Source organism: Knoellia flava TL1 (assembly GCF_000768675.1).
Classification (GTDB): domain Bacteria; phylum Actinomycetota; class Actinomycetes; order Actinomycetales; family Dermatophilaceae; genus Knoellia; species Knoellia flava.
Genome location: NZ_AVPI01000019.1, coordinates 1 through 56,458, shown reverse-complemented (window position 1 = coordinate 56,458; position 56,458 = coordinate 1). Strand labels below are relative to the sequence as shown.

The following is a 56,458-nucleotide window of genomic DNA, read 5'->3' as shown; positions in this document are numbered from 1 at the left end:
TCCCGGCCGGCGGACCCGGGTCGATGGCTCCGTTGTGGCGCCGGGCCCTGGGTCTGCTCGTCGACTGGGTGCTGGTCCAGGTCCTCGCCCGCTTCGCCTTCGGGGCCGACCTCGGCGCCGGGGGGGCGCAGGCGTTCGTGCCGCTCGGCCTGCTCGCCGTGCTCAACATCCTCACGGTCACGGCGTTCGCCGCGACTCCGGGCCACGCCCTCATGCGGCTGCAGGTGCTGCAGGTCAAGCCGGGCTCGTTCCCGCTTCAGGTCGTCGTCCGCACGCTGCTGCTCTGCCTCTTCGTCCCGGCCGTCCTCAGCGCGCGCGACGGCCGCGGCTTCCACGACGCCCTCGCCGGCACCGTCATCGTCCGCCGCTGAGCGAGCCGTGATCCGCCCCTGACCCACGGAACAGCGTCGAACGAGGGGCTGTTGGTGCAGGCATGGACATCGACGAGGCATTGGCCTTCGCCCGCAGCGGACGCGAGTCCGTGCTCACGACGATCCGCCGGGACGGGAGGCCGCAGCTGTCCAACGTGCTGCACCACGTCGGCGAGGACGGCACGATCGCGATCTCGACGACCGCCGGCCGCGCCAAGGTCAAGAACGTCGCGCGCGAGCCGTGGACCGCGCTCCACGTCAACGGCAGCTCCTTCTTCTCGTATGCCGTCCTCGAGGGGACGGCCTCCGTCACCGAACCCGCGTCGAGCCCCGACGACGAGGTGGCCGACGCGCTCGTCGACCTCTACCGCGCGCTCGCCGGTGAGCACGAGGACTGGGACGCCTACCGCCGCGCGATGGTCGAGGAGAGGCGCGTGGTCCTCACGATCACGCCGACGCAGGCCTACGGCATGGCCGACCTGCCGCGTGCCAGCGGCACCTGACGCCGAGCGGCGACCCCCGGACTCAGAGGGTGCGTGACCCCGTGGCGGCGGTGAAGCCGCCGAGCCCGATGTAGGTGAGGCCGATGGCGACCTTGCCCCTGGCCGACCTCCTGCCGCCGCGGCGTCGGGCCATCCGGGTCGAGATGGTTCCGGCGAGGGCGCCGTAGCTCGCGTCGAAGACCATGCCGATCGCGACGAAGACCGCACCGAGCACGATGATCTGGGAGGTCATCGAGCCGCGGGCAGGGTCGAGGAACTGCGGGAAGAAGGCGAGGAAGAACAGCGCCACCTTCGGGTTGGCGATGCCCACGAGGTAGCCCTGGCGCCAGCTCGTCCAGTCGCTCTGCCGCGCCGAGCGCCCCACCGTCGGTATCTCGACCGGAGCCGTCGCGCCGCGGCTGCGGAGCACCGAGATGCCGAGCCAGACGAGGTAGCCGGCACCGACGTAGCGGACGACCGACAGGGCCAGCGCCGACGTCGCGAGGACGGCGGTCAGCCCGAGGGCGGTGGCCACGACGAACGTCGCGTTCGCGGACTCGACGCCGACGGCCGACATGACACCGACGCGCCGCCCACCCGCGGCACCCCGGGCGACGAGGAAGAGCATGGCCGGGCCGGGGAAGAGGATGAGCAGGACCGACGCGCCGGCGAAGGCGGCGAGGGTGGGAGCGGATGGCATACGGACATGGTGGACCCGAGCGACCGCCCGAGGCGAGAGGATTCCGGCAGGCGAGCGGGGCGCAGCGACCCCGGCAGTGTCACTTGCCGCGCATGGCCTTGCGGTCGACACGGGCGCGGGTCGGGTCCATGCCGGCCGGGACGCCGGTGCGCAGGCCGCCGAGCGACTTGAGCCGCTTGTTGACGACCGACGCCTCGTCCTTGGTGAGCACCGGGCGCATCCGGGTGAGCTTCGAGCTGATCTTGCTCACCTTGACCTCGTCGTCGCCGTCGCCGACGACCCAGAGGTGCACGGGGACGCCGGGGGCGACGCGGTTGACCTTCTTCTCCTCGGCCTTGAGCAGCTTGAGGGCGCGCTGCTTCGGGCCCTCGCCGATGAGGACGACGCCGGGGCGACCGAGGGCCCGGAAGACCATGGCCGAGCCGGCGAGGTCGCTCGGCTTCGAGGCACGGTTGGCGTCGACGGCGACGGGCTCGGTCGACGCGTACCAGCCGCGGCGGCCCATGCTCTGGAGGGCGGCACCGGCGGCGCCGGCCTGGCCCTCGAGCATGCCGTACATGGCCTTGTTGCCACGACGGTTCATGACGAACGTGGCGGCGAGCAGGGCGGCCGGGATGGCGATGAGGATGAGGTAGAAGCGCCACAGCCCACCGAGGAGGAAGCCGATGCCGACGATGACGGCGAACGTCACCAGGGCGGCCGCCAGCATGGCCCACCCGATCTTCGGGTCGAGCTGCTTGACGGCGCGGTAGCCCTGGCGGATCTCGGCGAACCGTCCGGGCTTCTTCTCGGCGGTGGTCTCTTTGGCCTTGGCCACGGGGTGGGTGCTCCTGCGTCGGTGGGTGGTGCTGGGGTCGTGCTGGTCAGGCTCGGCGGGCGTCGGCGCGCCGGTGCCAGAGAATCAGGATACGGCTCACGCGGTGGCCGCGGCACGGGCGACGAGCGAGGCAGCCTCCTGCCGGGCGGGGTCGCCGGCGGCCCGGGCGAGGTGGGTGAGGTGCTCGGGGATGGGGCGGCCCCACTTCGTCATCGCGGTCGCCCAGAGGCGGCCGGCGCGGTAGGACGAGCGGACGAGCGGTCCGGCCATGACGCCCTTGAAGCCCATGTCCTCGGCCACGGTGCTCCAGTGGACGAACTCCTCGGGCTTGACCCACCGGTCGATCGGGTGGTGCAGCTTCGAGGGACGGAGGTACTGCGTGATCGTGAGGATGTCGCAGCCCGCGTCGTGGAGGTCGGCGATGGCCTGCTCGACCTCGTGGTCCTCCTCGCCCATGCCGAGGATGAGGTTGGACTTCGTGACGAGCTCGGCGTCGCGGGCCATCGAGAGGACCTTGAGCGACTTCTCGTAGGTGAACGCCGGACGGATCTGGCGAAAGATCCGCGGCACCGTCTCGAGGTTGTGCGCGAACACCTCGGGGCGCGCGCTGAAGACCTGGCCCACGAGCTCGGGCTTCGCGCCGAAGTCGGGCGGCAGGATCTCGACGCCGGTGTTGGGGTTGAGCGCGTGGATCTGCCGGATCGTCTCGGCGTAGAGCCCGGCAGCGCCGTCGGGCTGGTCGTCGCGGGCGACGCCGGTGACGGTGGAGTAGCGCAGACCCATCTGCTGGACCGACTCGGCGACGCGCCGCGGTTCGTCGAGGTCGAGCGCGGTGGGGCGTCCGGTGGCGATGTCGCAGAAGTCGCAGCGACGGGTGCAGACGTCACCGCCGATGAGGAAGGTGGCTTCCTTGTCCTCCCAGCATTCGAAGATGTTGGGACAGCTGGCTTCCTGGCAGACGGTGTGGAGCCCTTCGCGCTTCACCATGCCGTGGAGCTGGGTGTACTCCGGGCCCATCTTGGCGGTGGTGCGGATCCACTCGGGCTTGCGCTCGATCGGGGTCTCGGCGTTGCGCGCCTCGACGCGCAGGAGACGACGTCCTTCGGGTGCGACAGTCACGCGCTCCAGAGTACGCCCGCGATGAGACACCCCCCACATCCGGCCGACGTGAGGCGGCCCCGGAAGGAGGCGCGGGTCCCACGATCTGCGTGGGCCGGCATACGGGTCCGTCGTGACGCGGACTCAGCCGAGGACGTCGGTCAGGTGCTTCTCGGCGTAGGGGAGGAGGTCCTGGACGGTGACGGTCTGGCCGGCCTCGCGGCTGATCGACGAGACACCGGCGTCGGCGATGCCGCACGCGATGATGTTGTCGGCCCACGAGAGGTCGGCGTCGCAGTTGAGCGCGAAGCCGTGCATCGTCGTCCGCCTGCTCACCCGCACGCCGATCGCGCCCAGCTTGCGGTCCGGGCCCCGGTCGTCAGCGAGCACCCACACGCCGCTGCGTCCCTCGACGCGCACCGTCTCGACGCCGAACTCGCGCGTCATCCGCATCATCGCCTCCTCGAGCCGGCGCACGTGCGCGACGACGTCGACGGGCACCTCGGGCAGCCGCACGATGGGGTAGCCGACGAGCTGGCCGGGGCCGTGCCACGTGATGAGGCCGCCGCGGTCGACGTCGACGACGGGCGTGCCGTCGAAGGGACGCTGCTCGGGCTGCGTGCGTTTGCCCGCGGTGTAGACCGCCGCGTGCTCGAGCAGCAGCGTCGTGTCCGGCTCGCGCTCCTCGGCGACGGCGGCGTGGACCTCGCGCTGCTTCTCCCAGCCGTCGAGGTAGTCGACGAAGTCGGGGGCGAAGCCGAGGTGCACGAAACGCATGCCCCCACCGTATGACGTCCCACGCAGAGCGTGGGGCCCGGTCTCGTCGCCCGTCCCGCCTCCCCTCGCGGGAGCGGGCACCTACGCTGAGGTGCGTGACGCATCGCAGGGGAGCGCCGGAGTCCCGCCGGCCACGACGGGTCATCCTCGGGGCGCTCGTCGTCCTCGTCGCCTGGCTGGCGGTGGGAGCCGTCGGGGGCCCCGCGACCGGGCGGCTCTCGGAGGTGCAGAAGAACGACAACGCGTCCTTCCTGCCGACCGACGCCGAGTCGACCGCCGTCCTCGAGGCGGTGGGGCGCTTCAGCGACGACGAGGAGATCCCGCTCTTCCTCGTCGCCGAGGACCGGGACGGGGGCGAGCTCGACGAGCGTGACGCCTTCGCCCTGCTCCAGCTCGGCAAGGAGCTGCCGTCGATCCCGCTCCCGGGGCTCGACCGCACGCTGGGTGACTATCTCGTCGAGGGCGCGCAGATCGTGCCGGTGCCGAGCGAGGACCGCAAGGCCGCCCTCGTCGTCATCCCGCTCACCGAAGCGGCCGTCTCCGACGTCATCGAGGGCGAGGCACCGATCGTCGCCGCCGCCGAGGAGGTGCGGACCAAGGCCCGCGTCGCGCTCAGCGGGACCGGGATGACGACGAGTGTCGGTGGACCCGGCGGGCTCGTCGCCGACTTCTCCGCGGCCTTCGCGGGCATCGACGGCGTGCTGCTGCTCGTCGCGCTCGCGGTCGTGCTCGTCATCCTGCTCGTCGTCTACCGCAGCCCGATCCTGCCGATCGCGGTGCTGCTCAGCGCGGTCTTCGGACTCGCCTTGGCCGTGCTCGTCGTGAGGCCGCTCGCCGAGAACGGCGCCATCGAGCTCTCCGGCCAGTCGCAGGGGATCATGTTCATCCTCGTCGTCGGCGCCGCCACCGACTACGCCCTGCTGCTCGTGAGCCGGTTCCGCGAGGAGCTGCACGAGCACGACAACACGTGGACGGCCCTGCGCCGGGCGTGGCGCGGGTCGGTCGAGCCCATCGTCGCCTCGGCCGCGACCGTCATCCTCGGCCTGCTGTGCCTCATGCTCGCCTCGCTGCGCAACACCGCCGGGCTGGGACCCGTGGGTGCGTTCGGGGTCGCCGGCGCGCTGCTCGCGTCGCTGACGTTCCTGCCGGCCGTGCTGCTCCTCTTCGGGCGCAAGGCGTTCTGGCCGTTCGCTCCCCGCGTCGACCACCACCACGCCGAGGACGCCGTCGGCACCCGCTCGCTCTGGGGTCGCGTCTCCGGGCTAGTCGGCCGCCACCCCCGCCGGACCTGGGTCGTCACCCTCGCGGTGCTGCTCGCCGCCGCCGCGTTCGCGCCAACGTTCAGGGCGGAGGGGGTGACCATCAAGGACACCTTCCTCGTCGCCACCGACTCCGTCGACGCGCAGGAGGCGCTCGAGCGCCACTTCGCCGCCGGCGCCGGGAGCCCGGTCCAGGTCGTCGTGCCCGAGGACCGAGCCGAGGCGGTGCGGTCGGTGCTCGAGGACGACCCGGGCATCGAGTCCGCGTGGATCGGCGTCCAGCCGCCCGTCCCCGGCCAGCCGGCCCCCGAGGCCGCACCCGTCGACGGCCTCCAGCTCGTCCAGGGAACGGCGACCGGCGCGGCCGACAGCCCCGAGGCCGAGGAGACCGTGCGTCGGCTGCGGGTGGCCCTCGACGACGTGAGCCCGGACGCGCACGTGGGCGGGCAGGCGGCGATCAACCTCGACGTGCTCGAGGCCAGCGGGCGCGACCTGCGGGTCATCGTGCCCGCGATCCTCGTCGTCATCTTCCTCGTGCTCTGCGTCCTGCTGCGGTCCCTCGTCGCACCGCTGCTGCTCGTCGTCGCCAACGTCGTCTCGTTCGCCGCGACCATCGGCGTCTCGGCGCTCGTCTTCAACCACGTGCTCGGCTTCGGTGGCAGCGACCCGGCGATCCCGCTCTACGGGTTCGTCTTCCTCGTGGCTCTCGGCATCGACTACTCGATCTTCCTCATGACCCGCGTGCGCGAGGAGTCGGTCCGTCGGGGGACGAGGCCCGGGATCCTCGTCGGCCTCGCGGTCACTGGTGGCGTCATCACCAGCGCGGGTATCGTCCTCGCTGCGACCTTCTCGTCGCTCACCGTGCTGCCGCTCGTCTTCCTCGTCCAGGTGGCCTTCATCGTCGCGTTCGGCGTCATCCTCGACACCTTCGTCGTCCGCAGCCTGCTCGTCCCGGCGCTCGCCCACGACATCGGACCGAAGGTGTGGTGGCCGGCGAGGCTGCGAGGTGAGCGGGCGCCGAGCCGCGTGGCCGACCCCGCGGTCGAGGCGGGGGAGGCCGCTGACACCGTGGCCCACTAGGGTCCGGAGGATGGTGAGAGTCGGACTCGCAGGCTATGCATCCGCAGGACGGGGCATCCACGCCCCGCTGATCCGTGACGCCGGGCTCGAGCTCGCCGCCGTGGCCACGTCCAACCCCGAGCGTCGTGCCGAGGTGGCGCAGGACTTCCCCGACGCCCTCGTCGTCGACGACCTCGACGCGCTCCTGGCGGTCGAGGGCCTCGACGTCGTCGTCCTCGCGACGCCGAGCGGCAGCCACCTCGCGCACACCCGGACGGTGCTCGAGGCCGGCCTTCCGTGCGTCGTCGACAAGCCGCTCGCCGTCGACGCCGACGGCGCCCTCGAGCTCGTCGACGTCGCGCGCCACGAGGGGGTCGCGCTCACGGTCTTCCAGAACCGGCGCTACGACCCGCAGTTCACGACACTGGCCACCGTCGTCGCCGACCGGCTCGTCGGGGAGCCGTTCCGCTGCGAGCTGCGCTGGGAGCGGTGGCGCCCGGTCGCCAAGGACCGCTGGCGCGAGAATGCCCCACCGGCCGAGGGCGGCGGCATCCTGCTCGACCTCCACTCGCACCTCGTCGACATGGCGGTCCAGCTCTTCGGCCCGGTCGAGACGGTCTTCGCGACCGTCGAGTCCCACACGACCCCCGCCGAGGACGACGCCTTCCTCGTATGCCGTCACGCGTCCGGCGTGACGACGCACCTCGGTGCCACGTCCGTTGCCGGCGCCCCGGGTCCGCGGGTGCGCCTGCTCGGTCGCGACGCGGCATACGTCCAGAACGACTTCGAGAGCGACGTCAACGTCTTCCCCGACACCGCGGACGCCGACGACGAGCACTGCGGCTGGCTCTACCGCGCCGACGAGCGCGAGCCCGTGCCCACGACACCGTCGACCCAGGTGGACTTCTACCGCGCCGTGGGAGCCGCAGTCGGTGCCGAGGACGTGCAGGCGGCCATGCCCGTGGACCCGTCCGACGCCGTCCACGTCCTCGCCGTCATCGACGCTGCCCGCGTGAGCGCCCAGGACGGGCGGGTCGTCGAGGTCGTCACGCAGGGCACCCGGCCGCGCCCCGAGGAGGCATGACGATGTACGAGGACCCCAAGGCGGTCCTGGTGCGATACCTCGCGAGGGCACGCGAGGCCGTCCTCTGGAAGCTCGACGGGCTCTCCGAGCACGACGTGCGGCGTCCCCTGACGCCGACCGGCACCAACCTGCTCGGCGTCGTCAAGCACCTCGCCGCGATGGAGGCCGGCTACTTCGGGGACTGCCTCGGCCGGCCGCTCCCGGACCTGCCCGACTGGTATGCCGCCCTCATGGACGACACCCTCGAGGACAACGGTGACATGTGGGCGACCGCCGACGAGTCACGTGAGTCGATCCTGGGTCTCTATGGCAGGGCGTCCGCGCACGCCGACGAGGTGCTTGCCGACCTCGATCTCGACGCCACCGGCACCGTGTCGTGGTGGGGCGAGGGTGGCGAGACGGTGCCCGTGCACGTGCTCCTCGTGCACATGATCGCCGAGACCAACCGGCACGCGGGCCAGATGGACATCGTCCGCGAGCTCGTCGACGGGGCGACCGGGATGCGGGCCGAGGCGCCGAACCTGCCCCAGCAGGACGAGGAGTGGTGGGCGGCCCACCGGCAGCGCCTGCAGGAGACGGCCGACCGGTTCCGCTGAGCCACGGGCCCGGTCAGGGGTTGCGCAGGCGCCGCGGCTCGATGCGCTCCTCGACCGCGCGCCCGTCCTCGAGCCGCACGACATAGGCGCCCTTGCCGTCGCGCTCGGAGACGGCCTCGACGAGCTCGGTGCCGTCGTAGACAAGGCCCACGCCGTCGTCGGTGCAGTGCGTCTCTGGCAGGGTGCCGTCGGCCACCAGCCGGTGGACGAGCGGTCGACGGCGTTCCTCGCTGTCGTAGTGGACGCCGTTGCCCCAGGGCAGCAGGGCGAGGCCGTTGGTGACCGCCCGGAGCTCGGGACCGAAGGAGTCGGTCGTGCCACCGGCATACCAGCAGATCGACCCGGCCGAGACGCCCGAGAGGACGACGCCCGCCTCCCACGCGGCCCGCATGGCCGGGCCGAGGTCGTGGACCGCCCAGACGGCGAGGAGGTTGGCGACGGAGCCGCCGTTGACCCAGACGACGTCCTGCTCGAGCAGGTGCCCGGCGACGTCCTCGACGTTGGGCATGGGGAAGAGGTCGAGCGTCGAGATGTCGAAGCCGGCGACGCGACCGGCCTGATGGACGTGGTCGTTGAAGAACCTCTGGTCACCGCTCGCGGTCCCCATGAAGGTGACCTTCGGCCGGCCCTCGGCCCCCGAGAGCTCGACCGCATGGTGCACGAGGGCGTCGAACTCGAGGTAGGTGCGGGTCGCGGGGCGGTAGCCCCCGGACGTGGCGAGGATCGTTCGGCTCTGGGCTGGCATCCAGCGACCCTAGCGGCAGCTGTGGAAAAGCCTGCGGCGCGTTCCTGCATCTCCGCGACAGTGGCGGCATGGACACCGCGGAGCGCACGACCCCCTCGTATGCCGGCCGCCACCGTTCCGTGGACGCCTCGACCCCGAGCATCCCCGGCTACGCCGTGACCGGCCTGCTCGGCCGGGGCGGCTCCGGGTCCGTCTGGTCGGCGACGTCCGAGGCCGGCTGCGACGTCGCCGTCAAGGTGGTGCCCGTGGCGGATGCCGACGACGCGCTCGTGGAGCTCGCCGTGCTCGCCAGGATCAGGGACCCGCACCTCGTGCGGTTCCACGAGGCGCTGGCCCTGCCCTCGGGCGAGGTGGCGCTCGTCCTCGGCCTCCTGACCGGGGGCACGCTGGGCTCGCTCGTCCGCACCCGCGGACACCTGTCCCCGGGCGAGCTCGTCACCGTGCTCAGCCCGGTCGCCTCGACGCTTGGCCGGCTGCACGCCTCGGGTGTCGTGCACGGTGACCTCTCGCCCGACAACGTCCTGCTCGACCACGACGGACGCCCATTCGTCGCGGACCTCGGGGTTGCGGGACTCGTCGGCGGGCGGGCCGACGAGGTGTGGGGGACCGAGGGCTTCGTCGCGCCCGAGGTGCTCGCCGGCCAGTGGCCGAGTGCTGCCGCCGACGTCCACGCCCTGGGGGCGTTGGCGTGGTTCTGCCTCACGGGCAGTCCTCCCGGTCCCGCAGGGCTGCGCGGGCGGCTGGCCGACCACGCACCCGGTGTGCCGGACGCCGTCGTCGCCGCTGTCGAGGGTGCACTGCGCACGTCCAACGAGGACCGGCCCGACGCCGACGAGCTCGCCCTCGCCCTCTTCGAGAGCACGACGGCCCAGCCGCTCGAGCTCGCCGCACACCAGGGCGACGAGGAGCTCGCGCTGCTCACCCGCAGGATCCGTGCAGCGGCGAGGTCGACCTCCGACGAGGTGGCCGCGAGCCCTGTCTCGCGGCGCTGGCCCGAGTGGCGACGGCCGCAGAGGCGCAGGCTCGGGCTGCGGGGGATCGAGTGGCGACGGCTCGAGTGGCGTCGGGTGGGGCCGTGGGTCGCCGCGGTGCTCGTCACGACCCTCGCTGGGGGTCTCCTCGCGTGGCACGGCCTGCGGGACGAGGCGCGGGCGGCGACGCACCCGGCTCGGGTGTCGTCGACCGCCACCGGGGTGGCGTCCGAGGGGAAGCGAGGCGAGGAATCGTCCGTGGCGTGGGGGAGCCAGGGCGGGACGGACGCGCGCGTGCTCGGTGACGCGCCGCGACGTGACCCGAAGGCGCTCGCGCAGGCCCTCGCGGACGCGCGGGCGGAGGCGTGGTCGTCGGGCGTGGCCGCGCGGCTCGTCGAGGTCGACGCACCCCGGTCGCCGGCACACGCCCGCGACACCGAGGTCCTGAGCGAGGTTCAGCGCTCCGGCCGACGATACGTCGGCCTGTCGTTCGTCGTGCGCGACGCACGGCTCGAGTCCGCCTCCGAAGATCGGGCCACCCTGCTCGCCGCGATCGACACCTCGGCCCACGTCGTGCGCGGTCCGCTGGGCGACCTGCGCCGCCCTGCCGTCACCGGGGCACCGCTGCTCCTCGACCTCGTCCACACCGCCTCCGGATGGCGGGTCGCCGAGGTGAGGGCGGCCCAGTAGCCGTTGCGCCTAGGAGGGGTCGGAGACGAGCCAGCGCACCGCGTCGGGCAGGGTCGCGTGCTCGTGCTCGAAGCCGCTCTCGAGCAGCCGCTGGGGGAGCGCGCGCTGGCTCGCCAGGATGTCGCTCGACATCTCACCGAGGACGGCTCTCAGCGCAAAGGCCGGCGCCGGCAGCAGCGTCGGCCGGTGCAGCTGACGGCCCATCTCGGCGACGATCTCGCGCTGTGGCGCCGGGTCGGGTCCGGTGAGGTTGACCGGGCCCTCGAGTCGCTGGTCGAGGACGTGGAGGATGCCGCGCACCTCGTCGGGCAGCGTGATCCACGGCCAGTAGTGCCGCCCGTTGCCCAGGGGCCCGCCGAGACCGAGCCGGGTGAGCAGCAGGAGCGGCTTGAACGCGTCGCCCTTGGGTGCCATGACGATGCCCGTGCGCACGCAGGCGACGGGGGCGCCGGCCGCGCGGGCCGGCTCTGTCGCACCCTCCCAGGCACGCACGAGCTCGGCGAGGAACCCCGAGCCGCCCGGGCTCTCCTCGGTGAGGACCTCGTCTCCGCGGTCACCGTAGTAGCCGACGGCCGACCCGTTGACGAGGTGGACCTGCCGCCCCGTCGCTGCGATCGCCTCGGCGAGCGCGGTCGTGCCGTGGGTGCGTGACGAGATGAGGAGCGCCTTGAACTCCGGGGACCACCGCTTCTCACCGATCGAGGCGCCGGCGAGGTTGACGACCGCGTCGACCCCGTCGAGGACCGCCGGGTCGAGGTGGCGTGAGGCCGGGTCCCACTGCACCTCCTCGGCGTGCTCCGGCGGGCGCCGGACGAGCCGGACGACCTCGTCGCCCCGGGCGCGCAGGGAACGACACAGCGCACCCCCGATCAGGCCGGACGAGCCGGTGACGGCGATGCGCTGTGTCATGGAAGTCAGAGACCCAGGTCGGCCTCGAACGCGCCTTCCTCGAGCCGCTCCTTGACCGTCGTCAGGAACCGCGCGGCGTCCGCGCCGTCGACGATCCGGTGGTCGTAGGACAGCGCGAGGTAGACCATCGAGCGGATGGCGATGGTCTCGCCTCCGTCGCTGTCCTTGACGACGACGGGGCGCTTGACGACGGCGCCGGTGCCGAGGATGGCGACCTGCGGCTGGTTGATGATCGGCGTGTCGAAGAGCGCGCCACGCGACCCGGTGTTGGTGATCGTGAACGTCCCGCCGGCGAGGTCGTCGGGCATGATCTTGTTGGTCCGGGTGCGCTCCGCGAGGTCGGCGATGCTGCGCGAGAGACCGGCGATGTTGAGGTCGCCGGCGTTCTTCACGACGGGCACGATGAGACCCTTGTCGGTGTCGACGGCCATGCCGACGTTCTCGGTGCCGTGATAGGTGACGTTGTCGCCCTCGATGCTCGCGTTGACCGTCGGGTGCACCTTGAGCGCCTCGATGGCGGCGAGGGTGAAGAAGGGCAGGAAGCTGAGCTTGGTGCCCTCGCGACGCTGGAAGTCTCCCTTGGCACGGTCGCGCAGGCGGGCGATCTTCGTGACGTCGACCTCGACCACGGTGGTGAGCTGCGCCGAGGTCTGGAGCGACTCCACCATCCGCTTGGCGATCATCTTGCGCAGGCGCGTCATCGGCTGCGTCGTGCCGCGCAGGCTGGTGTCGGCCGAAGCCGCCCGGGAAGCCGCAGGCGCGGAGGTCGAGGCGGCAGGTGCCGACGCCGCCGGAGCCGCCGGTGCCTCGGCCACAGCCTTCGCTGCCTCGGCCGCGGCGAGGACGTCCTGCTTGCGGATGCGGCCACCGACGCCGGTGCCCTTGACGTCGGCGAGGTCGATGCCGTTCTCGGACGCGATCTTGCGGACGAGCGGCGTGACGTAGGCCGACGCGTCCTGGCTACCCTCGGAGTCCGACTGCTGCGGGGCGGACTGGGCAGGGGCGGGAGCCGCGGCCTGGGCGACCTCGCCCTGGGAGGCGCTGGGCTCGTCGGGCGCGGCCTGCTGCTCGCTGGAGCCGCCCTGGGGCTGCTCCTGCTGGGCCGGCTTCTCGGAGGGCGCCTCGGACTGGGCTGCCTCGGCGGCCTGGTCGGGCTTCTCCTGCTCGGCGGGCTTTGCCTGCTCCGCGGGCTTCTCGGTCTCGGCCGGCTTCTCCGCCGGGGCGGACTCCGCGGCGGGGGCCTGCTGCTCGCCACCGTCGCCGCCGCCGACGACGGCCAGGTCGGCACCCACCGGCACGGTCTCGTCCTCCTGGACGAGGATCTTGCTCAGGGTGCCGGCGACCGGCGAGGGGATCTCGGTGTCGACCTTGTCGGTCGAGACCTCGAGGAGCGGCTCGTCGACGGCGACCTCGTCACCCTCGGCCTTGAGCCAGCGCGTGATCGTGCCCTCGGTGACCGACTCGCCGAGTGCGGGCATCGTCACGGTCGTACCGCCACCGCCACCGCCACCACCGGAGGAGGAAGGGGCCGAGTCCGAGGACGCGTCAGCCTGTGGGGCGGCAGGCTCCTGCCCGCCCTCGTCGCCGGCCTGCGCCACCTCGTCCTGCTGCTGGGGGGAGTCGATCGCGTCGCCGTCGCCGGACTGGCCCGAGGCGTCGTCCGACGGTGCCTGGTCCGAGGCGTCCGAGGACTCCTGGGACGGCTGCTCGGTGGACTGCTCGGCGGGCGCGCCCGAGTCGCCGCCCGACGCGGCGCCGTCACCGATGACGGCGAGGTCGGCGCCGACGGCGACGGTCTCGTCCTCCTCGGCAAGGATCTCCTGGAGGGTTCCCGCGACGGGGGAGGGGATCTCGGTGTCGACCTTGTCGGTCGACACCTCGAGCAGGGGCTCGTCCACCTCGACCTGGTCGCCGACGTTCTTGAGCCACCGGGTGACGGTGCCCTCGGTCACGGACTCGCCGAGGGCGGGCATGGTCACACGTTCGGACATGGTGTCTGTTCTCCTATCGACGGCGGCGTGCGTCAACTCTAGTTGTGAGCGTGCAGAGGTTTGCCGGCGAGCGCCAGGTGGGCTTCACCGAGGGCTTCGTTCTGGGTGGGGTGTGCGTGGATGAGAGGTGCGACGTCCTCGGCGTGGGCCTCCCAGCCGACGATGAGCTGGGCCTCGCCGATCTGCTCGCCCATGCGCGCACCGACCATGTGGACACCGACGACGGGCCCGTCCTTGGTGCGGACGAGCTTGACGAAGCCCTGGGTCTGGAGGATCTGCGACTTGCCGTTGCCGCCGAGGTTGTACTCGTAGGTCTCGACCTCGCCGTGCGCCTCACGGGCCTGCGCCTCGGTGAGGCCGACCGACGCGATCTCTGGGTCGCAGTAGGTGACGCGCGGGATCGTGTTCTCGTCGATGACGGCCGGTGCGAGTCCGGCGATGTCCTCGGCGACGAAGATGCCCTGCTGGAACCCGCGGTGCGCGAGCTGGAGGCCGGGAACGATGTCGCCCACGGCATACACGCCCTCGGCGCTCGTGCGCAGGCGCTCGTCGGTCGTGACGAAGCCGCGGTCGAGGGTGACGCCGGCCTCCTCGTAGCCGAGCCCGTCGGTGACCGGGCCGCGGCCGACGGCGACGAGAAGGAGGTCGGCCTCGATGCTCGTGCCGTCCTCGAGCGAGACGGTGACGACGTCGCCGTCCTGCGTGGCGCCGGTGAACTTCACGCCTGTCTTCGCCGCGATCTTGCGCTTGCGGAAGGCGCGCTCGAGGACCTTGGAGACGGCCTCGTCCTCGGCGGCGACGAGCCGGGGGAGGGCCTCGACGACGGTGACCTCGGAGCCGAACGAGCGGAAGACCGACGCGAACTCGACACCGATGACGCCGCCACCGAGGACGACGACACGGTCGGGCACGTGGTCGAGCTGCAGCGCCTGCTCACTCGTCATGATCCGACCGCCGATCTCCAGGCCGGGCAGCGTCCGCGGGTAGGAGCCGGTCGCAAGGACGACGTGCTTGCCGGTGAGGCGGCGCCCGTCGACCTCGACGGTGGTGCGGTCGACGAGGCGACCGGCGCCCTCGACGAGCTCGACCTTGTGCGCCTTGGCCAGGCCGAGCAGGCCCTTGTGCAGCCGGGCGATGACGCCGTCCTTGTAGGCGTTGACGCCGGACATGTCGATCGACTCGAGGGTCGTGTTGACGCCGAACTGCGCACCCTCGCGGGCGGTGTCGGCGACCTCGGCCGCGTGCAGGAGCGCCTTGGTGGGGATGCAGCCGACGTGCAGGCAGGTGCCGCCCAGCTTGCCCTTCTCGACGAGGGCCACCGTGAGGCCGAGCTCGGCGGCGCGGAAGGCGCACGCGTAGCCGCCGCTGCCGCCTCCCAGGATGACGATGTCGTAGCTGTCCTCGGCGGTGGCCGGCATGAAGGCTGCTCCCTTGCGATGGGTCAGGGGGCGCGGGTCGATCGGGTCTCGTCGACCGCGCGCCGGTTCCGGCCCATCCTGTCACTGCGTCGTGGCGACCGTCACACGAGGTCGTCGCGACTCCACAGGCCTTCGTATGCCGGCCCACGCACGGCGTGGGACCTGCGCCCGTCCCCGCGCGTCACAGCCGACCCCCAGCCGCCGCCCAGCCCTCGCCCGTATCGTGTCGCCATGGCGTGGTGGAGGCGAGGGAAGCGGGCTGCTCCCGCACCGGGTGCGGCGGCGCCCTCCAAGGACGACCTGCGCCGGGCCCGGGCCCACTTCACCGACTTCGCGAAGAGCCGTCGGGGCGTCGAGGCCTACGTGGAGCCCGCGACCAACGTCACCGCGACGACGGTCATCCTCATCGCCCACGACGGTGAGTGGATGCGCCGGGCCGTGCCGACCCGTGAGGACGGGTTCCGCCTCGCCACGGAGCTGCAGCTGCCGACCTACGACGTCAACCAGACCGGCTACCCGCAGCGCATGCGCGACTGGAACTCGCGGCAGCGCCGCGGCAGGTAGGCGCCGGCAGCGCATCGGCCCGAGGCCGATGGGCAGGAGGAGGTGGGGCGGACTCGGCGAGTCGGATTCGACGGTCAGATGCCGCGGGCGCAGGACGTGTCCGCGAGCCGCGCCAGCCCGCGCCGGTCGCCGTCGCCGAGACCGACCTGACCCTCGTTGGACGGGTGCATGAGCTGGGCGGAGTCGTCGACGTGACCCAGGCCGACGAGGTGCACGAGCTCGTGGACGACGATGGCCACGGCAGCCTGCCGGCCCCCCGGCTCGCGCAGGATCTCGGTGAACGCCGGACCGTCGAGGTGGACGATCCCCGAGACGTTGCGCAGGTGCCCGGTCGCGTCCGCGACCGAGATCGGCCCGGCGATGCCGGCCGTGTCACCGTCGAGACGCGCGTCGCGCGACGGCGTCGTCCAGGCGACGAGGGCCGGAGACCACCGGTCGCCGTATCGGCTTCGGTCCATGGCGGGACGGCCCTCTCGCGCGCGCTCGTCCGTCGGCCCGTCGACGACGACGCGGAGCCCGGCCGCCGGCGCGACGATCCCGATCGCGTCACGCAGGATCGCGTCCGCCCCCTCGGGTGCGGCCTCACCGTTGACGACGAGGTGCAGCGGGCGGCACGGGTCGTGGGTCGCGGGGCCGAGCGCGTTCTCGGCCATGAACGTGAAGCCGCCGGAGCCTCCGGGCGAGATGGGCTGCGGCACGAGGCGTGAGGGTGCGGCGTCGACGGACGCGGGTGGCCGGGTGTCCGAGGCCGACAGCAGGGTGGCGACGTGGTCGACCTGCTCGGTCGCGGTGGTGCGCACCCACAGCAGACCGGCCGTCACGGCGATCGTGACGAGAAGGGGCAGAAGCGCGCCGCGACGGCGGCGCGGAGGCGCGGCGACGGCATACGGGAGGGGTTGTCGCCAGGCGGACGAGCCGAAGGGAGGGGAGGAGGCGTCGAGCCGGTCGAGCTCGGCGAGACGGCGCAGCATGTCGCGCCGGCGGCGTCGGGGCCCCAGCGTCACCCGGTCCCACCATGCTCCCGCCGACACCCGCACACGGTCTCATCCCGACCCTCGCCCCGTCCGGCGGTCGGCGAGGTCCGCGCCGGAAACGCCGTGGCAGCGCACGACGCTGCGTGCGAGAGTGAGGACGACCGCACCACCGACCCAGGAGGCACCGTGTCCGAGTCCAAGAGTCCACGTCCGACGCCGAGCGAGGACATGAAGAAGAAGTTCCGAGAGGCCCTGGACAAGAAGCACGCGCACGGTGGGGCCGACGTGTCCGACCACTCCGACCGGTCCAAGGTCGACCACCGACACGGTCCGGAGACGTCCGGGCGCGAGCAGATGTTCCGCCGCAAGTCCGGCTGAGAACCACGCACTGATTGCCCGCATGCGACGCCGAGCGCCGGCGAGGTGTCGCGTACGGGCAATCAGTGCGTCTGGGGTCAGGCGGTGTGCGACTCGACGAGCTTCACGAGGGTCGCGACGCCGTAGCCGGTGCCGCCCTTGGGGATCGCGCCGTCGGCGCCCTTCTCGTTGAACGAGGGGCCAGCGATGTCGACGTGCGCCCACGGGATGCCGTCGGCGACGAACTCCTGGAGGAAGAGACCGGCGGTGAGCATGCCGCCCCAGCGGTCGGCCTTGTGCGCGAGGTCGGCGACGGTCGAGTCGAGGCCGGCGCGCAGCTCGCGCGGCAGCGGCATCGCCCACGAGTCCTCGCCCGCCGCGGCACCCGCGTCGACGACCGCGGTGCGGAAGTCGTCGTCGTTGCCCATGACGCCGGCGACCCGGGCGCCGAGCGCGACCATCTGGGCGCCCGTGAGGGTGGCGATGTCGACGATGACGTCGGGCTTGCTCTCGCTGGCCAGGCAGATGCCGTCACCGAGGACCATGCGACCCTCGGCGTCGGTGTCGATGATCTCGACCGTGGTGCCGTTGCGCATCGTCACGACGTCGCCGGGGCGCTGGGCCGTGCCGCTCGGCATGTTCTCGGCGAGGCAGAGGTAGCCGGTGACGGCGACCGAGCCACCGAGCTCCGCGGCGGCGAGGACCGTGGCCGCCACCGCGGCGGCACCGGCCATGTCGGACTTCATCGTGAGCATGCCCGCTGCCGGCTTGATGCACAGGCCGCCCGAGTCGAAGGTGATGCCCTTGCCGACGAGGGCAACCGAGCCACCCTTGCCACGACCGCTGGGGGAGTAGGACATCGTGACGATGCGCGGCGGGTTGGCCGAGCCCTGGCCGACGCCGACGATGCCGCCGAAGCCGCCCTTGGCGAGGGCCTTCTCGTCGAGCACGGAGACGCTCACCTTGCCCGACGACGCCGAGACGGCCGCCTTGACGCGGTCGACGAAGGCCTGCGGCGTGAGGAGGTTCGGGGGGGTGTTGACGAGGTCGCGCGCGAGGTCACGGGCGGAGCCGATGACGGCGGCGCGCTCGACGGCGGCCTTGAGGTTCTTGCCCGAGCCCTGCGTCGACACGACGGAGATCTTGGGACCGTCGCCCTTCGCGGGGGCGGACGCCTTCTTCGAGCCGGTCGCGCGGGTGGTGGACGCGTCGAAGGTGTAGCAGCCGGCATACGCACCGTCGGCGACGGCGGCGAGCGCCGCCTCGTCCTCCGCCGGGAGGGCGACGGCGACGGTGGCCTTGGTCGCGACCGAGCGCAGCGCGGCGCCCGCGGCGGAGCGCAGGATGTCGGCGGTGACGTCGTCGGCGGAGCCGAGACCGGTGACGACGACGGCGGTCGCGGAGACGTCGGGGACGGCGACGACCCGCACGACCTCACCCGGCTTCGCCTTCGCCTCGAGGTCGGTGAGGACGGCGGCGAGGTGCTTCGCGGCGCCCTTGGGCAGGCCGTGGCCGGGGGCGAGCTCGGCGCCGCTGCCGGAGGAGACGGAGCCGACGACGAGGGCGTCGACCTTGAGGCTCGCGAGGTCACGGGTGGTGAGGTTGAGGCTGGGCACTGCGTCACTCCTGGCGTCGTTGCTGGCGGGCGAGGTCGTCACCCCTTCGCGTGGCACCCTAGCCGCGCCGGTCCTTCGGGCCGCGCGATACCGTGCCCACATGACCGAACTGCTGCACTCTCCCGTCCACGACCGGCACGTCGCCCTCGGCGCCAAGATGGCCGACTTCGGGGGCTGGGAGATGCCGATCGAGTACCCCGGCGGCGGCGTCGTCGCCGAGCACACCTCGGTGCGCGAGCGGGTCGGTCTCTTCGACGTCAGCCACCTCGGCAAGGCACGGGTGAGCGGTCGTGCCGGCGACGTCAGCGCGGTCGACTTCGTCAACAGCTGCCTCACCAACGACCTGCGCCGCATCGGCCCGGGCCAGGCCCAGTACACGATGTGCTGCCAGGACGACGGCGGCGTCGTCGACGACCTCATCGCCTACGTCCGCAGCGAGGACGACGTCTTCCTCATCCCCAACGCGGCGAACACCTCGGCGGTCGTCGAGATGCTCCGCGCCGCCGCCCCCGAGGGCATCGAGGTCGAGAACCTCCACGACGCGTATGCCGTCTTCGCCGTCCAGGGCCCGCTCAGCGACGAGGTGCTCACCTCCCTCGGCCTGCCCGTGGACCACGACTACATGTCCTTCGCCGAGGCCGAGTGGGATGGGCAGCCGGTCATCGTCTGCCGCACCGGCTACACCGGCGAGCGCGGCTACGAGCTCGTGCCGACCTGGTCCGCCGCCGGTCCGCTGTGGGACGCCCTCGCGTCGGCCGTCGCCGACCAGGGTGGGAAGCCGGCCGGTCTCGGTGCGCGCGACACACTCCGCACCGAGATGGGCTACCCGCTGCACGGCAACGACCTCAGCACCGAGATCACGCCGGTCATGGCCGGGGCGGCCTGGGCCGTGGGCTGGGACAAGGACGCGTTCTGGGGCAAGGAGGCGCTCACCGAGCAGCGCGCCGCCAAGACGTCGCGGCTCAACAGGGGCCTCGTCGTCACCGGCCGCGGCATCCCGCGCGCCCACTGCTCCGTGCGCAAGGACGGCGAGGTCGTCGGCGAGGTGACCTCGGGGACCTTCAGCCCGACCCGCAAGGAGGGCATCGCCCTCGCCCAGCTCGAGCGCTCGGTCTCGATCGGCGACGAGGTCGTCATCGACGTCCGCGGCCGCGAGGTCCCGGCGACGGTGACGAAGCCGCCCTTCGTCGAGGTCGGCGTCCGCGAGGCCTGAGGCCCCGGACCGACGCGACCATGGACCACACCTACCGCGCCACGCTGTCGTGGGACGGCTCGGCGGGGTCGACCGGTGGCGGCTACACGGCATACACGAGGAACCACGTCGGCAGCGTGCCGCCCGCCGAGGGCGCGTTCGCGCTGAGCGCCGACCCGCACTTCCGCGGTGACGCGAGCCGGGCCAACCCGGAGCAGCTTCTCGTCCTCGCCGCGAGCTCGTGCCAGATGCTCTCGTTCCTCCACGTGGCCGCCACCGCCGGGCTCGACGTCCTCGCCTACGACGACGACGCCGAGGGCCTCATGCCGGGGCGCGACCGGCCGATGCGGATCACCCGGATCACGTTGCGCCCCACCGTGACCGTGGCCGCCGGCAGCGACGTGAGCCGGTTCGACGAGCTCATGCACGAGGCCCACGAGGGCTGCTTCATCGCCAGCTCGCTCACCTCGGAGGTCGTGCTCGAGCCGACCGTCCGTGTGGCAGAGCACCGGACCGCAGCAGAGGAGAGGACGTCATGACCGAGGCCTGGACCTGGACCTACGAGGACGCCGACGGCGGCGCCGTCACGGGTGAGCCCACGTCGGAGACCGCGTTCCCGACGCAGTCCGACGCCGAGAACTGGTTCGGCGAGGTCTGGCGCGAGCTCGCCGACGCCGGCGTCGCGGCCGTGACCCTGCACCGTGACGGCGACAAGGTCTACGGGCCGATGCGGCTCGACCCCTCCGTCTGAGCAGCCGGCCCGGAGGTCAGCCGGGGTAGTCGCCCCGCGCGACGGTCGGGCGCGGCATGCGCGTGCGTCGCATCTGGAAGGCGCGCATCGCGGTGTAGAAGCCGTCGCCGCGCTGCACGGCGTCCTCGCCGAACTTCGCGGTGAGCTTCTTCCTCACCCGACGCCACATGAGGAACGTGTCGACGACCGCCGCGGCGATGAGGCCGTAGACGAGGATGAAGACGAGGAGCATCGCCCACGGCTGGCGGATGAACGAGAGCGCGAGGACGACGAGCATGACGGGCAGCATGAACTCGGCGATGCCCCAGCGGGCGTCGACGTAGTCGCGGATGAAGCGCTTCACCGGGCCCTTGTCGCGGGCCGGCAGGTGCGCCTCGTCGCCGGTGAGCATCGCCTGACGCTGCTTGGCCATCTGCTCGCGGCGCTTGGCGCGGTCCGCGTTGCGGGCGGCCTTGCGGTCGGTCTCGACGAGCGGCCGCCGGCGTGCGGCCTCCTGCTCCCGGCGCTTCGGGGTGGGGCGGTTCTTCGCGCCCTCGCGCACTGGCGAGGCGGCCTGCTCCGCGAGCTCTTCGTTGGTGGTCCTGCTGCGTCCGAACACGCGCGAAGTGTATGCCGTCCGGCTGGGTCCTCCTGCCCGCCCACCGCTGAGTAGGGTCGGGAGCGTGACCGATGCGAGCACCACCACCGACCTGCCCGAGCTGTCCTCCCTCCGCGACACCGTCCGTGGGCTCATGCCCGGGCTGCGCAGCGACCTCGAGGCCCTGACCCGCATCCCGAGCGTCTCGCTGCCGGCCTTCGACCAGACCCACGTGGACGCCTCGGCGCTGGCGACGGCCGAGCTGCTGCGCGCCGAGGGGCTCGAGGTCGAGATCGTCCGCGAGGGCGGTGCACCCGCGGTCATCGGGCACATCGACGGACCCGAGGGTGCGCCGACCGTCCTGCTCTACGCCCACCACGACGTGCAGCCCCCCGGTGACGACGCCGACTGGGACAGTGCGCCCTTCGAGCCGACCGAGCGCGCAGGGCGCCTCTACGGTCGCGGCGCGGCCGACGACAAGGCCGGGATCATGGCGCACATCGCCGCCCTGCGCGCCCACAAGGGAGCGCTGCCGGTCGGCGTCACCGTCTTCGTCGAGGGCGAGGAGGAGGTCGGCTCCGACTCGCTCATGACGATCCTCGAGCGCCACGGCGACAAGCTCGCCGCCGACGCCATCGTGCTCGCCGACTCGATGAACTGGGACATCGGCACGCCCGCGCTCACGACGACGCTGCGCGGCCTCATCCGTGTCGTCGTCACGGTGTCGACGCTCGACCACGGTGTCCACTCCGGGATGTTCGGCGGTGCCGTCCCCGACGCCATCTCCGCCCTCGTCCGGCTCATCTCGACCCTGCACGACGACGAGGGCAACGTCGCGGTCGCCGGTCTCAAGGCCGGTGAGGCCGCGGACCTCGACTTCTCGGAGGAGCGGCTGCGCGAGGAGTCCGGCCTGCTCGACGGTGTCTCGACGATCGGCTCGGGATCCCTGCTCTCGCGGATGTGGACCAAGCCCTCGCTCACGACGATCGGCATCAACGCGCCGTCGGTCGAGAAGTCGTCCAACACGCTCGTCCCCACGGCCTCCGCCAAGCTCTCGATGCGCATCGCCGCCGACGAGGCCCCGATGGACGCCTTCGCCGCCCTCGAGGAGCACCTGCGCGAGCACGCCCCGTGGGGGGCGAAGGTCGAGGTCACGCTCGACGACCAGGGCGCCGGGTTCGCCGCCGACGCGAGCGGTCCGGTCTACGACCAGGCGCGGGCCGCGTTCGCCGACGCGTGGGGCACCGAACCGGTCGACATCGGCGTCGGTGGCTCCATCCCGTTCGTCGCCGCCTTCGCGGAGCGCTTCCCCGACGCGGCCATCCTCGTGACCGGCGTCGAGGACCCCGACACCCGGGCGCACGGGGCCAACGAGTCGCTCCACCTCGGCGAGTTCGAGAAGGTCTGCGTCGCCGAGGCCGCGCTCTTCGCGCGGCTCGGCGCGATGGGAAGGAGCTGACGATGAGCGAGGACACGAGCGGATCCCGGCAGGGCACCTACGTCGAGGACGACTACAACCGCGACACGGCATACATCGAGGACCGGATCACGCGCGGAAGTGAGCAGTGGCCCGTCGAGGCGGGGCGCTACCGGCTCATCGTCGCGCGGGCCTGCCCGTGGGCCAACCGCGCGATCATCGTGCGTCGCCTGCTCGGGCTCGAGGACGCGATCTCCATGGGCATCTGCGGCCCGACGCACGACTCGGACTCGTGGACCTTCGACCTCGACGAGGGCGGGCTCGACCCGGTGCTGCGGATCCCGCGGATCAAGGACGCCTACCTCGCGCGGTTCCCCGACTACCCCAAGGGCATCACGGTGCCGGCCATCGTCGACGTGCCGAGCGGCAAGGTGGTCACCAACGACTTCCCGCAGATCACCCTCGACCTCTCGGGGGAGTGGACCGAGCACCACCGCAAGGGTGCGCCCGACCTCTACCCGGAGGCCCTGCGCGACGAGATCGACGAGGTCAACGAACGGGTCTACACCGAGGTCAACAACGGGGTCTACCGGTGCGGGTTCGCCGGGACGCAGAAGTCCTACGACGCGGCCTACGAGCGGCTGTTCACCGCGCTCGACTGGCTCGAGGAGCGGCTGTCGACCCGGCGCTACCTCGTCGGCGAGACGATCACCGAGGCCGACGTGCGTCTCTTCACGACGCTGGCTCGCTTCGACGCGGTCTACCACGGCCACTTCAAGTGCAACCGGAGCAAGCTCACCGAGATGCCGGTGCTGTGGGCCTACGCCCGCGACCTCTTCCAGACGCCGGGGTTCGGCGACACGACCGACTTCACCCACATCAAGAGCCACTACTACGAGGTCCACCAGGACATCAACCCGACCGGCGTCGTGCCGGCCGGGCCGGACCTCTCCGGCTGGGTCACGCCTCACGGGCGCGAGTCGCTGGGCGGGCGCCCCTTCGGCGACGGCACCCCGCCGGGCCCGCCGCCGGAGGGGGAACGGGTCCCGACGGCGCACAACCCGCACGTCGGCGCGAACGGCCTCGTCGAGGTCTGAGCCCCGGCGCGCGAACGACGCTGACGACGAGGCTCGCGAGCCCTGTTCCCACTCCCGAGCCTGGACAACGAGGCTTGCGAGCAGTAGTCAGGCTCGCGAGCCTCGTCGTCGTGAGGGATCAGTCCTTGGAGGTCTCTCCGGGGAGCGCGAGCATCTGGTCCAGCGCACGCCGCGCGTCGGCGGCGACCTGCTCGTCGACCCGGATCGGGTTGACGACGCGACCCTCGACGAGGGACTCGAGCGCCCACACGAGGTGAGGCAGGTCGATCCGGTTCATCGTCGAGCAGTAGCAGACGTTCTTCTCCAGGAAGGCGATCCGCTGCTCGGGGAACATCTGCGCGAGGCGCTGCACGAGGTTGAGCTCGGTGCCGACCGCCCACGCGGTGCCCGCCGGAGCCGCGGCGATCGTCTGGATGATCTTCTCGGTCGAGCCAACCTCGTCGGCCAGCTCGACGACCTCGTGCCGGCACTCGGGGTGGACGATGACCTTGACCCCGGGGATCTCGGCGCGGGCCGCGGCGACGGCCTCGGTGGTGAACCGTCCGTGCACCGAGCAGTGCCCGCGCCACAGGATCATCCGCGCGTCGCGCAGCTGCTCGACCGTGAGCCCGCCCATGGGGCGGTGCGGGTCCCACACGACGCAGTCGTCGAGCGAGCGGCCGAGGTCGCGGGCCCAGGTGTTGCGCCCGAGGTGCTGGTCGGGGAGGAAGAGCACCTTGCCCGTGCCGTCGACGCCGCCGGTCCGGTCGAGCGCCCAGGTGAGCGCGGTCCTGGCGTTCGACGAGGTGCAGATCGTGCCGCCGTACCGGCCGGTGAACGCCTTGATCGCAGCGGACGAGTTCATGTAGGTCACCGGCACGGTGTCGTCGGCGACCCCGGCCGCGACGAGCTCGTCCCAGCAGTCCTCGACCTGCGCGATCGCTGCCATGTCGGCCATCGAGCAGCCCGCGGCGAGGTCGGGGAGGATCACCGTCTGCTCGTCGCTCGTGAGGATGTCGGCCGACTCCGCCATGAAGTGGACCCCGCAGAAGACGATCCACGGCGCGTCCGGGCGGGCGGCCGCCTCCTTCGCGAGCTTGAAGGAGTCGCCGGTGACATCGGCGAGCTCGATGACCTCGTTGCGCTGGTAGTGGTGACCGAGCACGAAGACCTTGTCGCCGAGGGCCTCCTTGGCTGCGCGCGCCCGTGCGACGAGGTCGGGGTCGGACGGCGAGGGAAGGTCGCCGGGGCACTCGACGCCTCGCTCGGAGTGAAGGTCGCGGCCCTGGCCGAGCACGAGGAGCGGGAGCGGAGCGGCAGGCGTCATCGTCACGACACGATCGTATGCCGGTGCGCTGGGCACTCGACGCCGGTGCACCCTCCCGGTGCGGGGGTCGTGTGAGTCCCACAGTTCCCGATCTCGTGGGCTCCGGGGTCTGGCGCGCGGCGCCTCCCGCCCCTACGGTGACCCTTGGCCCACCCCTCGGGGTGGGTCATCGTGACCACCTGCAATGGGGCAGGTGGCCCTCCCTGAAAGGCACCACTCGTGATTCGACAGGACCTCACCCGTGCCCTGTGGCTCCGCATCGGAGCAGCGGCCGGCGGTACAGCCCTCGTCCTGGCGGCCTCGGCGCCGGCCGGCGCGGACCCCGCCAACAACACCTCCGCCAAGCTCCGCAAGGCCGTCACCTCGGCCGGCGTCATGGAGCACCTCCAGAACCTCCAGGGCATCGCGGACGCCAACGGTGGCACCCGCGCCTCCGGCACCCCGGGCTATGCGGCGTCGCGCGACTACGTCGTCGACCGCCTCGAGGCTGCGGGCTACTCGCCCACGGTCCAGGAGTTCGACTTCCCCTTCTACCGCGAGCTCGCTGCGGCCCAGATGGACCGCGTCGCCCCGACGCCCAAGCCCTACACGGTCGGCACGGACTTCGCGTCGATGACATACTCGGGCTCGGGTGAGGTCACCGCACCAGTGACGAACGTCAGCCTGTCCATCCCGCAGACCAACCCCGCGGGCACCACCGTCTCGGGCTGCGCGGACGCCGAGTTCGCCGGCTTCACGCCCGGCAACATCGCGCTCATCCAGCGCGGCACCTGCACGTTCGGCGAGAAGGCGCTCAACGCCCAGGAAGCCGGCGCGTCCGCGGTCGTCATCATGAACGAGGGACAGCCCGGTCGCACCGACGTCATCGCCGGCACCCTCGGCGCGCCGCTCGTCACCATCCCGGTCCTCGGCACGAGCTACGCCAACGGTGTCGAGCTCTCCCAGCCGGGCACCGTGCTCCACGTCAAGACGAGCACCGAGTCGGCCATCCGCCAGACCTGGAACGTCCTCGCCGAGACCGAGAAGGGCAACGCCGACAACATCGTCATGGCCGGCGCACACCTCGACAGCGTCGTCGCGGGCCCCGGCATCAACGACAACGGCAGCGGCAGCGGTGCGCTCCTCGAGGTCGCCGAGCAGTTCGCCAAGGTCGCGCCCAAGAACAAGGTCCGGTTCGGCTGGTGGGGTGCCGAGGAGCTGGGACTCCTCGGCTCCGAGCACTACGTCGCCGACCTCGTCGCCAACGACCCCGAGGGCCTGGCCGACATCGGCCTCTACCTGAACTTCGACATGGTGGGCTCGCCCAACTACGTCCGGTTCGTCTACGACGGCGACAACTCACGCTTCCCCGTCGGCCCCAGCGCCGCCGAGGGTCCCGAGGGCTCGGGCGCGATCGAGGACCTCTTCCACGACTACTTCGCCTCGCAGAACCTGCCCTCGGAGGAGACGCCGTTCTCGGGTCGCAGCGACTACGGGCCGTTCATCGCCGAGGGCATCCCCGCCGGTGGTCTCTTCACCGGCGCCGAAGGCGTCAAGACCGCTCAGCAGGCGGCGGTCTTCGGCGGCCAGGCCGGCGTGGCCTACGACGTCTGCTACCACCAGGCGTGCGACACGATCGCCAACGTCAACACCAAGGCCATCGACGAGAACTCCGACGCCATGGCCCACGCCGTCGTCACCTACGCGATGAGCACGGCGGCCGTCAACGGAGGCAAGGGCCGTCCGGCCTCGCCCCCCGGCCAGCACGTCGACGGCAAGCCCGTCGGTGCCGGCACGACCAGCGGTGGTGGCCTGCACGACGATCACGACCACGATGGCGGCGACCTCTCCTGAGCCCCGCCCGCACGTTCCGAGGGCCGGTCACCGCACGGTGGCCGGCCCTCGGCCCGTTCCGGGGGAGCGCGACGACCCGATACCGTGCGTGCCGTGCACGTCGTCATCGCCCCGGACTGCTTCACCGGAACCCTCACCGCGACCCAGGCGGCCGAGGCGATGGCCGCCGGCTGGCACGACACCGCCCCGCGCGACGCGCTGACGCTGCTGCCCCTGTCCGACGGTGGCCCGGGCTTCCTCGACGTGCTCGGCCGCGCCCTCGACGGCGACACGGTGGCCCTCACGGTGAGTGACCCGCTCGGGCGCGAGGTGCCGGGCGCGGTCCTCGTCGTCACACGCGACGGCGAGCGGACGGCATACGTCGAGTCGGCCCAGGCCGCGGGGTTGCACCTGCTCGCCGCCGACGAGCGTGACCCGGCCCTCACGAGCACGTGGGGAGTCGGCGAGCTCCTCCTCGCCGCCCTCGAGTCCGAGCCCGACCGCATCGTCGTGGGTCTCGGGGGCAGCGGCACCAACGACGCCGGCGCGGGAATGCTCTCGGCGCTCGGCGCCGGGCCGGCAGAGCAGCTGGCGCGCGGCGGCCGCGCCCTCGCCGCCGCACCCGACGACGTCCTGTCCGGGTTGCTCGCGGCCCGCGGCCCCTTCGACGGCGTCGACCTCGTCGTCGCGACCGACGTCGACAACCCGCTCCTCGGCTTCAAGGGGGCGAGCGCCGTCTTCGGCCCGCAGAAGGGTGCGACGCCGGAGGTCGCCCAGGAGCTCGAGGGCGCCCTCGGCCGCTTCACCGAGATCGTCGGCCGGACCCTCGACGCACCGCTCGACCTGCTCACCGGCGCACCGAGGCGGCTCGACCGCGAGCCGGGCGCGGGTGCGGCGGGCGGGCTCGGCTACGCCCTCTTCCTCCTCGGCGGGCGGCGGGTGAGCGGAGTCGACCTCGTCCTCGACGCCGTCGGCTTCCGCGACGTCGTGCGCGGCAGCGACCTCGTCGTCACGGGGGAGGGCACCTTCGACTGGCAGAGCCTGCACGGCAAGGTCGCCGCCGGCGTCGCCGCCGCGGCCCTCGAGGAGGGCCTGCCGAGCGTCGTCCTCGCCGGCCAGGTCCTCGTCGGCCGTCGCGAGACGATGGGGCTGGGGATCAGCGGCACGTATGCCGTCGCCGAGACCCCCGAGGAGGTCGACGCGGCCTTCCTCGACCCGGTGGGAACCCTGCGGGCGCGTGCGGCGCGTGTCGCCAGAACGTGGTCCGCTGGTCGGTGATCCGCCGAGGGCGACGTATCCTGAGGTCACGCCCGGGAACAGATCGAGGCCGCACACGGTTGCGACCTCCTGCAGGACCACAGACCACCCGAGCCCCGACGCATCACAGGAGTCACCCATGAGCGAGCTCGACACCAAGCCCGAGACCACGACCGAGACCGAGGCGACCCCGGCGCACGGCGTCCTCCTCACCGACCTCGCGGCCGGCAAGGTCAAGTCCCTCCTCGAGCAGGAGGGTCGCGACGACCTCCGCCTGCGCGTGGGCGTGCAGCCCGGTGGCTGCTCGGGCCTCATCTACCAGCTCTACTTCGACGAGCGCTCCCTCGACGGTGACCTCGTGCGCGACTTCGACGGTGTCGAGGTCGTCGTCGACCGGATGAGCAGCCCCTACCTCGAGGGCGCCACGATCGACTTCTCCGACACCATCGAGAAGCAGGGCTTCACCATCGACAACCCCAACGCGGGCAGCTCGTGCGCCTGCGGCGACTCCTTCAGCTGAGCCGCACCACGGCATACCGAAGGGCCCCTCACCACTCCCGGTGAGGGGCCCTTCGCCGTATGCCGTCCGCCCCCATTTCGTTGTGGGGCGCCGCGGCTCAGCGGTACTCGGGGTTGGGGTGGTCGAAGTTCGCGCCCTGGTCCCACTTGGTGCGCTCGTTGCCGCCGGCAGGGAAGCCGCCCTGCTCCTTGAGAAGCCAGGCGAGGTGCATGAGGTTCCACGTCATGAAGGTGGTGTTGCGCTGGGTGAACTCGTTCTCGGGCCCACCGCTGCCCTCGTCGAGGTAGGAGGGGCCGGGTCCGGCCTCGCCGATCCAGCCGGCGTCGGCGTTGGGCGGGACCGTGCAGCCGAGGTGCTGGAGGCTGTAGAGGATGTTGGAGGCGCAGTGCTTGATGCCGTCCTCGTTGCCGGTGATGATCGCGCCGCCGACCTTGCCGTAGTAGATGTACTGGCCCTTGTCGTTGTGCATCCCGCTCATGGCGTAGAGGCGCTCGATGACCTGCTTGGTCACGCTGGAGTTGTCACCGAGCCAGATGGGCCCGGCGATGACGATGATGTCGCTGGCCTCGACGCGCTTCCAGATCTCGGGCCACTCGTCGCTCTCCCAGCCGTGCTCCGTCATGTCCGGGTAGACGCCGGTCGCGATGTCGTGGTCGACGGCGCGCAGCACCTCGACCTCGACCCCGTGCTTCTCCATGATCGCGGTGCTCACGTCGATGAGGCCCTGGGTGTTGCTCGTCTCGGGCGAGCGCTTGAGGGTGCAGTTGAAGACGAAGGCCTTGAGCCCTGTGAAGTCGGCGTCCTGCCAGCGGGGAGTATCCATGCAGCGCACTCTGCTCGGTCGCACCGACATCGACAAGGGTCCGCGCGGGCCGACCCGGACCGGGGGAGTGCGTCAGGCGCGGTCGCTGGTCGCTGCGGGCGCGTGCCGCTCCCGACGGAGCAACCGCCACGGCTGCGCCACGAGGAGGAACGTCAGCAGGGGGAGCCCGAGGAAGTAGGCCCCGACGCCCCCGGCGCCGGCGGCGTAGCTGCGACCCGGTTCGACCTGGGCCGCGAAGTCCACGCCGAACCACGGGAAGACGAAGCCGTGGACCCTGCGTCCCTCGACTCCGCTCGCCTCCACGCCGGCGGTGAAGGCGATCGCGGTGAACATGCAGCCGAAGATCACGAGACCGAAGACGAGGGCCGCCCACAGCGCGCCCTGCGACCACCGCGGCCTGGACGGGTCGGTGTCGGTCGCGGCATACGCGAGCTGCTTGGGCGAGCCGATGCCGAAGAGGGCTCGAGTGGTCCCCACGTCGGTCGCCGCCTCGGCGAGGTTCGCCCGCAGCTCACGCCTCAGCTCCCGGCGTCGTGAGCCTCGGAGCCCTCGCATCTCGAGCCAGAAGTCGTAGCGGAGGATCGCGGACTCGATCCGGACGCGGTCGACGATGTTCATGCGGTCTCCCCTGTGATGAGCGCGGTGGCGGTGGCGGTGTGGACGGACTGGACGAGGTGCTCCCACGCGGTGCGCCGGGCTGCGAGCTCGGCGTGCCCAGCAGGCGTGAGGCGGTAGTACTTGCGGGCCGGGCCGGAGTCGCTGCGGACGAGGTGCGACTCGAGCAGGCCGGCGGACTCGAGGCGGGTGAGCCCGGGGTAGACGGTCCCCTCGGCGAGGTCGTCGAACCCGGCGGCGCGCAGCTGCGTAACGAGGCCGTAGCCGTAGTTGTCGCCGGTCGCCAGCATGCTCAGGAGGAGGAGCCCGAGGACTCCCTTGAGCATCTGCGGGTCGTGTGCGGGCATGGCTCAACGATGACGCCCAGTACTATGCGATGTCAAGTACCTTGCGATGTCGAAATTAGGCAGACGTGCGGCGAGGTGCCTGGGTCACCGGTGCGACGACCTGCGACCGCACGGGACGGGGTAGGTTGCCGGGGTGCGTATCGCAGTCACCGGGTCCATCGCGACCGACCACCTCATGACGTTCAGGGGCCGGTTCGCCGACTCCCTCGTCGTCGAGCAGCTCGACAAGATCTCGGTGTCGTTCCTCGCCGACTCGCTCGAGATCCGCCGTGGGGGAGTCGCCGGCAACATCTGCTTCGGCATGGCCGCCCTCGGTCAGCGCCCGATCCTCGTCGGCGCCGCGGGCGAGGACTTCGCCGACTACCGCAGCTGGCTGACCCGGCACGGTGTCGACTGCGACCACGTGCACATCTCGGACTCCAAGCACACCGCCCGCTTCGTGTGCACGACCGACGACGACATGGCGCAGATGGCGACCTTCTATGCCGGCGCCATGAGCGAGGCACGGCTCATCGAGCTCGGCCCGATCGCGGCCACGGGTCTCGACCTCGTCCTCATCGGGGCCAACGACCCCGAGGCGATGCTGCGGCACACCGACGAGTGCCGGACCCGCGGGCTCACCTTCGTCGCCGACCCGTCGCAGCAGCTCGCCTTCGCCGACGGCCCCTTCATCCGCACGCTCATCGAGGGCGCGGACTACCTCTTCACCAACGAGTACGAGGCCCACCTCACCGAGCAGAAGACCGGCTGGAGCGAGGCCGACATCGACGCCCAGGTGACGACCCGGGTCATCACCAAGGGCAAGGACGGGGCGGTCATCAAGACCCGCGGTGAGGAGCCGATCGAGGTGCCGATCGCCCTCGAGGCCCGCCGCGCCGACCCGACGGGTGTCGGCGACGCCTTCCGCGCCGGCTTCCTCACCGGGCTGTCCGCCGGCCTCGAGCACCGTCGCTGCGCCGAGATCGGCTCCCTCCTCGCCACCTACGTCCTCGAGACCGTCGGCACCCAGGAGTACGTCCTCGACAAGTCGGCGTTCCTCGACCGGCTCGCACAGGCCTACGGTGACGACTCGGCCGCCGACGTCGAGCCGCACATCACCTGCGCCCGGCCCTGATGCCGCGGTCGTGACCGTCCCCTTCCCGCCGGTCGAGCCGCCACCCGGTGAGTGGGCGATGGGCCGACTGCGTCCCACCGAGGACGAGGACCTCGTCGCCGCCGGGGCCGACCTCTCGCCCGGGACGCTGCTCGCTGCCTACCGCGTCGGCCTCTTCCCGATGGGCCTCGGCGACCACGGTGCGCGCCCCATCGGCTGGTGGTCGCCTGAGCCGCGCGGCGTCCTCGTGCCCGCGAACTTCCGCGAGAGCCGCTCGCTGCGCAAGGCCCGGTCGCGGTTCGAGGTCCGGGTCGACACGGCCTTTCCCGACGTCATGCGCCTGTGTGGCGACCCCGAGCGCGTGGGACGCTGGATCACCGACGAGATCGTCACGGCATACACCGAGATGCACCGCCTCGGCTGGGCGCACAGTGTCGAGACGTGGCTCGACGGCCGCCTCGTCGGCGGGCTCTACGGCATCGCGGTCGGCGGCCTCTTCGCGGGCGAGTCGATGTTCCACCTCGAGCGCGACGCGTCGAAGGTGGCCCTCGCCGCGCTCGTCGACCTGGTGCGTGCCGACGGCGACGAGCGCCGGATCATCGACGTCCAGTGGAGCACCGGCCACCTCGAGCGCCTCGGCGTCGTCGAGTGGCCGCGCCGGCGCTACCTCGAGGCGCTCGCCGTGGCCCTCGAGGCCCCGGACCTCCGCTTCTGCTGAGCGGAGCTCACCCCAGCACGACCGTGTATGCCGTGTGCCCACCCCTGCGCTCGAGCCTCACCTCGTGTCCGCGCATCCGCGCCCAGGCGGGGATGTCCGACTCGGCGGCCGGGTCGTCGGCGAGGACGAGCAGTGCGGAGCCCGGCGGCAGGTCGCGGGCGAGGCGGGCGAGCCGGATGACGGGCAGCGGGCACAGGAGGCCGCGCGCGTCGAGGTCAGGGCTCTCGTTCACAGGTCGTCGACCCCGAGGCGGGCCCGCAGCTCTGCGACCACCGTCGGGAGCTCGCGGCACAGAGCGTCGACGTCGTCGGCACGCTCGGACCGGACGGCGGCCAGCGGCAGGGTGACCCGGACGTTGCCGTGGGTGAGCGCGCCCATGGCGGCGAGGACGTGGCTGGGCTCGAGCCGGCTCGACGTGCAGGCCGATCCCGAGGCCACCTCGATCCCACGCCGGTCGAGCTCGCCGACGATGCTCTCGCCGTCGACGTAGAGCGCGCTGAAGGTGACGACGTGCGGGAGCCGGTCGGCGGGGTCGCCGGCCACCTCGACGTCGGGCACGGCCGCCGCGGCAGCGCGGATGCGGTCGGTGAGCGCCCTGGCGGCGGCTTCCTCCGCGGGCCGCTCGTGAACGGCGTGCTGCCAGGCCTCGGCGGCGGCGAGCACGAGCGGCACCCACGGGTCCTCCACCTCGCGGCCGTGCTCGGGCTCCCACCGCGGACCCGGCAGGTCGAAGCGGGTGCCGGTCCGCACGGCGAGGACGCCGACCGGGGGACCGGCGACGGTGGCCGCGTCGCCGGCGAGCGCGTCCCACGCCCCCGGGCTCTCCATCCGGCCCAGCGACGCGGTGCCGTCGACGAGCAGCGGGAGGTCGGCCGCACGGCATACGTCATGGAGGTCGGTCACGGGCTGGACGGTCCCGACCTCACCGTTGGCGTGCTGGACCGCGACGAGGGCCGCTGGGTGGGTCACAAGCGCCTCGCGGAGGGTCGCGGGGGAGAGCCGACCCAGACGGTCGACGGGCAGGGGCTCGGCGTCGGGGTCGGCCTCGTGGGCATCGAGGAGCAGGACGGCCCGGTCGACGGCCGACGTGAGCATGCGCGAGGCGGCCCTCCGCCGGGCGTGGCGGAGCCCGGCCACGCCCGTGCGCAGCGCGTGTGTGCCGCTCGGGTGAAAGGAGACCTCGTCGGGACGCGCGCCGAGGGAGGCGGCGATGCTCTCGCGGGCCCGGTCGAGCAGGAGGCGCGCCTGACGCCCCTCGCGGTGCAGGCGCCGGGGGTCGGCCCAGCCGGCGTCGAGGGCGGCGAGAAGGGTCTCCCGGGCAGCGGGGTGGAGAGGGCTCCGGGTGGCGTCCAGCACGCCTCGACCGTAACGCCCCCCGTCCCCGGCGAGTTCCGCAGCATGCACTACTGTTTGTCGTGTTCCAGCAGACGACGCAGGAGGGTGCCGCGGTGCCTCAGCACGACCAACTCAACCCCCGTTCCCGGGGTCGGCGACTGGCCCTCTGGTCCGTCCTGGCCGTGGGCGCGATGGTGGCGCTCAGCGGGTGTGAGCTGGGCAAGTTCGAGGACGGCTTCCTGCCCCGCGGCGTCACCGAGAACTCCGAGCGCGTGCGTGACCTGTGGATCGGCGCGTGGATCGCGTGCCTCGCCGTCGGCGTCCTCGTCTGGGGACTCACCGCGTGGTGCGTCGTGGCCTACCGCCGTCGCCGTGACGACAACGAGCTCCCGGTCCAGCTGCGCTACAACGTGCCGCTCGAGATCCTCTACACGATCGTCCCGATCTTCATGGTCGCGACCTTCTTCTTCTTCACCGCCAAGGACCAGACCGCCCTGCTCGACACGAGCGAGGACCCCGCCGTGACGGTCAACGTCGTCGGCAAGCAGTGGTCCTGGGACTTCAACTACGTCGAGGACGACGTCCACGAGGTCGGCACGCAGGCCATCATGACCGGCCAGCCGGGCGCCGAGGAGACGATCCCGACGCTCTACCTCCCCGTCGACGAGCGCGTCGAGTTCGTCCTCACGTCGCGCGACGTCATCCACTCCTTCTGGGTGCCGCAGTTCCTCCAGAAGCTCGACATGATCCCGGGCAAGGTCAACAAGTTCCAGGTCGTGCCGACCGAGGAGGGGACCTTCAAGGGCAAGTGCGCCGAGCTCTGCGGCGCCTACCACTCCCAGATGCTGTTCAACGTCAAGGTCGTCCCGCGCGCCGAGTACGACGCGCACATCGCCGACCTCAAGTCGCGGGGCCAGACCGGCATGCTCGGCACCGAACTGAACCGCGACGGCTCGGGCCTCGTGCCCGGCGAGGACGAGCTCCTGCCCGAGGAACTGAGGAACTGAACCCATGAGCGCCGCAACCGAATCCCGCACGATGCTCCGTGAGCGCGAGACCGTCCGTCACCCGCGGGTGGCCCCGGGTGCCACGGTCGTCAAGTGGATGACGACGACCGACCACAAGGTCATCGGCAACCTCTACTTCATCACCTCGTTCGCGTGGTTCCTGCTGGGCGGCCTCATGGCGCTCATCATCCGCGCCGAGCTCATGCAGCCGGGCATGCAGGTCGTCGACAACCCCGACCAGTTCAACCAGCTGTTCACCATGCACGGCACGATCATGCTGCTGCTCTTCGCGACGCCGCTCTTCGCCGCGTTCGCCAACGCGCTCATGCCGCTGCAGATCGGTGCGCCGGACGTGTCGTTCCCGCGCCTCAACATGTTCGCGTACTGGCTCTACCTCTTCGGCGGTCTCATCGCCGCCGGTGGCTTCCTCACCCCCGGTGGTGCCGCTGCGTTCGGCTGGTTCGCCTACACGCCGCTGTCCGACGCGTCCTACAGCCCCGGCCACGGTGGCGACCTCTGGGTCTTCGGCCTCGCCCTCGCCGGCTTCGGCACCATCCTCGGGTCGGTCAACTTCATCACGACGATCCTCACGATGCGCGCCCCCGGCATGACGATGTTCCGGATGCCGATCTTCGTGTGGACCGTGCTCATCACGTCGATCCTCGTCCTGCTCATCTTCCCGGCCCTGGCCGCCGCTCTCTTCGCACTCGGCGCCGACCGACGCTTCGGGGCGCACATCTTCGACCCCGACAGCGGGGGAGTGATGCTCTGGCAGCACATCTTCTGGTTCTTCGGCCACCCCGAGGTCTATGTCATCGCGCTGCCCTTCTTCGGGATCATCTCCGAGATCATCCCGGTGTTCTCGCGCAAGCCGGTCTTCGGCTACAAGACCCTCGTCTACGCGACGATCGCCATCGCGGCGCTGTCGGTCTCGGTCTGGGCGCACCACATGTACGGCACCGGACAGGTCCTCCTGCCCTTCTTCGCGATCATGACGATGCTCATCGCCGTGCCGACCGGCGTGAAGTTCTTCAACTGGATCGGCACGATGTGGGGCGGCAAGCTCAGCTTCGAGACGCCGATGCTCTGGGCGCTCGGCTTCCTCGTCACCTTCCTCTTCGGTGGCCTCACCGGCGTCATCCTCGCCAGCCCGGCGCTCGACTTCCACCTCACCGACAGCTACTTCGTCGTGGCGCACTTCCACTACGTCGTGTTCGGCACGGTCGTCTTCGCGATGTTCGGCGGGTTCTACTTCTGGTGGCCCAAGCTCACCGGCCGCATGCTTGACGAGAAGCTCGGCAAGGTCCACTTCTGGATGCTCTTCATCGGCTTCCACACGACCTTCCTCATCCAGCACCTCCTCGGCATCTGGGGCATGCCCCGCCGCTACGCCGACTACCTCCCCGAGGACGGCTTCACCTTCGCCAACCAGGTGTCGACCACCGGTGCCTTCCTCCTCGGCGCCTCGATGATCCCGTTCTTCTACAACGTGTGGAAGACGTGGCGCCACGCGCCGCTCGTCGAGACCGACGACCCGTGGGGCTACGGCGCCTCGCTGGAGTGGGCGACCTCGTGCCCGCCGCCGCGGCACAACTTCGACTCGATCCCGCGGATCCGCTCGGAGCGCCCCGCCTTCGACCTCAACCACCCGGAGGCGGCCCCGGCCGGCTACGAGCGCACGGGGCTCGTCAAGGCGCTCGGTCCTGCCGACCTCGGCGACGACGCGATGTCCAACACGAAGAAGCAGGAGCACTGACCCATGGTCGCGATGGAACGGATCGGCTACCTCTTCGGTGGCTTCGCGGCCCTCATGGCGGTCATCTACGGCCTGTGGAACGACTTCTCCGAGCCGGTCGGCGTCACGGGGCTCGTCCTCGGCGCCCTGCTCGGCTTCATGATCGCCGGCTACCTCAACATCACCCGTCGCAAGCTCGAGGGGGTCCCGCCGGAGGACGACCCGCTCGGCGAGATCAGCGACATCGCCGGTGACTACGGCTTCTTCAGCCCGCACAGCTGGCAGCCGCTCTTCCTCGCCGGCGCCTCGGCGCTGATCTTCCTCGGTCTCGCGATCGGCTGGTGGATCGTCGCCCTCGGCGCCGCCCTCGCCATCCCCGCCCTCATCGGCTGGGTCTTCGAGTACTGGCGCGGGCCGCACGCACTCTGACGCGGGTCCGCAGCATCGTCGGGAGCCGGTCACCTCATCCGAGGTGACCGGCTCCGTCGTCTGTCGCCCGGGCGCGGTCCGGGACGCTCACTCGGAGGCTCTCAGGCGCTCCGGCGACGGCGCCGGGCTGTCATGAGCCTACGGAGGTGCGGAAGGCCCAGCGGCCGCGCCAACCGCCTCAACGGGGCCGCGAGCGCTGCCCCGACGATGACTCCGAGGGCGATGGCGGCGACGACGACCACGACGTCGACGAGCGCGATCGCGGCCTCTCCGGGTCCGACCTCGAACTGCGCCATCGAGATGAGTCCCAACGAGCCAGGCACGAGCAGCCAGAAGCTCGGGAGGAAGGCCACCATCCGGGGCAGCTCGGGCCGCACGTACTCCAGCAGCGTCGAGAACAGGGCTGCCACGACGGCTCCGGCGAACGCTCCGGCCCACCTCGCCTCGACGACCGCCAGAGTGAGGGACTGGGCGCTGAAGGTGACGAGGATGCCCGTCGCCAGCCAGGGTGCCTGACGGATGGGGACCGACTCCAGGAGGGCGATCGCGACGGTGACGACGGCAAGACCGACGAGCGGGGCCCACCAGCCCAGGGCCCCCGGAGAGGCCGTGTCGAGGAGGTCGGCGCCCCCGTCCGTCACAGCCAGGGCGGCTCCGACGCCGAGGACGAAGAGCAACAGCTGCACGAGACCGAAGGCGAGACGTGAGCTGCCCGCCACCATCGCCCCGGCGGCCAGCTCAGTGAGGCCGGTGACGATGAGGGCCCCCGGAAGCAGCACGGCGATGGGTGCCACCAGCGTCCGCAGGGGCGCGTCCACCCAGCCAGCCTCGGCAGCGAAGAAGGCCAGCAGGGCCACGACGAAGCCCGCGAGGAAGGGCGTGAGGGTGCGAAGCGCGCGGTCGCGCGCCACGAGCAGCACGAAGAGCGGCGTCAACGGCGCCACGACGAGCGTGAAGAGGAGTGAGGCTGCTGACGGCGCGAGGACCAGCCCGATGCCGACGCCCGAGAGTATGGCGCCCACCACGAACCCGGCGGTGCGGTAGCGGTGCGGCTGTGCCCGCAGTCCCGCGAGCGTTGACAGGCACTCGTCCGGATCCAGGTGCCCGGCCCGCAGGGCGGCCTCGAGGGCGAGGACGTCCGCGAGCTGGTCGAGGCGCAGCCCACCGTCGACCTGCTCGAAGGTCGACGGCCCCCCGGACGTCAGCGAGACGAGCAGCCCGGTGGGTGAGCAGGCCACCTGTGCCCCTGGGTGGCCGAGGGATCGTGCCACGTCCCGGATGTCCTCCTCGACCTCGTGGACCGGCATGCCGCCGGCAAGGAGGCCGGCCCCGATCCACGAGAGCACGCGGCGGTCTCGGTCCTCATGCGTCGCGTGCGAATCGGGGGCGGCGGGGTGGCTCACCCGAGCACGGTAGCGGCAGGCGCCGCAGGGCTCAGCCCCAGCCGAGCTCGTGCAGGGTGGCGTCGTCGATGCCGAAGTGGTGGGCGATCTCGTGGACGACCGTCACCGCGATCTCCTCGCGCAGGTCGTCGAGGTCGTCGCACATTCGCGTGAGCGGGCCGCGGAAGAGCGTGATGCGGTCCGGGAGGTTGCCCAGACCCCAGCCGGAGTCGCGCTCGGTGAGCGGGATCCCGTCGTAGACGCCGAGGAGCTCGGGGTCGTCGGCGGGGGGCTCGTCCTCGACGAGGAAGACGACGTTGTCGAGCATGCCCATGAGCTCCTCGGGCACGTCGTCGAGGGCCTCCTCGACGATCGACTCGAACTCCTCCGGGGGGACGGGCTGCACGCGCCCAGCCTGTCATGCGCCGTGGGTGGGGGAGGACCGGGGTGCGACGTCCGGCCGTCACGGGTCTGTGCGCCACGGAGAACGGCTGCGGCCCCCGGACGAGGTCCGGGGGCCGCAGGCGAGAGGGTCAGCGAGCGTGGTGCCCGCGGGACGTCACTCCCGCAGACGGCTCGCGCTGCCGATGCCGCCACGACCCGCGTTGGTGTCGGCGCCCACGCCACCGTTGCCGGGGGTGTGGTCGGAGTCGCCCTCGATGCCCTCGTAGTCGAAGGGTGCCTCGATGGCCTCGGCCTGCTGGCCGTCGTGGTGGGCGGCGGCCAGCTCGGCCGGGGTGACCGGGTTGACGGCGTCCTTGAAGTAGAAGTGCGACAGCTTGGCGCGCAGGCGGTCCTTGCGGGCCGCCGGGCGTGCGACGCCGTTCTCGTCGTACTCCGGCTCGAGCTGGAGCGGGGCCACCGGCTCGTGCTGGACGAGGATCCACCGCTCGTAGTCGGTGAGGTCGTCGTGGCGCTCGTGGAAGGACCCGTCGGCGCCCCGGATGATGCGACCCGACTCGCGGGCGTGCAGGGCGAGGTCGCGGTCACGACGCTGGAGGCTGAGGCAGATCCGCTTCGTCACCCAGAAGGCGAGGGGGGGCAGGACGAACAGCCCGATGCGGAAGACCCACGTGATGTCGTTGATCGACATCCCGAGCTTGATCGCCATGATGTCGTTGCCCGCCGCGAACATGAACACCGAGTAGGCGACGATGCCGGCCATGCCGATGCCGGTGCGCGTCGGGTTGTTGCGCGGCCGGTCGAGCAGGTGGTGCTCGCGGTCGTCACCGGTGACCCACTTCTCCACGAACGGGTAGGAACCCAGGACGATGTAGACGAGGGGCAGCAGGACGAGCGCGCCGAGCGCGATGTTGAGCGACAGCGTGTTGCCGCCGATCTGGAACTCGAGCCAGCCGGGAAGGAGGCGGAGCGCACCGTCGTAGGCGCCCATGTACCAGTCCGGCTGCGAGCCGGCGGTGACGGGCGACGGGTCGTAGGGACCGTAGGCCCAGATCGGGTTGATGGTGAAGAGCGCCGAGATGAGCGTGATGACGCCGAACACGATGAAGAAGAAACCGCCGGCGGTCGCGGCGTAGACCGGCATGACGCGGTGGCCGACGACGTTGTCGTTGGTCCGGCCCGGGCCGGGGTACTGGGTGTGCTTGTGGACCGCGACGAGCACGATGTGCGCGATGAACAGGCCGACGAGGATCGCCGGGATGAGCAGCACGTGCGCGGCATACAGGCGGGGAATGATCGCCTCACCCGGGAAGGGTCCACCGAAGATCGCGTAGGCGAGGTAGGAGCCGATGACCGGGGCTGTCTGGACGAAGCCCTCCATGGCTCGGATGCCGGTGCCCGAGAGCAGGTCGTCCGGGAGGGAGTAGCCCGCGAAGCCCTCGATGGCCGCGAGCAGGGCCAGGACGGTGCCGATGACCCAGTTGAGCTCACGCGGCTTGCGGAAGGCGCCGGTGAAGAAGACGCGGAACATGTGCACCGTCAGGCCGACGAGGAACATGAGCGCGGCCCAGTGGTGGATCTGCCGGATGAGCAGGCCGCCCTTGACGTCGAACGAGATGTCGAGCGTCGAGGCATAGGCCTCGGACATCTGCGTGCCACGAAGCGGGACGTAGGAGCCGTCGTAGACGGTGTGCCCGGCGCTGGGGACGAACCAGATCGTCAGGAGCGCGCCGGAGAGCAGACAGATGATGAGCGAGTACATGGCGATCTCGCCGAGCATGAACGACCAGTGGTGCGGGAACACCTTGCGCAGGAGGTAGTTGATGCCCCTCGCGCCGTTGGTGCGGTCGTCGATCCACCCGGCGACGCCACCGACCTTGCGCGCGGCGGCGCTCGGGGCGTGGGTCACGGGGGTGTCACCGTCGCGCAGACGGTCCGCCGGGCGACCGGCGGGGATGCTCTCGGTGCTCATGCGGAACCACGCTCCCAGAAGCTCGGCCCGGTGGCTTCCCTGAACGGGCCCTTGGAGATGAGATAACCCTCATCATCGACGGTGATCGGAAGTTGCGGAAGGGGGCGCTTGGCCGGTCCGAAGATCACCTTGCAGTCCTGCGTCACGTCGAAGGTCGACTGGTGGCACGGGCAGAGCAGGTGGTGCGTCTGCTGCTCGTAGAGACCGACCGGGCATCCGACGTGGGTGCAGATCTTGGAGTACGCGACGATGCCCTGGTGGCCCCAGTCCTTCTCCTTCTGGGACTTGATGTCGTCGGGGTCGAGGCGCATGACGATGACCGCGGCCTTGGCCTTGGCCTCGAGGATGTGCTCCTCGAGGTCGAGGAGGCCCTCGGGCATGACGTGGAAGACGGAGCCGATCGTGACCTCGCTGGCCTTGATCGGCGTGTTCTGCGGGTCGCGCATGAGGCGGAGCGGCTCGTTGGGGTAGGAGCCGTCCTCCTCCTGCTCGCCGTTCCAGAAGCTCACCGACAGGTCGTCGCCCGGCAGCGGTCCGAGGCCGCCGATGAGGGGGAGGACGACGGGCACGGCGAAGAGGCCGAGCGCGCCACCGAGGGCGTACTTGATGAGCGGGCGGCGGGAGAGCTGCGACTCGCGGTCGCCGTCGGACATGATCTCGACGAACTTCGCCCGGTCGGCGTCGGCGGAGCGCTGCGGGTGGCGCTCCTCGACGGCCTCGTGGTCGTTCATGAGGGTCTTGGCCCACTGGACCGCGCCGAGGCCGATGCCGAGCAGCGAGAGCGCCATGCAGATGCCGAGGACGGCGTGGACGGCGTTGGTGCTACCGGTGCCGGGGATGAAGATCGTCGCCTCGGAGTCGATCGCGAAGTAGGCGACGATGAAGCCCAGGGTGCCGAGGATCGACATGACGAAGAGGCCACCGACGATGCGCTCGGCACGCTTGGCGGCGGCCTCGTCGAGGTCGGCGCCACGCACGGCGTGCGGGGGGAACCCGGGGTTCTGGAACCTCTCGGGGATCCCACCGTCACCGACGATGTGGCCCTGGTCGAGGCGAACGGCACCGGAGCCGAACTCACCCGTGCGGGTGACCTCGCCTCCGGTGGGCGTGCTGTCCTGCTCGTTCATCGGATGATCGATCCTGTCGACGGAGAGTGGGAAGCGGTGGCCGGCATGCTCAGGCGGACTTCTGCCCGAGCCAGACGGCGGCGGCGACGAGGATGCCCAGGCCGAAGAACCAGGCGAACCAGCCCTCCGTCACCGGTCCCAGCGAGCCGAGCGCGTGACCGCCCTGCTGGGGTGCGTCCTCGATGGTCTTGAGGAAGGCGATGATGTCGCGCTTGTCCTCGGGTGCGATGTTGCCGTCGTTGAAGACCGGCATCGACTGCGGGCCGGTCTCCATGGCCTCGTAGATGTGCTTGCCCGAGACGCCCTCGAGCGACGGGGCGTACTTGCCACGGGTGAGGGCGCCACCGGAGCCGGCGAAGTTGTGGCACATGGCGCAGTTGACGCGGAAGAGCTCGCCGCCCTTGGCGGGGTCACCCTTGGTGGGGTCGACGTCCTCCTCGGATGGGACTGCCGGACCGGGAGCGAGCGAGGCGATGTAGGCACCGACCTTGTCGATCTCCTCCTGCGTGAACTGCGTCTCCCCGCGCGGCGCCTGGACGGCCGGGGCGCGCATCGGCATGCGGCCGGTGCCCATCTGGAAGTCGACAGCGGCGGCACCCACGCCGGCGAGGGCGGGTCCGGCGATCTTGTCGCCGTTGCCGGTCGCGCGGCCCTCGGCGTTGACGCCGTGGCACGAGGCGCAGTTGGCCTGGAAGAGCTGCTTGCCGGCGGCGACGTCCTCGGCCGAGCTGGTCTCGGCCTTCGCGGGCTGCGGTGCGACCGCGGCATACGCGAAGCCGGTCACGAGGAGGCCGAGCATGAGCAGGATGGCGATCGCAGCCGGGTGGCGGCGGCGGGCGGCCAGTGCGTTCACGACGTGTGTCCTGTCGGGGTCTCGGGGATGTGTGGGGCGGGGGAGCTGGTCAGGCTAGTGGTCAGCGCGGCCACCTCACTTCAGCAGGTAGATCATCGCGAAGAGCGCGATCCACACGACGTCGACGAAGTGCCAGTAGTAGGAGGTCACGACCGCACCCGTCTCCTGGAGGTGGGTGTATCGGCGGGTCGTGAAGGTGCGCCCGATGATGAGCAGGAAGGCGATGAGGCCGCCGGTGACGTGCATGCCGTGGAAGCCGGTGGCGAGGTAGAAGATCGACGCGTAGGAGTCAGTGCTCAGGGAGATGCCCTCGTGGACGAGGTGGGCGTACTCGTAGACCTGGCCGGCGATGAAGATCGAGCCGAAGACGTACGTGAGGACGTACCACTCACGCATGCCCCACTCCTTGACGTTGGCCAGGGTGCCGGTGCGCGCGACCTGCCCGGCCTCGGCCTTCCAGACGCCCAGCTGGCACCACACCGAGGAGATGACGAGGACGACGGTGTTGGCGAACGCGAAGGGGACGTTGAGCTGCGCCGTGCGCTCGTCCCACAGCTCGGGCAGGTGGCCACGGAGCGAGAAGTAGAACGCGAAGAGCGCTGCGAAGAACATCAGCTCGCTCGCGAGCCAGACCATCGTGCCGACCGCGACCATGTTGGGGCGGGTCGCCGGACCGTAGTCCGGGATGCTGGGAACCGGACCGGACACTCGAGTCGTTGCTTCTGCTGTCGCCACGAGCGCCATTATGGCGTCATTCCCTGACATGCGCTGCACCGACCCCCGGGTTCGGTGGTGTCGGATCGCAGAATGCCCCGTGGCTAGGATGACGCCATGACCTCTGCGCACGCGGCCCCTCACGCGGACTCCGTCGAGAAGGCCGGCACGACCCCCTCCGGCGGTCCCGGTCTCCACCGGGTCTCGGTTCTGCTCTACAGCGACGACATCACGACGCGAGACGCGGTCCGCGCCGCTGCGGGCCGTCGCCCGGCCCGTGACGTCGAGGTCACCCGGTGGCTCGAGTGCGCGACCTCCTTCGCCGTCACCGAGGCCCTCGACGCCGGTGGCTGGGACGTCGTCGTCCTCGACGGCGAGGCGGCCAAGAACGGCGGTCTCGGCCTCTGCCGCGAGCTCAAGAACGAGATCTACGACTGCCCGCCCGTCCTCGTCCTCACCGGGCGCCCGCAGGACGGCTGGCTTGCCGCGTGGTCGCTCGCCGACGACGCCGTGCCGCACCCGCTCGACCCGATCAAGGTCGCCGAGGCGATCGCGGGTCTGGCGCGCCGGCGCGTCTCGGCGAGCTGACGTGTCGGCCACGGTCCCCGCGGGCCCGACGTGGCCCGACCTCCTGACCCGCCTCATGGCCCGCGAGGACCTCTCGCTCGCCGAGTCGCGGTGGGCGATGGACCAGATCATGAGCGGGGAGGCGAGCGTCGCCCAGGTGGCGGGCTTCCTCGTCGCGCTGCGCTCCAAGGTCGAGTCCGTCGCCGAGGTGCGCGGTCTCGCCGACGTCATGCTCGAGCACGCCCGGCGGATCGAGGTCCCCGGCGAGAGCATCGACATCGTCGGCACCGGCGGTGACCGCTTCGGCACCGTCAACATCTCGACGATGTCGTCGGTCGTCATCGCGTCGACGGGCCTGCAGGTCGTCAAGCACGGCAACCGCGCCGCGTCGTCGAAGTCGGGGTCGGCCGACGTCCTCGAGAGCCTCGGGGTCAACCTCACGTTGACCCCCGAACAGGTGAGGCGGGTCGCGCTCGACGCGGGCATCACCTTCTGCTTCGCGCAGACCTTCCACCCGTCGATGAGGTATGCCGGTCCCGCCCGTGCCGAGCTCGGCATCGCCACGGCGTTCAACCTCCTCGGCCCGCTCACCAACCCGGCCCAGCCGACGTATGCCGCGGTCGGCGTCGCGGACCCGCGCTTCCTCTCGGTCATCGCCGGTGTCTTCGCGGACCGCGGGACGACGGCTGCGGTCTTCCGTGGCGACGAGGGCCTGGACGAGATGTCGATCGCGGGCCCGACGACCCTGCTCTGGGTCCGCGACGGCGAGGTCTCCGAGGTGACCGTCCATCCTGACGACGTCGGGCTCCCGGTCTCGACCATCGACAGCATCAAGGGCGGGCTCGCCGACGAGAACGCCGAGGTGGCTCGCCGAGTGCTCGCGGGGAACCCCGGGCCGGCGCGCGACGCCGTCCTCCTCAACGCCGGCACGGCGCTGGCCGTCGCGGCGGGCGCCTCCGGCACGACGGCGGGCGACGTCCACGAGGCGATCCGGCTCGGGATCGACACGGCCCGGCGGGCCATCGACTCCGGCGATGCCGCCGCTCGGCTCGACCGCTGGGTCAGCGCGAGCCACGCGGCCGTCTCGGCCTGATCCCGATCGCCCCAGCTTTCCCGAGCCGGACGGCATACCGGCCCGTCTCAACTCTTGCTCCCCATGAGGGAACGTTGATGGTCCGGAGGGAAAAGATCCCTCCGGACCCTCAAGTTCCGCCCATGGGGAGCAAAAGGGGAGGCGGGGTGCGGGGTCGGGCTACTCGAGGCCGAGGCTGAAGGCGGCCTCGAGGTCGTGCTTGGAGTAGGTCTGGAAGGCGATGTGCGTCGCCGTGCCGGTGACGCCCTGGACCTTGTTGAGGCGGTCGGCGATGACGCTGGCCAGCTCGTCGTGCTGGCGCACCCGCACCATGGCGATGAGGTCGGCGTCGCCGGCGACCGAGTAGACCTCGCTCACGCCATCGAGCTCGGCGACCTCCTGGGCCACCTCGGGGATCCGGTCGACGTCGGCGGTGATGAGGACGATGGCAGTGATCACGACTCGCAGCGTAGTCGGCTCACTCCTCGACCCAGAAGTTGTCGTGCTCGGCCATGAACGCGTCGCGCTCGTCGTCCGACATCGCCGCGACGCCACCGGGACGGGCGAGCCCCTCGAAGTAGGGCTCGCGCGGGGCGCCGGGGGCGAAGTGCAGGAGCATCGTCGCCGGACCGTCCTCGTTGCGGAAGCCGTGCAGGCCGCCGGGTGGGACGTGGAGGAAGTCGCCCGACCGTGCCTTGACCCACGCGTCGCCGTCGTAGATCGTCACCGTGCCGTCGAGGACGTAGAACGACTCGGACATCGTCCGGTGGAAGTGAGCGCCCGGACCACTGGGCGGCCCGGCGAACTCCCAGCGGTAGAGCCCGAACAACCCGCCAGTCGACTCGCCGCGCGCCACGTAGTGCACGCGGTTGCCGTTGGGGTAGACGAGGTCGGGCTCGCGGTCGCCGGGAGTGACCCAGGCCGAGCGCTCACCTGTCGCTCCGGTGTAGAGACGCGGGGGATAGGACACCAGCACCACTCCTCTGGCTCGGGCTGCACGACGGGGCGCGACGTGAGCGACGCCGCGACCAGACCGACCCTAGGCCGAGCGGAAGCCCGGGGCGAGGCGTCGCGAGGTCTCGACGGGTTCGAGGACGTGGCGGACGCCGGTGGCGCCGCCGACCGGGCAGGTCCACTCGCCGTCGATGTCGACGATGCGCACGCCGGGGGCGTCGAGCCAGCGCAGGATGCGCTCGCTCTCCTCGGGGGTCGCCGCCGTCGAGGGAGGCAGCGGGGCGGGCACGACCTCGGCGCTGGCGCGCAGGGCGTCGACGTAGGGCATCGGGTCGGCGCCGCGGGGCGCGACGGTGCTGCCGGCGAGGCGACCGTGACGGATGCACATGACCTCCCACCCGCCGGTTTCGCTCCGACGGGCGGCGACGAGCTCGGCGGTGCGGGCGAGGGGGTCGAGACGCTGGGCCCGTGAGGCGCCGCGCACGAGGCTGATCATCCGGTCGCGGACGACGCCGGCGTCCTCGAACCGCTCCTGCTCGGCGAGCCGGTCCATCCGCTCGCGCCACGTCGTCACCGCCCGCGAGGCGTCGCCGGCGAGCAGCTCGACCGCCTCGGCGACGACGGCGGCGTAGTCCTCGACGCTCTGGGCGCCGGTGCAGGGCGCACCGCAGCGCCCCATGTCGGCGAGGGCGCACGCCGACCGGGGCTTCGTGGCCGAGAGCCGCTCGAGGCACTGGCGCAGCGGGACGAGCTCGTGGACACCGGCGACGGCGTCGTCGGCGGAGCCGCGCGAGGCGAACGGACCGATGTAGCGGGTGCCGTCGGCGGCGACGTCGCGCACGATCGACAGCCGCGGGAACGGCTCGACGGTGAGCTTGACCCACCAGCTGCGCTCCGGGTGGCGCGAGCGGCGGTTGTAGCGCGGCTTGTGCTCGGCGATGAGCCGGAGCTCGCGGACCTCGGCCTCGAGCGCCGTCGCGCAGACGATCGGTGTCACCGACTCGGCGATGCGGACCATCTCGGCCATCCGGCGACGCTGCTCCGAGGCGGTGAAGTAGCTGCGGACGCGGGTGCGGATCGAGACCGACGTGCCGACGTAGAGGACCTTGCCGAAGCCGTCCTTGAAGAGGTAGACGCCAGGTGCTTCGGGCAGGCCATCGGCGAGGTGGCGCTTGCGGCGGGTGGCCGCCGGGACCTTGGCGGAGTAGGCCTTGAGCTCCTCGAGCGAGTGCACGCCGAGCGAGCCGACCCGGGCGATGAGCCCGTGGAGGACGTCGACGGTGGCGCGGGCGTCGTGCAGCGCCCGGTGGTCCGGGGTGGTCGTCGCGCCGAAGAGCCGGGCGAGCGAGGCGAGGCGGTGGTTGGGCACCTCGTCACGCGTCACGAGCTGGCGGGCGAGGTGCACGGTGTCGACGACGGGGAAGCGCGGCCAGTCGCGCTCGGCCCTCGCGCACGCCGCCTTGAGGAAGGAGATGTCGAAGCCGGCGTTGTGGGCGACGAGGACGGAGCCGGCGGCGAACTCCAGGAAGGCGACGAGGGCCGGCTCGACGCGGGGGGCGTCGCGCACCATCGCGTCGGTGATGCCGGTGAGGACCGAGATGAACGCGGGGATCGGCTCGCCCGGGTTGACGAAGGTCTGGAACTCACCGAGCACCTCGCCGCCGCGCACCTTGACGGCGCCGATCTCGGTGATGCCGCACTCGCTCGGGCTGCCGCCCGTGGTCTCGAGGTCGACGACGACGAACGTCACGTCGGACAGGGGGGTGCCGAGGTCGTCGAGCGTGCCCTGGACCATCCGCATGCGAGGGAGGCTAGGCGCGGGGTCCGACAGCCGGGCGGAGGCAGCCCGGCGCGGCGCCCCGCGCGAAGGCTCCACGGAGAGGGCTGTCAGTGGGCCCCCCTAGCGTGGTCGTGACCCGAGAAAGAGGTGAGACATGACCCACGACCTGACCCACGACAGCCTGACCATCGTCTGCTCGCGATGCCCGGTGCGCGACCTCCACTGCGGTGACTGCATGGTCACCGCCCTGCTCGACCCCGACTCCCTGCACATGGGGGACGACCTGCCCCTCGACGCCGACGAGCGGGCCGCGGTGACGGCGTGCGTGCGCGCCGGCCTCATCACGGCCGAGTCCGCCGCGACCGTCCGGGCGCAGCGCGCCCCGCTGAGCATCGGGCGTGCCGTCGGCTGAGCCGCGCCTGACACGATGGGGCGCGTGCCCCCGACCTTCCCGACGACCGGTATGCCGTGCCGCGCCCCGCGCGTGCGACGCGCCGCCGTCGCCGTGGTCACCGCACTCACCCTGCCGCTCGTGGCCGCCTGCGACGGGACAGCCCCGCAGCCCTCGGCCGCGCCCACCACGGCAGGTCCGACCGGGCCCGAGACACCCACCGCGGCACCCAGCGGGCTGCCGACGCTCACCGCGTCGCCACCTGCCGGGAGTGAGCCGTCCACACCGCTGCCCGATGCCCGCACCGTCCGCGGCCGGGCCAGCACGGTCACCGGCACCGTCGACGAGGCGACGCTCACGGCATACGCGGCGATGGCGGACCGCGCGGTGGCGGAGGTCTCGACGCGCTGGACGCGCACGTGGCCGCGACGGGTCTCGGTCGTCGCGCCGAAGGACGCGACCCAGTTCCGCGAGCAGGTCGGTCGTGCGGACGACCTCAGCCAGGTCGCCGCCATCACCGACGGCCCCATCGGGCCCGACGGACGCGCCACCGCCGACCGCATCGTGGTCAACCCCGACGCCTTCGCTCGCCTGACCGCCGAGGGCCGACAGTTCGTCCTCACCCACGAGAGCACCCACGTCGCCGTCCGCTCGTCCCTCGCCGGGGTCGCGCCGTTGTGGCTCGTCGAGGGCTACGCCGATCACGTCGGCTACTCCGCGTCCGACCGGCGGGTCACCGAGCTGGCCGCCCCGCTCCTCGAGAAGGTCGCCGATGGTGGCGGGCCGAAGCGGCTCCCGACCCAGGGCGACCTCGACCCGGCCCGCGGCGAGATCGCGCCGGGCTACCTCGCCTCGTGGCTCGCCGTCGAGCTCATCGCCCGCCGGCACGGTGAGCCCGCGCTCCGCCGGTTCTACGAGGCGTCGACCGTCGACGGGTCACCGGCGCAGGCGGACACGGCCATGGACCGTGCGTTTCGCGACGTCCTCGGCACGAGCCGTGCCGACTTCACGAAGGCGTGGCTGAGCGACCTCAACCGGCTGGCCGCGCCGAAGTGACCCTCCCGGAGACGACCGGAGCCGCTGCCCGGGCGGGGACGGCGAGCGAGATCGCGACGAGGGCCGCGCTGAGCCAGAACTGGTTGTAGAACGCCTGCTTGTTGACGAGGTTTGCCACGAGCAGCACGAACGCGAACCACCGCAGCAGCTCGTCGACCTCCGGCCGACGGCGGGCGACCGCCCACGCGGCGAGGCCGAGCGCCCCGAGCACGACGAGCCCCGTCACCCAGAACGGCAGGGTCACGCCGTGCTCGTTGAGGAAGTAGAGGTACCACGTGTTCGCGAAGCGGATCGGGTGGAAGCCGACGAGCAGCGTGACGGTGTCGTGCACGAAGGCCGACGGCGAGGCGAGGAACCACGGCGAGATGAGGACGCCCGTGAGTGCACCCGTCGCCACCGCCCGCCGCGGCCCGAACGCCGGCCAGACGAGGAGCAGCGGCAGCAGCAGCGCGAGGTGCTGCTTGCTCGCGCACGCCAGCGCGAGCGGGACGACGGCCCACCACGCGTGGCCGCGCCGTACGAGCACCGCCCACCAGACCAGGCCCGCGGCGAGCAGCGGCTCGGTCCACGCCTGGTCGACCTGGGTGAGCGTCCCGGGAGCGACGACGAGGGCCGCCACCGGCACGGCCGCACGCAGCACCGTCGCCCGGGCGGTGCTCGGCGCGTCTCCGGCGAGCGGCCGAGCCAGCGCCCAGATCCCCGCGAAGAGGACGACCGACCAGAACGCCAGCGCCCAACGCACGTCGCCGCCGAGCCAGCGACCCGGGGCGAGGAGCACCGCCGTCCACGGGAGGTAGGTGAACGCGTCCTGCACGCCGGGGGAGTCGGTCCACGTCATGTCGTAGAAGTTCTCGCCGCGCGCGAGCGCGTCGCTCGCCTGCTGCAGCGTCACCCAGACGTCGATCCTCGGCCCCGGGTCGCCGACCGTCGTGATCGCGGCGGTCACGACGTGACCGAGGACCGCCAGCCCGTATGCCGTCCGCGCCCGGACCGCGCTCGGGCGCGCCAGGAGCGCGGCCGAGCCGATGCCGACGACGGAGAGGGTGGCGAGCGCCGCCGTCAGCCAGGCACCGCGCAGGTAGCTGAACAGCGGCACCGCCCACGTGATCGCCACCGAGGCGAGCAGCACGACAGGGGCGAGCCACGACGGCGCGCGGCGGACCTCGGTGCGCCGCCACAGCCAGACGCCGAGCCCGACCGCGCCCACCGTGAGGGTGAGGACGATGGGGAGCCGGAAGCGCACGACGCTCCACTGGAGCACACCGAGGCAGGCGAGCCACAGCACCGCGAGGGCGTGGCCGGCATACGCCGGGTTCTGACCCGTGGGGCGGGTCGTGGAAGGGGTGGGGTCAGCCGCCGTAGAGCGCATCGACCTCGTCCGCGAAGTCGCGCATGACGACGTTGCGCTTGAGCTTGAGCGACGGCGTCAGGTGGCCGGACTCCTCGGTGAAGTCGGCCTCGAGCACCGCGAACTTGCGGATCGACTCGGCCTTGGACACGGCGGTGTTGGCCTCGTCGACGGCCTTCTGGAGCTCGGCGAGGACGGTCTCGTCGGTGCGCGCCTTGGCCGCGGTGATGCCCTCGAGCCCGTGGTTCGCCGCCCACATCGGGAGCATCTCCTCGTCGAGCGTGAGCAGCGCGGCGATGAACGGCTTCTGGTCGCCGACGACGATGCACTGCGAGACGAGCGGGTGCGCGCGGAGGCGGTCCTCGAGGACGGCGGGGGCGACGTTCTTGCCACCGGCCGTCACGAGGATCTCCTTCTTGCGGCCGGTGATCCGCAGGTAGCCGTCCTCGTCGAGCTCACCGATGTCGCCGGTGTGGAACCAGCCGTCCCTGATCGCCTCCGCCGAGGCCTCGGGGTTGTTGCGGTAGGAGCCGAAGACGTTGACGCCCTTGACGAGGATCTCGCCGTCCTCGGCGATGCGGACGGTCGTACCGGGCAGCGGCGGGCCGACGGTACCGACCTTGAGTCGCTCGGGCAGGTTGACCGTGATCGGGGCGGTCGTCTCGGTGAGGCCGTAGCCCTCGAGGATCGTCACGCCGATGCCGCGGAAGAAGTGGCCGAGCCGTGTGCCGAGCGGCGCGCCGCCGGACACGGCGTACTGGACCTTGCCGCCCATGGCGTCGCGGAGCTTGCCGTAGACGAGCTTGTCGAAGACGGCGTGCTTGGCGCGCAGCCCGAAGCCGACCGAGCCGGCCTCCTGGGCCTCGGACCAGGCGATGGCGGTGTCGGCGGCCTTGGCGAAGATGTTGCCCTTGCCGCCGGCGACCGCCTTGGCCTCGGCCGAGTTGTAGACCTTCTCGAAGACGCGCGGCACCGCAAGGATGAACGTGGGCTGGTAGCTCGCGAAGTCGTCCAGCAGCGTCTTGATGTCCGCCGAGTGGGCGAGCTTGGCTCCGGAGGCGACGCAGAGGACCTCGATGAAGCGGGCGAAGACGTGTGCGAGCGGGAGGAAGAGCAGCGTCGCGGCGCCTTCGCTGCTCACGACATCCTTGAGCTTCTCGACGGTGTTCTCGGTGAGGTCGAGGAAGTTGCCGTGGGTGAGCTCGACGCCCTTGGGGCGGCCGGTCGTGCCCGAGGTGTAGATGATCGTCGCGGTCGAGCTGCGGTCGATGCCGTCACGAGCCGCGGCGAGCGTGGCGTCGTCGGTGGAGGCGCCCGACGCGGCGAGCGTGTCGAGGTCGCCGTTGTCGATGACCCAGCTGTGGGCCAGCGACGGCAGGTTGCCGGAGACGCCGACGAGCGCGCTCTTGTGCTTCTCGGACTCGAGGACGACGCCGACGGCGCCCGAGTCCTTGAGGATCCACTCGACCTGGTCGGGGGAGGAGGTCTCGTAGATCGGGACCGGGATGGCCCCGGCGGTCCAGAGGGCGAAGTCGGTGAGGGTCCACTCGTAGCGGGTGCGGCTCATGATGCCGACGGCGCTGCCCGGGGTGACCCCGGCGGCGAGGAAGCCCTTGGCGAGCGCCTCGACCTGGTCGGCGAAGTCCTTGGCCGACACGTCGGTCCAGCCCGACCCGGACCGCGTGGCGAACATCGCCTTGCCCGGAGTCAGTGCTCGGTTGCGCGCGGGAAGATCGGCGAGACTGCCCTCGGTGGTCGCCGGAGCGAGTGCGGGAGTGGACTTCTCGTGCAACGTGCTCTCCTTCGCCGGCCGTCGACGGCGTCGTCGGGCCTGGTCACCAGCGGGTCGTTCGGCGGACGCGAGGTTCCGCCGTGCACCGATCCTAGGGGTAGGCCCCGTTGGGTAGCCTGCGCCCATGACAGAAAGCACGTCGTCCTCGATCACCATCGCCGCCGAGCCGGGCGCCGTGCTCGACGTCATCGCCGACTTCGAGGCCTACCCCGACTGGGCCGAGCAGGTGAGGAGCGTGAGCATCCTCAGCGAGGACGGCGACGGCTGGGCCGACCAGGTCGAGTACTCCCTCGACGCGGGAGCGGTCAAGGACACCTACGTCCTCGAGTACGACTGGGACGGCATCGCCGAGGACGGCTCGGGCATCGTCACCTGGCACCTCGTCCGCGCGGGCGTCCTCAAGGCGCTCGACGGCTCCTACACCCTCACCCCTGTCGGCGACGGCACGCAGGTCGACTACTCCCTTGCCGTCGACGTCAAGATCCCGATGATCGGGATGCTCAAGCGCAAGGCCGAGAAGCTCATCATCGACACCGCGCTCAAGGAGCTCAAGAAGCGCGTCGAGTCACTCGCCTGAGCGTGGCGGACACCCCGCGCGTCGTCCTCGTCACCGGCAAGGGCGGCGTAGGAAAGACGACGACGGCCGCCGCGATGGCGGTCGAGTCGGCCCGGGCCGGCCGGCGGACCCTCGTCATGTCGACCGACGTCGCCCACAGCCTCGGTGACGCCCTCGACGTCGACCTGCGCACCTCCGCGAGCTGGGAGCAGACCCTGCCGGTCGAGGAGCTCCTCCACGCCCAGGCCGTCGGCGCCCGCACGAGCGTGGCGGCCGACTGGGCGACGCTGCGCGACTACCTCCTCACCGTCCTCGACTCGATCGGCGTGGACCCGGTCGTCGCCGAGGAGCTCACGGCGCTGCCGGGCGCCGACGAGATCAGCGCGCTGCTCACCCTCGGCCACCACGCGACGAGCGGGGACTGGGACGTCGTCGTCGTCGACTGCGCCCCGACGGCGGAGACGCTGCGGCTGCTCGCCCTGCCCGAGGTGCTCGGCTGGCACCTCGACCGGCTGCTTCCCGCCCAGCGCCGACTCCTCACGGCGATGCGCCCGGCCGCCGCCAGGGCCGCCGGCCTCCCGATGCCCGGCGGCGACGTGCTCGACGTCATCACGACCTGGCGTGAGCACATGGCCGACGTCCGCGCCCTGCTCACGTCAGAGCGCGCCAGCGTCCGCATCGTCCTCACCCCCGAGAACGTCGTCATCGCCGAGGCCCGTCGCATCCTCACCTCCCTGTCACTGCACGGGTATGCCGTCGACGCCGTCGTCGTCAACCGCGTCATCCCCGTCGACGACGACCCGTGGCGCGCGGCCTGGAACGCCGCACAGTCCGCCGGGATCGACACGATCACGACGTCGTTCCACGGCACGCCAGTCCTCGTCGCGCCCTACCTCGCGGGCGAGCCCACGGGGCCAGAGGCGCTCGCGGACCTCGCTGCCCGGACGTCGGCGATCGACGGCGAGCTCGCACCGCTCGACGCGCCCGTGCGCGTCGGCGGGCTCCGTGTGGAGGCCGACGGCGAGGAGTTCGTCCTCGTCCTGCCCCTCCCGCTCGCCCGCTCGGGTGACGTCGATCTCGCCCGGCGCGCGGACGACCTCGTCGTCGACGTGGGCGGTGTGCGCAGGGTCATCGCGTTGCCCTCGGTGCTGCGACGCTGCATCGTCAAGAATGCTGGGGTGCGCTCCGGAGAGCTCCGGGTGCGCTTCGTCCGTGATGAGGAGGTGTGGCCACGTGGACGCTGACGCGCGACTCGACGCCGCGGTCGGTTCGGTCGCCGAGGAGGCGGCCAGGCTGCTCGAGGCCCTCGGCCGCCAGACCCGGACGACCGACGCCGCCGATTCCGCCGCCGCTGGCGGCGCCGAGACGCGGGCGGCCAGCGCTGACGGCGACGCGGCCGGCCCGCAGGGCCACCAAAAGCACGTCCACGTCGCCATGGGTGACGCCGAGTCGTGCACGTGGTGCCCCGTATGCCGGTCGGTCACCGCGCTGCGCGCCGTGAGTCCCGAGACCCTCACCCGGCTCGCCGACCTGGCCACGACGGCGGCGACGCTGCTCGGAGAGCTGGCGACACGGCATACGGAAGGATCGGGCGCCGGGACGTCCCCTCGACCGGCACCGGCCGAGCGGACCCCGCGCACCGAACCCATCGCCGTCGTCGACGAGGAGGACACCCCGTGAGCCTGGCCATCGGGATCGACATCGGCGGGACCAAGGTCGCCGGGGGAGTCGTCGACGAGGACGGTCAGGTCCTCGTCCGCGCCCGCCGCGACACCCCGCACCGCAGCAAGCGACCGCGCGTCGTCGAGGACACGATCGTCGACGTCGTCGAGGAGCTGCGCGCCCAGCGTCCCGACGTCACCGCGGTCGGCATCGGTGCCGCGGGCTTCGTCGCCGCCGACCGGGCCACGGTCGTCTTCGCGCCGCACCTCTCGTGGCGCCACGAACCGCTGCGCGACGCGCTGAGCAAGCGGATCGACGCACCGATCCTCGTCGAGAACGACGCCAACGCGGCCTGCTGGGCCGAGTGGCGCTTCGGTGCGGCGCAGGGCGAGTCCGACGTCGTCATGGTCAACCTCGGCACCGGCATCGGGGGCGCGATCCTCATGCACGGGGAGCTCATCCGTGGCCGCTACGGCATCGCCGGAGAGTTCGGCCACATGCAGGTCGTGCCCGAGGGACAGCGCTGCGAGTGCGGCAACCGCGGCTGCTGGGAGCAGTACGCCTCGGGCAACGCCCTCGTGCGCGAGGCCCGGGCGATGATCCTGGCCAACTCGCCGGTGGCCACCGACCTCGCGGCACGGGTCGACGGCCGGGCCGACGAGCTCACCGGACCGATCGTCACGGAGGCAGCGCGAGAGGGGGACGCGACGGCCACCGAGCTGCTCGCCGAGATCGGTCACTGGCTCGGCATCGGGATCGCCAACCTCGCTGCGGCGTTCGACCCGGGCACCTTCGTCATCGGCGGTGGCGTCTCCGCCGCAGGCGAGCTGCTGCTCGGTCCCGCGCGCGAGAACTTCCGCCGGCGCCTCACCGGGCGCGGCTACCGTCCCGAGGCGCAGGTCGTCGCGGCCCGGCTCGGCAACGAGGCCGGGCTCATCGGCGCCGCCGACCTCGCCCGCAACGAGGCGTCGCCATGGCCGTGGCCGGGACGTGCGTGATGGCCGGGGCACCCGCCGCGTGACGACGATCCGGATCGCGAGCTACAACACCCGCGACTTCCTCGAGGACCCGTATGCCGCGGCGCGCGTCGTGCGGGCCATCGACCCGGACGTGCTCTGCCTGCAGGAGGTGCCGCGCCGGCTCTTCTCGACCCAGCGGGTCGCCAACTTCGCCCGCAACTGCGGGATGTACTGGTCCGGGCGGCATCGCGGCAGCGGCGGGACGACGATCTTCACCTCGCTGCGGGTCGACGTCGTCGAGTCTCGACACCAGCGGCTGCGGGTGGCCTTGCTCCAGCGGACCCGCGGCTTCGCGCTCGCGCGCGTGGCAGCGCCCGGTCGTGAGCCGATCGCGGTGGCGAGCGTCCACCTCAGCCTCGACGCGCGGGAGCGGGCGGCGCACGCACAGGTCATCCTCGAGGCGGTCAACGTCGGGGGAGAGGTCGTCCTCGCCGGCGACCTCAACGAGAACGAGACGGGCCGGGCGTGGCAGGCGTTCGCGGGAGTCATGCGACCGGTCTCGCCGATGACCCCGACCTTCCCGGCCACCCGGCCGCGCAGGGTCCTCGATGTCATCTTCGCCTCGCCGGGGCTGCAGGCCGAGCCGCACGTCCCGATCCCCATCCCCGAGGCCGACCTCGTCGCGGGCAGCGACCACCGGCCGACCTGGGTCGACATCCGGCTCGGGGAGCCGTCGGCGACGCAGGAGCGGGCCGAGGAGGCGTCAGCCCGGGCGAGCGAGACCGTCACCGAGGAGATGGTGCAGGAGGCGGAGGGTGCGGCGGCCGAGACGACCGCCGAGGACCCCGCCGCCGCTCAGCCGGAGGTCACGGACCCGGGTCCCCGCACCTGACGTCCCACACGGGCCACGGGACGACCTACGGCACGGGAAGTGCTGTGATCAGAGCACTTCCGGTGCGGTAGGTCGCGTCAGACGCGGGCGCCGTTGTCGTCGTCGAACGGGTCGCGGTCCTTGGGCTGGCGCATGACGAGCAGCCCGAACCCCCCGAAGAAGAGCAGGATCGCGCCGAGCGTCCACCAGCCTCCGTAGAACGGCTCGGACACGACGACCCAGAGCAGGAGCAGGGGCCCGCCGACGAGCCCGAGCAGGGCGCCCCAGTAGCCGATGTCCTCGCCCGGCGGGAGCTGCACCTCCGGCGGCTCGAAGTGGTCGTCCTCGTCGTCGATGCTCGGGCCCGCGCGCCACGCCTCGGGCTCCTCGCTCTCGCCCGACCCTGCCTCGCGGGACGTGACGTCGCCGGACCCGGCGTCGCCGGCGGCCGGGCCCTCGGACGCCCGGCCGGGCTCGCCCACGGGCGCAGG

At 71.8% G+C, this 56,458-nt stretch carries 58 protein-coding genes and 1 pseudogene (1 of these 59 cut by a window edge); 30 read left to right on the top strand and 29 right to left on the bottom strand.

All coding sequences use genetic code 11. The features are described 5' to 3' along the window. Both N798_RS08230 and N798_RS08225 read left to right on the top strand, forming a co-directional pair. Positions 1–371 carry the 3' portion of an RDD family protein gene (locus tag N798_RS08230; protein ID WP_035947676.1) on the top strand. 46 nt of this gene lie to the left of the window's left edge, so 371 of the gene's 417 nt are visible here — the last part of the coding sequence; its start codon lies off the left edge, out of view; it ends in the stop codon at positions 369–371. Positions 372–433: 62 nt separating this feature from the next. Then, positions 434–874 (top strand): PPOX class F420-dependent oxidoreductase, encoded by a 441-nt coding sequence (locus N798_RS08225; RefSeq protein WP_052117058.1) that lies wholly within the window; start codon positions 434–436, stop codon positions 872–874. Between the two features lie 22 nt (positions 875–896). On the opposite strand, the gene N798_RS08220 is transcribed toward N798_RS08225, so the two are convergent. The 4 genes from N798_RS08220 to lipB all read right to left on the bottom strand — a co-directional run bounded on the left by N798_RS08220 (position 897) and on the right by lipB (position 4,245). Continuing rightward, entirely contained in the window at positions 897–1,553 is a 657-nt protein-coding gene (locus N798_RS08220) for a LysE family translocator (protein ID WP_035947674.1), read from the bottom strand. 79 nt (positions 1,554–1,632) lie between these two features. Beyond that, positions 1,633–2,370 (bottom strand): DUF4191 domain-containing protein, encoded by a 738-nt coding sequence (locus N798_RS08215; protein ID WP_035947672.1) that lies wholly within the window; start codon positions 2,368–2,370, stop codon positions 1,633–1,635. A 96-nt stretch (positions 2,371–2,466) separates the two neighbouring features. Further along, entirely contained in the window at positions 2,467–3,489 is a 1,023-nt protein-coding gene (lipA, locus tag N798_RS08210; RefSeq protein ID WP_035947671.1) for a lipoyl synthase, read from the bottom strand. A 123-nt stretch (positions 3,490–3,612) separates the two neighbouring features. Then, complete coding sequence (gene lipB, locus N798_RS08205; RefSeq protein WP_035947669.1) at positions 3,613–4,245, bottom strand: lipoyl(octanoyl) transferase LipB; 633 nt, start codon at positions 4,243–4,245, stop codon at positions 3,613–3,615. 95 nt (positions 4,246–4,340) lie between these two features. On the opposite strand from lipB, the gene N798_RS08200 reads away from it, so the two are divergent. The 3 genes from N798_RS08200 to N798_RS08190 are packed head-to-tail and all read left to right on the top strand — an operon-like array spanning position 4,341 to position 8,243. Beyond that, complete coding sequence (locus N798_RS08200; protein WP_052117057.1) at positions 4,341–6,584, top strand: MMPL family transporter; 2,244 nt, start codon at positions 4,341–4,343, stop codon at positions 6,582–6,584. Between the two features lie 10 nt (positions 6,585–6,594). Then, positions 6,595–7,647 carry a Gfo/Idh/MocA family protein gene (locus tag N798_RS08195; RefSeq protein WP_035947668.1) on the top strand — a complete coding sequence of 351 codons (1,053 nt, stop codon included), beginning with the start codon at positions 6,595–6,597 and terminating at the stop codon, positions 7,645–7,647. Between the two features lie 2 nt (positions 7,648–7,649). Beyond that, entirely contained in the window at positions 7,650–8,243 is a 594-nt protein-coding gene (locus tag N798_RS08190; RefSeq protein WP_035947667.1) for a DinB family protein, read from the top strand. Positions 8,244–8,256: 13 nt separating this feature from the next. Here N798_RS08190 and N798_RS08185 read toward each other — a convergent pair whose 3' ends face one another. Continuing rightward, on the bottom strand, positions 8,257–8,988 hold the full coding sequence (locus tag N798_RS08185) for a Type 1 glutamine amidotransferase-like domain-containing protein (RefSeq protein WP_035947666.1): 732 nt from the start codon (positions 8,986–8,988) through the stop codon (positions 8,257–8,259). A gap of 68 nt (positions 8,989–9,056) precedes the next feature. On the opposite strand from N798_RS08185, the gene N798_RS17300 reads away from it, so the two are divergent. Then, positions 9,057–10,649 carry a serine/threonine protein kinase gene (locus tag N798_RS17300; protein WP_052117056.1) on the top strand — a complete coding sequence of 531 codons (1,593 nt, stop codon included), beginning with the start codon at positions 9,057–9,059 and terminating at the stop codon, positions 10,647–10,649. Between the two features lie 9 nt (positions 10,650–10,658). Here the strand turns inward: N798_RS17300 and N798_RS08175 are convergent, their stop codons facing one another. The 3 genes from N798_RS08175 to lpdA are packed head-to-tail and all read right to left on the bottom strand — an operon-like array spanning position 10,659 to position 14,967. Further along, positions 10,659–11,558, bottom strand: a complete 900-nt coding sequence (locus tag N798_RS08175) for a TIGR01777 family oxidoreductase (RefSeq protein ID WP_035947664.1) — start codon at positions 11,556–11,558, stop codon at positions 10,659–10,661. A gap of 5 nt (positions 11,559–11,563) precedes the next feature. After that, positions 11,564–13,549: a 2-oxoglutarate dehydrogenase, E2 component, dihydrolipoamide succinyltransferase gene (gene sucB / locus N798_RS08170; protein WP_035947663.1), complete on the bottom strand. Its 1,986-nt coding sequence runs from the start codon at positions 13,547–13,549 to the stop codon at positions 11,564–11,566. Between the two features lie 38 nt (positions 13,550–13,587). Further along, complete coding sequence (gene lpdA, locus N798_RS08165) at positions 13,588–14,967, bottom strand: dihydrolipoyl dehydrogenase (RefSeq protein WP_035947660.1); 1,380 nt, start codon at positions 14,965–14,967, stop codon at positions 13,588–13,590. A 231-nt stretch (positions 14,968–15,198) separates the two neighbouring features. On the opposite strand from lpdA, the gene N798_RS08160 reads away from it, so the two are divergent. Further along, positions 15,199–15,531, top strand: coding sequence for a hypothetical protein (locus N798_RS08160; RefSeq protein WP_035947659.1), 333 nt, complete (start codon positions 15,199–15,201; stop codon positions 15,529–15,531). A gap of 74 nt (positions 15,532–15,605) precedes the next feature. On the opposite strand, the gene N798_RS08155 is transcribed toward N798_RS08160, so the two are convergent. Then, a complete protein-coding gene (locus N798_RS08155) occupies positions 15,606–16,535 on the bottom strand; it encodes a zinc metalloprotease (protein ID WP_156971669.1) in 930 nt (309 codons plus the stop codon). Between the two features lie 156 nt (positions 16,536–16,691). Between N798_RS08155 and N798_RS08150 the strand changes: the two genes are divergently transcribed. Beyond that, complete coding sequence (locus tag N798_RS08150; RefSeq protein WP_035947701.1) at positions 16,692–16,883, top strand: DUF5302 domain-containing protein; 192 nt, start codon at positions 16,692–16,694, stop codon at positions 16,881–16,883. 77 nt (positions 16,884–16,960) lie between these two features. On the opposite strand, the gene N798_RS08145 is transcribed toward N798_RS08150, so the two are convergent. Continuing rightward, positions 16,961–18,478, bottom strand: coding sequence for a leucyl aminopeptidase (locus tag N798_RS08145; RefSeq protein ID WP_035947700.1), 1,518 nt, complete (start codon positions 18,476–18,478; stop codon positions 16,961–16,963). Between the two features lie 100 nt (positions 18,479–18,578). Between N798_RS08145 and gcvT the strand changes: the two genes are divergently transcribed. From gcvT to N798_RS08130, 3 genes are read left to right on the top strand one after another with little or no spacing between them, the layout of a single operon-like run. Beyond that, positions 18,579–19,691, top strand: coding sequence for a glycine cleavage system aminomethyltransferase GcvT (gene gcvT / locus N798_RS08140; RefSeq protein WP_035947657.1), 1,113 nt, complete (start codon positions 18,579–18,581; stop codon positions 19,689–19,691). 20 nt (positions 19,692–19,711) lie between these two features. After that, entirely contained in the window at positions 19,712–20,209 is a 498-nt protein-coding gene (locus N798_RS08135) for an OsmC family protein (protein ID WP_035947655.1), read from the top strand. Further along, positions 20,206–20,421: a hypothetical protein gene (locus N798_RS08130; protein ID WP_035947654.1), complete on the top strand. Its 216-nt coding sequence runs from the start codon at positions 20,206–20,208 to the stop codon at positions 20,419–20,421. The genes N798_RS08135 and N798_RS08130 overlap by 4 nt, the downstream gene beginning before the upstream one ends. Positions 20,422–20,437: 16 nt before the next feature. Here the strand turns inward: N798_RS08130 and N798_RS08125 are convergent, their stop codons facing one another. Beyond that, positions 20,438–21,019: a DUF3043 domain-containing protein gene (locus tag N798_RS08125; RefSeq protein WP_035947653.1), complete on the bottom strand. Its 582-nt coding sequence runs from the start codon at positions 21,017–21,019 to the stop codon at positions 20,438–20,440. A gap of 64 nt (positions 21,020–21,083) precedes the next feature. Between N798_RS08125 and N798_RS08120 the strand changes: the two genes are divergently transcribed. Next, positions 21,084–22,457, top strand: a complete 1,374-nt coding sequence (locus N798_RS08120; protein WP_035947652.1) for a dipeptidase — start codon at positions 21,084–21,086, stop codon at positions 22,455–22,457. A gap of 2 nt (positions 22,458–22,459) precedes the next feature. After that, complete coding sequence (locus N798_RS08115) at positions 22,460–23,512, top strand: glutathione S-transferase family protein (protein ID WP_035947650.1); 1,053 nt, start codon at positions 22,460–22,462, stop codon at positions 23,510–23,512. 118 nt (positions 23,513–23,630) lie between these two features. Here N798_RS08115 and nadA read toward each other — a convergent pair whose 3' ends face one another. Continuing rightward, positions 23,631–24,818, bottom strand: a complete 1,188-nt coding sequence (gene nadA, locus N798_RS08110; RefSeq protein WP_035947699.1) for a quinolinate synthase NadA — start codon at positions 24,816–24,818, stop codon at positions 23,631–23,633. 219 nt (positions 24,819–25,037) lie between these two features. Here nadA and N798_RS08105 point away from each other — a divergent pair, with 219 nt between their 5' ends. The 3 genes from N798_RS08105 to N798_RS08095 all read left to right on the top strand — a co-directional run bounded on the left by N798_RS08105 (position 25,038) and on the right by N798_RS08095 (position 28,407). After that, positions 25,038–26,651: a M28 family metallopeptidase gene (locus N798_RS08105; RefSeq protein WP_035947649.1), complete on the top strand. Its 1,614-nt coding sequence runs from the start codon at positions 25,038–25,040 to the stop codon at positions 26,649–26,651. Between the two features lie 93 nt (positions 26,652–26,744). Then, the gene (locus N798_RS08100; RefSeq protein WP_035947698.1) at positions 26,745–27,908 is read left to right on the top strand and encodes a glycerate kinase family protein; all 1,164 of its coding nucleotides are present in this window, start codon (positions 26,745–26,747) and stop codon (positions 27,906–27,908) included. 118 nt (positions 27,909–28,026) lie between these two features. Further along, positions 28,027–28,407, top strand: coding sequence for a HesB/IscA family protein (locus N798_RS08095; protein WP_035947648.1), 381 nt, complete (start codon positions 28,027–28,029; stop codon positions 28,405–28,407). Between the two features lie 97 nt (positions 28,408–28,504). On the opposite strand, the gene N798_RS08090 is transcribed toward N798_RS08095, so the two are convergent. The 3 genes from N798_RS08090 to N798_RS08080 form a co-directional block, all read right to left on the bottom strand. Continuing rightward, positions 28,505–29,230, bottom strand: coding sequence for a flavodoxin family protein (locus N798_RS08090; RefSeq protein ID WP_052117054.1), 726 nt, complete (start codon positions 29,228–29,230; stop codon positions 28,505–28,507). Between the two features lie 72 nt (positions 29,231–29,302). Next, a complete protein-coding gene (locus N798_RS08085; protein WP_035947645.1) occupies positions 29,303–29,848 on the bottom strand; it encodes a hypothetical protein in 546 nt (181 codons plus the stop codon). After that, positions 29,845–30,192, bottom strand: coding sequence for a PadR family transcriptional regulator (locus N798_RS08080; protein ID WP_035947642.1), 348 nt, complete (start codon positions 30,190–30,192; stop codon positions 29,845–29,847). Before N798_RS08080 ends, N798_RS08085 begins: the two co-directional genes overlap by 4 nt. 133 nt (positions 30,193–30,325) lie before the next feature. Between N798_RS08080 and N798_RS08075 the strand changes: the two genes are divergently transcribed. Continuing rightward, positions 30,326–31,306 (top strand): carbohydrate kinase family protein, encoded by a 981-nt coding sequence (locus tag N798_RS08075; protein ID WP_035947640.1) that lies wholly within the window; start codon positions 30,326–30,328, stop codon positions 31,304–31,306. 10 nt (positions 31,307–31,316) lie between these two features. Beyond that, a complete protein-coding gene (gene aat / locus N798_RS08070; RefSeq protein ID WP_035947639.1) occupies positions 31,317–32,003 on the top strand; it encodes a leucyl/phenylalanyl-tRNA--protein transferase in 687 nt (228 codons plus the stop codon). A 7-nt stretch (positions 32,004–32,010) separates the two neighbouring features. Here aat and N798_RS08065 read toward each other — a convergent pair whose 3' ends face one another. Together N798_RS08065 and N798_RS08060 are read right to left on the bottom strand one after the other, a co-directional pair. After that, the gene (locus N798_RS08065) at positions 32,011–32,235 is read right to left on the bottom strand and encodes a sulfurtransferase TusA family protein (RefSeq protein ID WP_035947638.1); all 225 of its coding nucleotides are present in this window, start codon (positions 32,233–32,235) and stop codon (positions 32,011–32,013) included. Beyond that, entirely contained in the window at positions 32,232–33,359 is a 1,128-nt protein-coding gene (locus N798_RS08060; RefSeq protein ID WP_035947637.1) for a cysteine desulfurase family protein, read from the bottom strand. Before N798_RS08060 ends, N798_RS08065 begins: the two co-directional genes overlap by 4 nt. Before the next feature lie 92 nt (positions 33,360–33,451). On the opposite strand from N798_RS08060, the gene ctaC reads away from it, so the two are divergent. From ctaC to N798_RS08045, 3 genes are read left to right on the top strand one after another with little or no spacing between them, the layout of a single operon-like run. Further along, the gene (gene ctaC, locus N798_RS08055) at positions 33,452–34,345 is read left to right on the top strand and encodes an aa3-type cytochrome oxidase subunit II (protein WP_035947697.1); all 894 of its coding nucleotides are present in this window, start codon (positions 33,452–33,454) and stop codon (positions 34,343–34,345) included. Positions 34,346–34,376: 31 nt separating this feature from the next. Further along, positions 34,377–36,101, top strand: a complete 1,725-nt coding sequence (ctaD, locus tag N798_RS08050) for an aa3-type cytochrome oxidase subunit I (RefSeq protein ID WP_084100320.1) — start codon at positions 34,377–34,379, stop codon at positions 36,099–36,101. Between the two features lie 3 nt (positions 36,102–36,104). Continuing rightward, on the top strand, positions 36,105–36,509 hold the full coding sequence (locus N798_RS08045) for a cytochrome c oxidase subunit 4 (RefSeq protein WP_035947632.1): 405 nt from the start codon (positions 36,105–36,107) through the stop codon (positions 36,507–36,509). Between the two features lie 101 nt (positions 36,510–36,610). On the opposite strand, the gene N798_RS08040 is transcribed toward N798_RS08045, so the two are convergent. From N798_RS08040 to ctaE, 6 genes are all read right to left on the bottom strand, one after another. Continuing rightward, complete coding sequence (locus N798_RS08040) at positions 36,611–37,912, bottom strand: threonine/serine exporter family protein (protein ID WP_156971668.1); 1,302 nt, start codon at positions 37,910–37,912, stop codon at positions 36,611–36,613. A 31-nt stretch (positions 37,913–37,943) separates the two neighbouring features. Next, positions 37,944–38,297: a metallopeptidase family protein gene (locus N798_RS08035; RefSeq protein WP_035947629.1), complete on the bottom strand. Its 354-nt coding sequence runs from the start codon at positions 38,295–38,297 to the stop codon at positions 37,944–37,946. 153 nt (positions 38,298–38,450) lie between these two features. Further along, positions 38,451–40,265 (bottom strand): cytochrome bc1 complex cytochrome b subunit, encoded by a 1,815-nt coding sequence (gene qcrB / locus N798_RS08030; protein ID WP_035947628.1) that lies wholly within the window; start codon positions 40,263–40,265, stop codon positions 38,451–38,453. After that, complete coding sequence (qcrA, locus tag N798_RS08025) at positions 40,262–41,392, bottom strand: cytochrome bc1 complex Rieske iron-sulfur subunit (RefSeq protein ID WP_035947626.1); 1,131 nt, start codon at positions 41,390–41,392, stop codon at positions 40,262–40,264. The genes qcrB and qcrA overlap by 4 nt, the downstream gene beginning before the upstream one ends. Before the next feature lie 49 nt (positions 41,393–41,441). Further along, positions 41,442–42,245 (bottom strand): cytochrome bc1 complex diheme cytochrome c subunit, encoded by an 804-nt coding sequence (qcrC, locus tag N798_RS08020; RefSeq protein ID WP_035947625.1) that lies wholly within the window; start codon positions 42,243–42,245, stop codon positions 41,442–41,444. Positions 42,246–42,320: 75 nt separating this feature from the next. Further along, positions 42,321–42,989: an aa3-type cytochrome oxidase subunit III gene (ctaE, locus tag N798_RS08015; protein ID WP_035947624.1), complete on the bottom strand. Its 669-nt coding sequence runs from the start codon at positions 42,987–42,989 to the stop codon at positions 42,321–42,323. Between the two features lie 87 nt (positions 42,990–43,076). Here ctaE and N798_RS08010 point away from each other — a divergent pair, with 87 nt between their 5' ends. Together N798_RS08010 and trpD are read left to right on the top strand one after the other, a co-directional pair. Beyond that, entirely contained in the window at positions 43,077–43,547 is a 471-nt protein-coding gene (locus tag N798_RS08010) for a response regulator transcription factor (RefSeq protein WP_188450479.1), read from the top strand. Position 43,548: 1 nt separating this feature from the next. After that, positions 43,549–44,619: an anthranilate phosphoribosyltransferase gene (gene trpD, locus N798_RS08005; RefSeq protein WP_035947623.1), complete on the top strand. Its 1,071-nt coding sequence runs from the start codon at positions 43,549–43,551 to the stop codon at positions 44,617–44,619. 159 nt (positions 44,620–44,778) lie between these two features. Here the strand turns inward: trpD and N798_RS08000 are convergent, their stop codons facing one another. From N798_RS08000 to N798_RS07990, 3 genes are all read right to left on the bottom strand, one after another. Continuing rightward, complete coding sequence (locus tag N798_RS08000) at positions 44,779–45,057, bottom strand: Lrp/AsnC family transcriptional regulator (protein WP_035947622.1); 279 nt, start codon at positions 45,055–45,057, stop codon at positions 44,779–44,781. A 19-nt stretch (positions 45,058–45,076) separates the two neighbouring features. Then, entirely contained in the window at positions 45,077–45,568 is a 492-nt protein-coding gene (locus N798_RS07995) for a cupin domain-containing protein (RefSeq protein WP_052117063.1), read from the bottom strand. Between the two features lie 69 nt (positions 45,569–45,637). Next, the gene (locus N798_RS07990) at positions 45,638–47,353 is read right to left on the bottom strand and encodes a DEDD exonuclease domain-containing protein (protein ID WP_035947619.1); all 1,716 of its coding nucleotides are present in this window, start codon (positions 47,351–47,353) and stop codon (positions 45,638–45,640) included. A gap of 133 nt (positions 47,354–47,486) precedes the next feature. On the opposite strand from N798_RS07990, the gene N798_RS07985 reads away from it, so the two are divergent. Continuing rightward, on the top strand, positions 47,487–47,744 hold the full coding sequence (locus N798_RS07985) for a hypothetical protein (RefSeq protein WP_035947618.1): 258 nt from the start codon (positions 47,487–47,489) through the stop codon (positions 47,742–47,744). A gap of 24 nt (positions 47,745–47,768) precedes the next feature. Further along, the gene (locus tag N798_RS07980) at positions 47,769–48,779 is read left to right on the top strand and encodes a hypothetical protein (protein ID WP_156971667.1); all 1,011 of its coding nucleotides are present in this window, start codon (positions 47,769–47,771) and stop codon (positions 48,777–48,779) included. Here N798_RS07980 and N798_RS07975 read toward each other — a convergent pair. Then, entirely contained in the window at positions 48,754–50,148 is a 1,395-nt protein-coding gene (locus N798_RS07975) for a hypothetical protein (protein ID WP_035947693.1), read from the bottom strand. The genes N798_RS07980 and N798_RS07975 overlap by 26 nt on opposite strands. Continuing rightward, positions 50,129–51,919, bottom strand: coding sequence for an AMP-dependent synthetase/ligase (locus N798_RS07970; RefSeq protein ID WP_035947617.1), 1,791 nt, complete (start codon positions 51,917–51,919; stop codon positions 50,129–50,131). The genes N798_RS07975 and N798_RS07970 overlap by 20 nt, the downstream gene beginning before the upstream one ends. A 124-nt stretch (positions 51,920–52,043) precedes the next feature. On the opposite strand from N798_RS07970, the gene N798_RS07965 reads away from it, so the two are divergent. Genes N798_RS07965 through N798_RS07945 form a run of 5 tightly spaced genes read left to right on the top strand, consistent with a single transcriptional unit; the run spans position 52,044 to position 55,988 of the window. Beyond that, positions 52,044–52,496, top strand: coding sequence for an SRPBCC family protein (locus tag N798_RS07965; protein WP_035947616.1), 453 nt, complete (start codon positions 52,044–52,046; stop codon positions 52,494–52,496). A 2-nt stretch (positions 52,497–52,498) separates the two neighbouring features. After that, the gene (locus N798_RS07960; protein ID WP_035947614.1) at positions 52,499–53,719 is read left to right on the top strand and encodes an ArsA family ATPase; all 1,221 of its coding nucleotides are present in this window, start codon (positions 52,499–52,501) and stop codon (positions 53,717–53,719) included. Continuing rightward, positions 53,709–54,155, top strand: a complete 447-nt coding sequence (locus tag N798_RS17295; RefSeq protein ID WP_052117052.1) for a hypothetical protein — start codon at positions 53,709–53,711, stop codon at positions 54,153–54,155. Before N798_RS07960 ends, N798_RS17295 begins: the two co-directional genes overlap by 11 nt. Next, entirely contained in the window at positions 54,152–55,135 is a 984-nt protein-coding gene (locus N798_RS07950; protein ID WP_035947613.1) for an ROK family glucokinase, read from the top strand. Before N798_RS17295 ends, N798_RS07950 begins: the two co-directional genes overlap by 4 nt. A 19-nt stretch (positions 55,136–55,154) precedes the next feature. Continuing rightward, a complete protein-coding gene (locus N798_RS07945) occupies positions 55,155–55,988 on the top strand; it encodes an endonuclease/exonuclease/phosphatase family protein (RefSeq protein WP_084100317.1) in 834 nt (277 codons plus the stop codon). Between the two features lie 77 nt (positions 55,989–56,065). Here the strand turns inward: N798_RS07945 and N798_RS18345 are convergent. Continuing rightward, positions 56,066–56,458, bottom strand: a pseudogene (locus N798_RS18345) (hypothetical protein); the annotation flags it as partial.

Excerpts from the sequence above, each read along its gene's own strand:
- N798_RS08225 (WP_052117058.1), top strand. The coding sequence starts at position 434 with ATGGACATCGACGAGGCATTGGCCTTCGCCCGCAGCGGACGCGAGTCC.
- N798_RS08220 (WP_035947674.1), bottom strand. The coding sequence starts at position 1,553 with ATGCCATCCGCTCCCACCCTCGCCGCCTTCGCCGGCGCGTCGGTCCTG.
- lipB (WP_035947669.1), bottom strand. The coding sequence starts at position 4,245 with ATGCGTTTCGTGCACCTCGGCTTCGCCCCCGACTTCGTCGACTACCTC.
- N798_RS08195 (WP_035947668.1), top strand. The coding sequence starts at position 6,595 with ATGGTGAGAGTCGGACTCGCAGGCTATGCATCCGCAGGACGGGGCATC.
- N798_RS08190 (WP_035947667.1), top strand. The coding sequence starts at position 7,650 with ATGTACGAGGACCCCAAGGCGGTCCTGGTGCGATACCTCGCGAGGGCA.
- N798_RS08185 (WP_035947666.1), bottom strand. The coding sequence starts at position 8,988 with ATGCCAGCCCAGAGCCGAACGATCCTCGCCACGTCCGGGGGCTACCGC.
- N798_RS17300 (WP_052117056.1), top strand. The coding sequence starts at position 9,057 with ATGGACACCGCGGAGCGCACGACCCCCTCGTATGCCGGCCGCCACCGT.
- N798_RS08175 (WP_035947664.1), bottom strand. The coding sequence starts at position 11,558 with ATGACACAGCGCATCGCCGTCACCGGCTCGTCCGGCCTGATCGGGGGT.
- sucB (WP_035947663.1), bottom strand. The coding sequence starts at position 13,549 with ATGTCCGAACGTGTGACCATGCCCGCCCTCGGCGAGTCCGTGACCGAG.
- lpdA (WP_035947660.1), bottom strand. The coding sequence starts at position 14,967 with ATGCCGGCCACCGCCGAGGACAGCTACGACATCGTCATCCTGGGAGGC.
- N798_RS08160 (WP_035947659.1), top strand. The coding sequence starts at position 15,199 with ATGGCGTGGTGGAGGCGAGGGAAGCGGGCTGCTCCCGCACCGGGTGCG.
- gcvT (WP_035947657.1), top strand. The coding sequence starts at position 18,579 with ATGACCGAACTGCTGCACTCTCCCGTCCACGACCGGCACGTCGCCCTC.
- N798_RS08135 (WP_035947655.1), top strand. The coding sequence starts at position 19,712 with ATGGACCACACCTACCGCGCCACGCTGTCGTGGGACGGCTCGGCGGGG.
- N798_RS08130 (WP_035947654.1), top strand. The coding sequence starts at position 20,206 with ATGACCGAGGCCTGGACCTGGACCTACGAGGACGCCGACGGCGGCGCC.
- N798_RS08115 (WP_035947650.1), top strand. The coding sequence starts at position 22,460 with ATGAGCGAGGACACGAGCGGATCCCGGCAGGGCACCTACGTCGAGGAC.
- nadA (WP_035947699.1), bottom strand. The coding sequence starts at position 24,818 with ATGACGCCTGCCGCTCCGCTCCCGCTCCTCGTGCTCGGCCAGGGCCGC.
- N798_RS08095 (WP_035947648.1), top strand. The coding sequence starts at position 28,027 with ATGAGCGAGCTCGACACCAAGCCCGAGACCACGACCGAGACCGAGGCG.
- N798_RS08090 (WP_052117054.1), bottom strand. The coding sequence starts at position 29,230 with ATGGATACTCCCCGCTGGCAGGACGCCGACTTCACAGGGCTCAAGGCC.
- N798_RS08085 (WP_035947645.1), bottom strand. The coding sequence starts at position 29,848 with ATGAACATCGTCGACCGCGTCCGGATCGAGTCCGCGATCCTCCGCTAC.
- N798_RS08080 (WP_035947642.1), bottom strand. The coding sequence starts at position 30,192 with ATGCCCGCACACGACCCGCAGATGCTCAAGGGAGTCCTCGGGCTCCTC.
- ctaD (WP_084100320.1), top strand. The coding sequence starts at position 34,377 with ATGCTCCGTGAGCGCGAGACCGTCCGTCACCCGCGGGTGGCCCCGGGT.
- N798_RS08045 (WP_035947632.1), top strand. The coding sequence starts at position 36,105 with ATGGTCGCGATGGAACGGATCGGCTACCTCTTCGGTGGCTTCGCGGCC.
- qcrB (WP_035947628.1), bottom strand. The coding sequence starts at position 40,265 with ATGAGCACCGAGAGCATCCCCGCCGGTCGCCCGGCGGACCGTCTGCGC.
- qcrA (WP_035947626.1), bottom strand. The coding sequence starts at position 41,392 with ATGAACGAGCAGGACAGCACGCCCACCGGAGGCGAGGTCACCCGCACG.
- ctaE (WP_035947624.1), bottom strand. The coding sequence starts at position 42,989 with ATGGCGCTCGTGGCGACAGCAGAAGCAACGACTCGAGTGTCCGGTCCG.
- N798_RS08010 (WP_188450479.1), top strand. The coding sequence starts at position 43,077 with ATGACCTCTGCGCACGCGGCCCCTCACGCGGACTCCGTCGAGAAGGCC.
- N798_RS07990 (WP_035947619.1), bottom strand. The coding sequence starts at position 47,353 with ATGCGGATGGTCCAGGGCACGCTCGACGACCTCGGCACCCCCCTGTCC.
- N798_RS07985 (WP_035947618.1), top strand. The coding sequence starts at position 47,487 with ATGACCCACGACCTGACCCACGACAGCCTGACCATCGTCTGCTCGCGA.
- N798_RS07975 (WP_035947693.1), bottom strand. The coding sequence starts at position 50,148 with ATGCGCTCTACGGCGGCTGACCCCACCCCTTCCACGACCCGCCCCACG.
- N798_RS07965 (WP_035947616.1), top strand. The coding sequence starts at position 52,044 with ATGACAGAAAGCACGTCGTCCTCGATCACCATCGCCGCCGAGCCGGGC.